Source organism: Streptomyces sp. NPDC041784 (assembly GCF_055591025.1).
In genome coordinates, this window is sequence record NZ_JBVJAB010000024.1 from 18246 (window position 1) to 71044 (window position 52799).

58 protein-coding genes (1 of these 58 only partly in view) are annotated in these 52799 nt (G+C 70.8%); 19 read left to right on the top strand and 39 right to left on the bottom strand.

Features of this window, described 5'->3' with window-relative positions:
* Positions 1 to 205: 205 nt before the first annotated feature.
* The 6 genes from ACZ6D7_RS35760 to ACZ6D7_RS35785 all read right to left on the bottom strand — a co-directional run bounded on the left by ACZ6D7_RS35760 (position 206) and on the right by ACZ6D7_RS35785 (position 6687).
* Positions 206 to 1861 (bottom strand): DoxX family membrane protein, encoded by a 1656-nt coding sequence (locus ACZ6D7_RS35760; RefSeq protein ID WP_469500128.1) that lies wholly within the window; start codon positions 1859 to 1861, stop codon positions 206 to 208.
* 172 nt (positions 1862 to 2033) lie between these two features.
* Positions 2034 to 2975 (bottom strand): 23S rRNA (guanosine(2251)-2'-O)-methyltransferase RlmB, encoded by a 942-nt coding sequence (gene rlmB, locus ACZ6D7_RS35765; protein ID WP_469500130.1) that lies wholly within the window; start codon positions 2973 to 2975, stop codon positions 2034 to 2036.
* A gap of 90 nt (positions 2976 to 3065) precedes the next feature.
* On the bottom strand, positions 3066 to 4466 hold the full coding sequence (cysS, locus tag ACZ6D7_RS35770; protein ID WP_469500132.1) for a cysteine--tRNA ligase: 1401 nt from the start codon (positions 4464 to 4466) through the stop codon (positions 3066 to 3068).
* An 83-nt stretch (positions 4467 to 4549) separates the two neighbouring features.
* Positions 4550 to 5047 (bottom strand): 2-C-methyl-D-erythritol 2,4-cyclodiphosphate synthase, encoded by a 498-nt coding sequence (ispF, locus tag ACZ6D7_RS35775; RefSeq protein WP_469500133.1) that lies wholly within the window; start codon positions 5045 to 5047, stop codon positions 4550 to 4552.
* Positions 5037 to 5789 (bottom strand): 2-C-methyl-D-erythritol 4-phosphate cytidylyltransferase, encoded by a 753-nt coding sequence (gene ispD, locus ACZ6D7_RS35780; protein WP_469500135.1) that lies wholly within the window; start codon positions 5787 to 5789, stop codon positions 5037 to 5039. The genes ispF and ispD overlap by 11 nt, the downstream gene beginning before the upstream one ends.
* A gap of 415 nt (positions 5790 to 6204) precedes the next feature.
* Complete coding sequence (locus tag ACZ6D7_RS35785) at positions 6205 to 6687, bottom strand: CarD family transcriptional regulator (RefSeq protein WP_003953493.1); 483 nt, start codon at positions 6685 to 6687, stop codon at positions 6205 to 6207.
* 734 nt (positions 6688 to 7421) lie between these two features.
* On the opposite strand from ACZ6D7_RS35785, the gene ACZ6D7_RS35790 reads away from it, so the two are divergent.
* Positions 7422 to 8138, top strand: coding sequence for a DUF461 domain-containing protein (locus ACZ6D7_RS35790; RefSeq protein ID WP_469500137.1), 717 nt, complete (start codon positions 7422 to 7424; stop codon positions 8136 to 8138).
* 97 nt (positions 8139 to 8235) lie between these two features.
* Here ACZ6D7_RS35790 and phoP read toward each other — a convergent pair whose 3' ends face one another.
* Together phoP and phoR are read right to left on the bottom strand one after the other, a co-directional pair.
* Complete coding sequence (gene phoP, locus ACZ6D7_RS35795; protein WP_018568744.1) at positions 8236 to 8907, bottom strand: two-component system response regulator PhoP; 672 nt, start codon at positions 8905 to 8907, stop codon at positions 8236 to 8238.
* A gap of 5 nt (positions 8908 to 8912) precedes the next feature.
* Positions 8913 to 10241, bottom strand: coding sequence for a two-component system sensor histidine kinase PhoR (gene phoR / locus ACZ6D7_RS35800; RefSeq protein WP_469500138.1), 1329 nt, complete (start codon positions 10239 to 10241; stop codon positions 8913 to 8915).
* Positions 10242 to 10499: 258 nt separating this feature from the next.
* On the opposite strand from phoR, the gene phoU reads away from it, so the two are divergent.
* Positions 10500 to 11207: a phosphate signaling complex protein PhoU gene (gene phoU / locus ACZ6D7_RS35805; RefSeq protein WP_469500140.1), complete on the top strand. Its 708-nt coding sequence runs from the start codon at positions 10500 to 10502 to the stop codon at positions 11205 to 11207.
* A 416-nt stretch (positions 11208 to 11623) separates the two neighbouring features.
* On the opposite strand, the gene ACZ6D7_RS35810 is transcribed toward phoU, so the two are convergent.
* Positions 11624 to 12079: a hypothetical protein gene (locus ACZ6D7_RS35810; RefSeq protein ID WP_469500142.1), complete on the bottom strand. Its 456-nt coding sequence runs from the start codon at positions 12077 to 12079 to the stop codon at positions 11624 to 11626.
* A gap of 330 nt (positions 12080 to 12409) precedes the next feature.
* Here ACZ6D7_RS35810 and ACZ6D7_RS35815 point away from each other — a divergent pair, with 330 nt between their 5' ends.
* The 4 genes from ACZ6D7_RS35815 (at position 12410) to ACZ6D7_RS35830 (ending at position 15501) form a co-directional block, all read left to right on the top strand.
* Positions 12410 to 12766: a hypothetical protein gene (locus ACZ6D7_RS35815; RefSeq protein WP_469500144.1), complete on the top strand. Its 357-nt coding sequence runs from the start codon at positions 12410 to 12412 to the stop codon at positions 12764 to 12766.
* A 62-nt stretch (positions 12767 to 12828) separates the two neighbouring features.
* Complete coding sequence (locus tag ACZ6D7_RS35820) at positions 12829 to 13620, top strand: PIG-L deacetylase family protein (protein WP_469500145.1); 792 nt, start codon at positions 12829 to 12831, stop codon at positions 13618 to 13620.
* 98 nt (positions 13621 to 13718) lie between these two features.
* The gene (locus ACZ6D7_RS35825) at positions 13719 to 14324 is read left to right on the top strand and encodes a hypothetical protein (RefSeq protein ID WP_469500146.1); all 606 of its coding nucleotides are present in this window, start codon (positions 13719 to 13721) and stop codon (positions 14322 to 14324) included.
* A 361-nt stretch (positions 14325 to 14685) separates the two neighbouring features.
* Positions 14686 to 15501 carry a hypothetical protein gene (locus tag ACZ6D7_RS35830; protein WP_469500148.1) on the top strand — a complete coding sequence of 272 codons (816 nt, stop codon included), beginning with the start codon at positions 14686 to 14688 and terminating at the stop codon, positions 15499 to 15501.
* Positions 15502 to 15792: 291 nt separating this feature from the next.
* Here the strand turns inward: ACZ6D7_RS35830 and ACZ6D7_RS35835 are convergent, their stop codons facing one another.
* Positions 15793 to 16554, bottom strand: a complete 762-nt coding sequence (locus ACZ6D7_RS35835) for a phosphoglyceromutase (protein WP_469500150.1) — start codon at positions 16552 to 16554, stop codon at positions 15793 to 15795.
* 168 nt (positions 16555 to 16722) lie between these two features.
* Between ACZ6D7_RS35835 and ACZ6D7_RS35840 the strand changes: the two genes are divergently transcribed.
* Positions 16723 to 17982: an MDR family MFS transporter gene (locus ACZ6D7_RS35840; RefSeq protein WP_469500152.1), complete on the top strand. Its 1260-nt coding sequence runs from the start codon at positions 16723 to 16725 to the stop codon at positions 17980 to 17982.
* 39 nt (positions 17983 to 18021) lie between these two features.
* Here ACZ6D7_RS35840 and ACZ6D7_RS35845 read toward each other — a convergent pair whose 3' ends face one another.
* Positions 18022 to 18519, bottom strand: a complete 498-nt coding sequence (locus ACZ6D7_RS35845; RefSeq protein ID WP_469500154.1) for a DUF2000 family protein — start codon at positions 18517 to 18519, stop codon at positions 18022 to 18024.
* Between the two features lie 49 nt (positions 18520 to 18568).
* Here ACZ6D7_RS35845 and ACZ6D7_RS35850 point away from each other — a divergent pair, with 49 nt between their 5' ends.
* On the top strand, positions 18569 to 19387 hold the full coding sequence (locus ACZ6D7_RS35850; protein WP_469500157.1) for an AraC family transcriptional regulator: 819 nt from the start codon (positions 18569 to 18571) through the stop codon (positions 19385 to 19387).
* 141 nt (positions 19388 to 19528) lie between these two features.
* On the opposite strand, the gene ACZ6D7_RS35855 is transcribed toward ACZ6D7_RS35850, so the two are convergent.
* Together ACZ6D7_RS35855 and mshA are read right to left on the bottom strand one after the other, a co-directional pair.
* Complete coding sequence (locus tag ACZ6D7_RS35855) at positions 19529 to 20032, bottom strand: type III secretion system chaperone family protein (protein ID WP_469500160.1); 504 nt, start codon at positions 20030 to 20032, stop codon at positions 19529 to 19531.
* Entirely contained in the window at positions 20025 to 21362 is a 1338-nt protein-coding gene (gene mshA / locus ACZ6D7_RS35860) for a D-inositol-3-phosphate glycosyltransferase (RefSeq protein ID WP_469500162.1), read from the bottom strand. The genes ACZ6D7_RS35855 and mshA overlap by 8 nt, the downstream gene beginning before the upstream one ends.
* Before the next feature lie 205 nt (positions 21363 to 21567).
* Here mshA and ACZ6D7_RS35865 point away from each other — a divergent pair, with 205 nt between their 5' ends.
* The 3 genes from ACZ6D7_RS35865 (at position 21568) to ACZ6D7_RS35875 (ending at position 25593) form a co-directional block, all read left to right on the top strand.
* Positions 21568 to 22413, top strand: coding sequence for a class I SAM-dependent methyltransferase (locus ACZ6D7_RS35865; protein ID WP_469500165.1), 846 nt, complete (start codon positions 21568 to 21570; stop codon positions 22411 to 22413).
* A gap of 366 nt (positions 22414 to 22779) precedes the next feature.
* The gene (locus tag ACZ6D7_RS35870) at positions 22780 to 23865 is read left to right on the top strand and encodes a C40 family peptidase (RefSeq protein ID WP_469500167.1); all 1086 of its coding nucleotides are present in this window, start codon (positions 22780 to 22782) and stop codon (positions 23863 to 23865) included.
* 312 nt (positions 23866 to 24177) lie between these two features.
* Entirely contained in the window at positions 24178 to 25593 is a 1416-nt protein-coding gene (locus tag ACZ6D7_RS35875) for a PP2C family protein-serine/threonine phosphatase (RefSeq protein WP_469500169.1), read from the top strand.
* Between the two features lie 144 nt (positions 25594 to 25737).
* Here the strand turns inward: ACZ6D7_RS35875 and ACZ6D7_RS35880 are convergent, their stop codons facing one another.
* The 4 genes from ACZ6D7_RS35880 to ACZ6D7_RS35895 all read right to left on the bottom strand — a co-directional run bounded on the left by ACZ6D7_RS35880 (position 25738) and on the right by ACZ6D7_RS35895 (position 28525).
* Positions 25738 to 26073, bottom strand: coding sequence for a DUF2516 family protein (locus ACZ6D7_RS35880; protein WP_469500330.1), 336 nt, complete (start codon positions 26071 to 26073; stop codon positions 25738 to 25740).
* A 165-nt stretch (positions 26074 to 26238) separates the two neighbouring features.
* Entirely contained in the window at positions 26239 to 26925 is a 687-nt protein-coding gene (locus ACZ6D7_RS35885) for a hypothetical protein (RefSeq protein WP_469500171.1), read from the bottom strand.
* Between the two features lie 128 nt (positions 26926 to 27053).
* Positions 27054 to 27491 (bottom strand): helix-turn-helix domain-containing protein, encoded by a 438-nt coding sequence (locus ACZ6D7_RS35890; protein ID WP_469500173.1) that lies wholly within the window; start codon positions 27489 to 27491, stop codon positions 27054 to 27056.
* 695 nt (positions 27492 to 28186) lie between these two features.
* Positions 28187 to 28525: a winged helix-turn-helix transcriptional regulator gene (locus ACZ6D7_RS35895; RefSeq protein ID WP_469500175.1), complete on the bottom strand. Its 339-nt coding sequence runs from the start codon at positions 28523 to 28525 to the stop codon at positions 28187 to 28189.
* Between the two features lie 58 nt (positions 28526 to 28583).
* On the opposite strand from ACZ6D7_RS35895, the gene ACZ6D7_RS35900 reads away from it, so the two are divergent.
* On the top strand, positions 28584 to 29522 hold the full coding sequence (locus ACZ6D7_RS35900) for an NAD(P)-dependent oxidoreductase (RefSeq protein ID WP_469500177.1): 939 nt from the start codon (positions 28584 to 28586) through the stop codon (positions 29520 to 29522).
* Here ACZ6D7_RS35900 and ACZ6D7_RS35905 read toward each other — a convergent pair.
* On the bottom strand, positions 29491 to 29979 hold the full coding sequence (locus ACZ6D7_RS35905) for an HAD domain-containing protein (RefSeq protein WP_469500332.1): 489 nt from the start codon (positions 29977 to 29979) through the stop codon (positions 29491 to 29493). The two genes, ACZ6D7_RS35900 and ACZ6D7_RS35905, sit on opposite strands and share 32 nt — an antisense overlap.
* Before the next feature lie 151 nt (positions 29980 to 30130).
* Between ACZ6D7_RS35905 and ACZ6D7_RS35910 the strand changes: the two genes are divergently transcribed.
* On the top strand, positions 30131 to 31093 hold the full coding sequence (locus tag ACZ6D7_RS35910) for a zinc-binding dehydrogenase (protein WP_469500178.1): 963 nt from the start codon (positions 30131 to 30133) through the stop codon (positions 31091 to 31093).
* A gap of 42 nt (positions 31094 to 31135) precedes the next feature.
* Here ACZ6D7_RS35910 and ACZ6D7_RS35915 read toward each other — a convergent pair whose 3' ends face one another.
* Together ACZ6D7_RS35915 and ACZ6D7_RS35920 are read right to left on the bottom strand one after the other, a co-directional pair.
* Positions 31136 to 33247: a phosphotransferase gene (locus ACZ6D7_RS35915; protein ID WP_469500334.1), complete on the bottom strand. Its 2112-nt coding sequence runs from the start codon at positions 33245 to 33247 to the stop codon at positions 31136 to 31138.
* 299 nt (positions 33248 to 33546) lie between these two features.
* Positions 33547 to 34413, bottom strand: coding sequence for a winged helix-turn-helix domain-containing protein (locus ACZ6D7_RS35920; protein ID WP_469500181.1), 867 nt, complete (start codon positions 34411 to 34413; stop codon positions 33547 to 33549).
* A gap of 173 nt (positions 34414 to 34586) precedes the next feature.
* Between ACZ6D7_RS35920 and ACZ6D7_RS35925 the strand changes: the two genes are divergently transcribed.
* On the top strand, positions 34587 to 34769 hold the full coding sequence (locus tag ACZ6D7_RS35925) for a hypothetical protein (RefSeq protein ID WP_469500183.1): 183 nt from the start codon (positions 34587 to 34589) through the stop codon (positions 34767 to 34769).
* Here ACZ6D7_RS35925 and ACZ6D7_RS35930 read toward each other — a convergent pair.
* The gene (locus ACZ6D7_RS35930) at positions 34760 to 35509 is read right to left on the bottom strand and encodes an HAD family hydrolase (RefSeq protein WP_469500184.1); all 750 of its coding nucleotides are present in this window, start codon (positions 35507 to 35509) and stop codon (positions 34760 to 34762) included. The genes ACZ6D7_RS35925 and ACZ6D7_RS35930 overlap by 10 nt on opposite strands.
* A complete protein-coding gene (locus ACZ6D7_RS35935) occupies positions 35509 to 36387 on the bottom strand; it encodes a FadR/GntR family transcriptional regulator (RefSeq protein ID WP_469500186.1) in 879 nt (292 codons plus the stop codon). Before ACZ6D7_RS35935 ends, ACZ6D7_RS35930 begins: the two co-directional genes overlap by 1 nt.
* Positions 36388 to 36540: 153 nt before the next feature.
* Between ACZ6D7_RS35935 and ACZ6D7_RS35940 the strand changes: the two genes are divergently transcribed.
* The gene (locus ACZ6D7_RS35940; RefSeq protein WP_469500188.1) at positions 36541 to 36735 is read left to right on the top strand and encodes a hypothetical protein; all 195 of its coding nucleotides are present in this window, start codon (positions 36541 to 36543) and stop codon (positions 36733 to 36735) included.
* Here ACZ6D7_RS35940 and ACZ6D7_RS35945 read toward each other — a convergent pair.
* The 3 genes from ACZ6D7_RS35945 to ACZ6D7_RS35955 form a co-directional block, all read right to left on the bottom strand.
* On the bottom strand, positions 36725 to 37624 hold the full coding sequence (locus tag ACZ6D7_RS35945; protein WP_469500189.1) for a winged helix-turn-helix domain-containing protein: 900 nt from the start codon (positions 37622 to 37624) through the stop codon (positions 36725 to 36727). The genes ACZ6D7_RS35940 and ACZ6D7_RS35945 overlap by 11 nt on opposite strands.
* A gap of 313 nt (positions 37625 to 37937) precedes the next feature.
* Complete coding sequence (locus ACZ6D7_RS35950; RefSeq protein WP_469500190.1) at positions 37938 to 39203, bottom strand: GNAT family N-acetyltransferase; 1266 nt, start codon at positions 39201 to 39203, stop codon at positions 37938 to 37940.
* A gap of 97 nt (positions 39204 to 39300) precedes the next feature.
* Positions 39301 to 39885: an RsiG family protein gene (locus ACZ6D7_RS35955; RefSeq protein ID WP_469500192.1), complete on the bottom strand. Its 585-nt coding sequence runs from the start codon at positions 39883 to 39885 to the stop codon at positions 39301 to 39303.
* Between the two features lie 168 nt (positions 39886 to 40053).
* Here ACZ6D7_RS35955 and dtd point away from each other — a divergent pair, with 168 nt between their 5' ends.
* The gene (gene dtd / locus ACZ6D7_RS35960) at positions 40054 to 40479 is read left to right on the top strand and encodes a D-aminoacyl-tRNA deacylase (protein ID WP_469500194.1); all 426 of its coding nucleotides are present in this window, start codon (positions 40054 to 40056) and stop codon (positions 40477 to 40479) included.
* Between the two features lie 8 nt (positions 40480 to 40487).
* On the opposite strand, the gene ygfZ is transcribed toward dtd, so the two are convergent.
* The 6 genes from ygfZ to ACZ6D7_RS35990 all read right to left on the bottom strand — a co-directional run bounded on the left by ygfZ (position 40488) and on the right by ACZ6D7_RS35990 (position 45448).
* Positions 40488 to 41453, bottom strand: coding sequence for a CAF17-like 4Fe-4S cluster assembly/insertion protein YgfZ (ygfZ, locus tag ACZ6D7_RS35965; protein ID WP_469500196.1), 966 nt, complete (start codon positions 41451 to 41453; stop codon positions 40488 to 40490).
* A gap of 10 nt (positions 41454 to 41463) precedes the next feature.
* Complete coding sequence (locus ACZ6D7_RS35970) at positions 41464 to 41910, bottom strand: Fur family transcriptional regulator (protein ID WP_469500197.1); 447 nt, start codon at positions 41908 to 41910, stop codon at positions 41464 to 41466.
* 41 nt (positions 41911 to 41951) lie between these two features.
* Positions 41952 to 42527, bottom strand: a complete 576-nt coding sequence (locus ACZ6D7_RS35975; RefSeq protein WP_469500199.1) for a heme-binding beta-barrel domain-containing protein — start codon at positions 42525 to 42527, stop codon at positions 41952 to 41954.
* A 226-nt stretch (positions 42528 to 42753) separates the two neighbouring features.
* The gene (locus ACZ6D7_RS35980) at positions 42754 to 43797 is read right to left on the bottom strand and encodes a hypothetical protein (protein WP_469500201.1); all 1044 of its coding nucleotides are present in this window, start codon (positions 43795 to 43797) and stop codon (positions 42754 to 42756) included.
* Positions 43794 to 44642: a hypothetical protein gene (locus ACZ6D7_RS35985; protein ID WP_469500203.1), complete on the bottom strand. Its 849-nt coding sequence runs from the start codon at positions 44640 to 44642 to the stop codon at positions 43794 to 43796. The genes ACZ6D7_RS35980 and ACZ6D7_RS35985 overlap by 4 nt, the downstream gene beginning before the upstream one ends.
* Positions 44639 to 45448 carry a hypothetical protein gene (locus ACZ6D7_RS35990; RefSeq protein ID WP_469500205.1) on the bottom strand — a complete coding sequence of 270 codons (810 nt, stop codon included), beginning with the start codon at positions 45446 to 45448 and terminating at the stop codon, positions 44639 to 44641. The genes ACZ6D7_RS35985 and ACZ6D7_RS35990 overlap by 4 nt, the downstream gene beginning before the upstream one ends.
* Positions 45449 to 45549: 101 nt before the next feature.
* Between ACZ6D7_RS35990 and ACZ6D7_RS35995 the strand changes: the two genes are divergently transcribed.
* On the top strand, positions 45550 to 45912 hold the full coding sequence (locus tag ACZ6D7_RS35995; protein ID WP_450948457.1) for a DsrE family protein: 363 nt from the start codon (positions 45550 to 45552) through the stop codon (positions 45910 to 45912).
* 31 nt (positions 45913 to 45943) lie between these two features.
* On the opposite strand, the gene ACZ6D7_RS36000 is transcribed toward ACZ6D7_RS35995, so the two are convergent.
* The 8 genes from ACZ6D7_RS36000 to ACZ6D7_RS36035 all read right to left on the bottom strand — a co-directional run bounded on the left by ACZ6D7_RS36000 (position 45944) and on the right by ACZ6D7_RS36035 (position 51311).
* On the bottom strand, positions 45944 to 46207 hold the full coding sequence (locus tag ACZ6D7_RS36000; protein WP_469500208.1) for a DUF3099 domain-containing protein: 264 nt from the start codon (positions 46205 to 46207) through the stop codon (positions 45944 to 45946).
* Between the two features lie 134 nt (positions 46208 to 46341).
* Positions 46342 to 46629 (bottom strand): DUF1416 domain-containing protein, encoded by a 288-nt coding sequence (locus ACZ6D7_RS36005; RefSeq protein WP_469500210.1) that lies wholly within the window; start codon positions 46627 to 46629, stop codon positions 46342 to 46344.
* A 45-nt stretch (positions 46630 to 46674) separates the two neighbouring features.
* On the bottom strand, positions 46675 to 47520 hold the full coding sequence (locus tag ACZ6D7_RS36010) for a sulfurtransferase (protein WP_469500212.1): 846 nt from the start codon (positions 47518 to 47520) through the stop codon (positions 46675 to 46677).
* A 141-nt stretch (positions 47521 to 47661) separates the two neighbouring features.
* Positions 47662 to 47769, bottom strand: a complete 108-nt coding sequence (locus tag ACZ6D7_RS36015) for a putative leader peptide (RefSeq protein WP_469500214.1) — start codon at positions 47767 to 47769, stop codon at positions 47662 to 47664.
* A gap of 248 nt (positions 47770 to 48017) precedes the next feature.
* A complete protein-coding gene (locus ACZ6D7_RS36020; protein WP_469500216.1) occupies positions 48018 to 48755 on the bottom strand; it encodes an LmeA family phospholipid-binding protein in 738 nt (245 codons plus the stop codon).
* Between the two features lie 144 nt (positions 48756 to 48899).
* The gene (locus ACZ6D7_RS36025) at positions 48900 to 50171 is read right to left on the bottom strand and encodes a hypothetical protein (protein WP_469500218.1); all 1272 of its coding nucleotides are present in this window, start codon (positions 50169 to 50171) and stop codon (positions 48900 to 48902) included.
* Positions 50172 to 50173: 2 nt separating this feature from the next.
* The gene (locus ACZ6D7_RS36030) at positions 50174 to 50428 is read right to left on the bottom strand and encodes a MoaD/ThiS family protein (RefSeq protein WP_469500220.1); all 255 of its coding nucleotides are present in this window, start codon (positions 50426 to 50428) and stop codon (positions 50174 to 50176) included.
* A gap of 40 nt (positions 50429 to 50468) precedes the next feature.
* The gene (locus ACZ6D7_RS36035) at positions 50469 to 51311 is read right to left on the bottom strand and encodes an alpha/beta hydrolase (RefSeq protein ID WP_469500222.1); all 843 of its coding nucleotides are present in this window, start codon (positions 51309 to 51311) and stop codon (positions 50469 to 50471) included.
* Positions 51312 to 51494: 183 nt separating this feature from the next.
* Here ACZ6D7_RS36035 and ACZ6D7_RS36040 point away from each other — a divergent pair, with 183 nt between their 5' ends.
* Positions 51495 to 52274: a response regulator transcription factor gene (locus ACZ6D7_RS36040; RefSeq protein WP_469500224.1), complete on the top strand. Its 780-nt coding sequence runs from the start codon at positions 51495 to 51497 to the stop codon at positions 52272 to 52274.
* Between the two features lie 116 nt (positions 52275 to 52390).
* On the top strand, positions 52391 to 52799 hold the start of the coding sequence (locus ACZ6D7_RS36045; protein ID WP_469500226.1) for a LacI family DNA-binding transcriptional regulator. The gene runs 614 nt beyond the window's last position; the window shows 409 of its 1023 coding nt (coding positions 1-409); its start codon is at positions 52391 to 52393; its stop codon lies off the right edge, out of view.

Sequence of the window (52799 nt, forward strand, 5' to 3'; positions counted from 1 at the left end):
CCTCCTTGGATGATACCTCCCCTGTCTCCCCCCCCCCCCCCCCGCAAACTGGTGGGGGGAGGTGGGGGGGGGTTCACCTCCCCCCCCCCCCCCCCACCCCCGCCCCCCGCCCCCCCCCCCCCCCCCCCCCCCCCCCCACCCCCATCGCCGTAGAGCCCCACAGAGGGTTGAAGCCCTGAAGCCGTAGAGCCGTAGAGCTGGGGCGTCAGCCCAGCAGGCCGCCCACCAGGCCCGGCTGACCCGACGAGGACGACCCGCCGTCCGAGGAACCGCTCGTCGCACCCCCCGTGCTCGTCGAACCGCCCGCCGCCGGGCCGGAGCTGGTGCTCGGGGCCTGGTCCACCGGGGAGGACTGCTGCGGCGGGGCCTCGCCCGCGGTGCCCTGGGTCTGGCTGGGCGCGCCGGTGGTGGCGCTTCCGGCGTCGGTGGCGGCGGCGGGCGCGCTGTCCGTGCCGGCCGTCGGGGCCGCCGAGGTGGCGCCCTGGGTCGGCGGGGTGGACGCGGCGGGGCTGTCGCTCGCCTGCTGACTGCCGGACTCCTCCGGGAGCGGCGAGCCGGGCAGCTCGTTGCGCGGAGCCTCGCCCGGACCGGGCACGATCACCCGGTCGGCGTCCCGCACGGCGCCGCCGAGCAGGGAGCCGGTCAGCAGCGTCAGACCGGTGACGATCGCGGTGACCAGCACACCCCGGCGCAGCACGTACCGGCGCAGCTCCCACAGGTCGGTGCGGGGGCCGAGCCGCCGCCAGGCACCCGCCGCGAGCCGGCCGTCGACGGAGTAGACGGGCGCGCCGGCGATGATCAGCGGCGACCAGGCGGCGAGGTAGATGATGTCGGGCGTCTCGTAGACCGGGACGGTCTTCCAGCTGACGGTGACGATGAGCGCGGCGGACAGCATCGCGCCCACGCCCGCCGCGACCCGCTGCCAGCAGCCCAGGACGGTCAGGACGCCCACGACGACCTGGAGGAAGGCGATGACCAGCCCGGAACCGACCGGGTGGTGCAGGGCGAACTGGCGCAGCGGCTCGGCGACTTCCCACGGGTGCAGGGTGTTGAGCCACTTCACCATGGAGCCGCGCTTGCCGCCGTCGAAGTACACGGGGTCGCACAGCTTGCTCATGCCGGCGTAGACCGACATGAAGCCGAGGAGGACGCGCAGCGGGAGCAGGACCACGCCGAGGTTCATCCGGCGGCCCGGGAAGTAGGCGTGCCGGGCGGGGTCGTCGCCGTGCCGCCTGCTGCCGCGGGGCGCGGTCTGCGTGGCGACCGGCTCCCCGAAGTCCTCGAACTGGGCGTCGTCGTAGGCGGGTTCGTCGTAGGCGCTGCCGACCGTGCGCATCTGCGGCAGCAGCCGGTGCTCGCCGGCCGCGGGTGCGCGCTGGGCTCCGACGATCGGGGTCTCGAGGGTCTGCGCGGTGAGGTCGCCGTCGTAGCCGCCGACGTCGATGCGGGGGATGACCTGGGTGGCTCCGGCGTCGGCCGTCGGCGGTTCGCCGTGGCCGACGCTGCCTGCCCGCACGGCCTGGAGCAGTCGGTGGGCGCCGGTGTCGTCGGGGGCCGTCTGGCCGCTCCAGACGACGGGCCGGCGGCGGGCACCGGCCGCGGCTGCGGCGGCCGCCGCTCTGCCCGCCGCCCCGACGACGGGCATGCGCGTGGTGTCCTGGCTGGCGCTCATGTGCCGGGCGATCCGCGGGGATTGGCTACGCCGTGCCGACGCGCCCAGCTGCACGCGGAAGCTCGCGTGCGCGACGATGATCTGCGCCGGATCGCTCGGCACCTTCACCATGCTCAGCGCGGGAGCGTCGTCGAATCCCGACGAGCGGTCCCCCGTGGGTGTGCGGGGTGTTCTGGTGTCCACACTCATCTAACCGAGTGACGTGTGTTTAGGACACTGCTTTGACCCGCCGGATCTGTCCGGACCCCGTCAAGGTTGCACTACTCGCCCCGATTGACCCGTCGGGGTGAACTCGCGGATGCGCGTCCACCCCCGGCCGACAGACCGCCGGGCCGGCGGTCAGGCCCTGCCCGGCCGGCCGTCAGGCCCTGCGCCGGGCCGCCTCGTACAGCACGATGCCCGCCGCCACACCGGCGTTGAGTGACTCCGCGCCGCCCGGCATCGGGATGCGCACCCGGAAGTCGCAGGTCTCGCCGACCAGCCGGGACAGTCCCTTGCCCTCGCTGCCGACGACGATGACGACCGGGCCGTCCAGGGCCGCCAGCTCACCGATCTCGGCCTCGCCGTCGGCGGCCAGACCGACGATCGCGATGCCCGCCTTCTTGTACGCCTCCAGGGCGCGGGTCAGGTTCGTGGCGCGGGCGACCGGCGTACGGGCCGCCGCGCCCGCCGAGGTCTTCCACGCACCGGCGGTCATCCCGGCCGCGCGCCGCTCGGGCACGACGACACCGTGACCGCCGAACGCGGAGACGGAACGGACCACGGCACCCAGGTTGCGCGGGTCGGTCACCCCGTCGAGGGCGACGATCAGCGGGTCCTGGCCCTCGTCGTAGGCGGCCTCGGCGAGGTCCTCGGGGTGCGCGTACTCGTACGGCGGGACCTGGAGCACGAGCCCCTGGTGGTTGAGGCCGTTGGTCATCCGGTCCAGCTCGGGACGCGGGGCCTCCATGAGGTTGATGCCGCCGCGCTCGGCCGCGAGCTGGAGCGCCTCGCGCACCCGCTCGTCGTTGTCGATGAACTGCTGGACGTAGAGCGTGGACGCGGGCACGCCCTCGCGCAGCGCCTCGACGACCGGGTTACGGCCGACGACCAGCTCGGACGTGCCCTTGCCGCCCCGGCCGCGCGGCACCGGACGACGCTGGACCTGCTTGGCCTTGGCGGTGGCGAGGCGGTTCTTCTTGTGTCCCTTGCGCATCTCGGCGGGCGGGGTCGGACCCTTGCCCTCCAGGCCCCGGCGCCGCTGGCCGCCACTGCCGACCTGCGCGCCCTTCTTGCCGGACATGCGGCGGTTGTTGGCTGCCATGACCTACCTGTCTGTGTGAAGCGTGCGTGCGTACGTATATGCAGTGTGCCGCCCGGACAGCCGGGCGGCACAATCGATCAAGAACGGTGGCTACCGGGAACCGAGCGACCAGCGCGGTCCCTGCGGGCCGTCCTCGATGGTCAGCCCGGACTGGTTGAGCTGGTCGCGGATGGCGTCCGCGGTCGCCCAGTCCTTCCGCCCGCGGGCCGCCTCCCGCTGGTCCAGGACCAGGCGTACGAGGCTGTCGACCACGCCGTGCAGATCCTCGCCCCGGTCGGTCTCACCGGCCCAGTGCGGGTCGAGGGGGTCGAGTCCGAGGACGCCGAGCATCGCCCGCACCTCGGCGAGGCGGGCCACCGCGGCTTCCTTGTCGTCGGCGGCGAGGGCGGAGTTGCCCTGCCGGACGGTGGTGTGCACGACGGCGAGCGCCTGCGGGACGCCCAGGTCGTCGTCCATCGCCTCGGCGAAGGCCGGCGGCACCTCGGCGGCGGGCTCGACGACACCCCCGGCCAGCTCGATCACGCGCTGCACGAAGCCCTCGATCCGCGCGAACGCCGACTCGGCCTCGCGCAGGGCCTCCTCGCTGTACTCGATCATCGAGCGGTAGTGCGGGGTGCCGAGGTAGTAGCGCAGCACGATCGGGCGCCACTGCTTGACCATCTCGGAGACGAGGACGGAGTTCCCGAGGGACTTCGACATCTTCTCGCCGCTCATGGTGACCCAGGCGTTGTGCACCCAGTACTGCGCGAAGTCGTCGCCATAGGCCTTGGCCTGAGCGATCTCGTTCTCGTGGTGCGGGAAGATCAGGTCGAGGCCGCCGCCGTGGATGTCGAAGGCCTCGCCCAGGTACTTGTGCGCCATCGCCGAGCACTCCAGGTGCCAGCCGGGACGGCCGCGGCCCCAGGGCGTCTCCCAGCTGGGCTCGCCCGGCTTGGCCGCCTTCCACATGGCGAAGTCGCGGGGGTCGCGCTTGCCCGTCTCGCCCTCGCCGGAGGGCTGGAGCAGGTTGTCCAGCTCCTGGTTGGACAACTCCAGGTAGCCCGGGTAGGAGCGCACGTCGAAGTAGACGTTGCCGTCGGCCTCGTAGGCGTGACCGCGCTCGATGAGGCCGCGCATCATCTCGATCATCTCGGGGATGTGCCCGGTGGCGCGCGGCTCGTAGGTGGGGGGGAGGCAACCGAGGGCCTGGTAGCCGTCGTTGAACGCCCGCTCGTTCTCGTAGCCGATGGACCACCAGGGGCGGCCCTGGTCGTACGACTTGGCGATGATCTTGTCGTCGATGTCGGTGACGTTGCGGATGAACGTGACGTCGTAGCCGCGGTACTCGAACCAGCGGCGCATGATGTCGAAGTTCAGGCCGGAGCGGATGTGCCCGATGTGCGGGGCCGCCTGCACGGTGGCACCACACAGGTAGATCGAGACACAACCCGGCTGGAGCGGGGTGAAGTCACGAATCTGCCGGGCGCTGGTGTCGTACAGGCGAATAGTCACCACTCCAGGGTAGTGGGCGCGAGGCGATGCCCCGAGCCCCTTCCCCCCGAGGGCCACACTTTCGTGACATGCCGTGGCACGGGTCAGCCCGTGCGCACGACCAGCGCGGTGGCGACCGCCATCAACCCCTCCTCCCGCCCCGGGAACCCGAGCCCGTCCGTCGTCGCGCCCGAGACCGAGACGGGCGCGCCGGCCGCCTCCGACAGCAACTTCTGCGCCTCGTCCCGGCGCTTGCCGATCTTCGGGCGGGGGCCGACCACCTGGACGGCGATGTTGCCGATGGTGAAGCCGGCCTCGCGGACGATCCGGGCGGCCTCGGTCAGCAGGGTGATCCCGGAGGCGCCGGACCACTCCGGGCGCCCGGTGCCGAAATGCTGCCCGAGGTCGCCCAGCCCAGCGGCCGAGAACAGGGCGTTGCACGCGGCGTGCGCGACGACGTCCGCGTCGCTGTGGCCGGCCAGGCCCGGCCCCTCGCCCTCCCACTTCAGGCCCGCGCACCACAGCTCGCGGCCCTCCTCGAAGGCGTGGATGTCGGTGCCGATGCCGACCTGGGGCAGGACCAGGGGTGCGTCAGAACCCATCGTTGAGCCTCCTGCGCGCGAGGACCGCCTCCGCGAGGACGAGGTCGAGGGGCCGGGTGACCTTGAAGGCCTCCTCGTGGCCCGGCACGACGACGACCGTCAGGCCGAGGCGCTCGACCATGCTCGCGTCGTCGGTGACGTCCTCGGTGACCGTCTCGTGGGCCCGCAGGAGCGTGGCCCGGTCGAAGCCCTGCGGGGTCTGTACGGCGCGCAGCCGGGCGCGCACCGGGGTGGCGACGACCGGCTCGGGGTCGCCGGGCACCTCGGCCGGCTCGACCTCCTTGACGGTGTCGGCGAGCGGCAGCGCCGGGACGACGGCGGGGGCCCCGTCCCGGACGGCCTCGATGACGGCGTCCACGGTGTCCACGGGGACGAGCGGGCGGGCGGCGTCGTGGACCAGGACGATGTCGTGGTCGGGCGGCAGCGCGTCCAGGCCCAGCTTCACGGACTCCTGGCGGGTGGCGCCGCCGGGCACCACGAGGAAGTCGGTGCGGTCGGGCAGCGCGTGCGCGTCGAGCAGCGACTTGACCTCGGCGGCACCGTCCGGCGGGGCCACGACGACCACCAGGGAGACAGCGCGCGAGGCGGCCAGGGCGCGTACCGCGTGGATCAGCATGGGCGTGCCGTTCAGCGCGCGGAGTGCCTTGGGGGCGCCCGGACCGAGGCGTACGCCCCGGCCGGCGGCCGGAATCACCGCGGCCGTGCGGGCGGGCGCGGGCGAGGGAAGCGAATCGTCAGACATCGGTTCCTGTCAGGTTTGTGTGCTCGGCCATGTTGGGTACGGACACAGCGTGCCGGGCGCGACGCCTTGACCGGACCCTTCCGTGACATGCCGGTCGAGCCAGCTGCCCGGGCCCGGCACGCCAAGTATCGGGGCTTCCCCGAGATGATCCGATGCCGGATCGTACGGACGTGCTACGACGTACCACGGCCGCACGGGGATGTGCGGGATATGGATACGGATGCGGTGCGGGATGGCGGGCGTACGGCCGTTCTCCCGTGGGGATACGCGTGGGCGTACGGCCGGGTGCGTATACGGCAGGCATAGGCATGGGAACGGAACGCGAACATGCCGCAGCGCCCGGCGACGGGAAATACGTCATCGGGCACCGCGGCATTTCAGTGTTCTTCAGTGCTGAAGTCGGCCTGCGCCGGCGTCAGGACGCGAGCACCTCGTCGAGCAGGGCCTCCGCCTTGTCCTCGTTGGTGTTCTCCGCGAGGGCGAGCTCGCTCACCAGGATCTGGCGGGCCTTGGCGAGCATGCGCTTCTCACCTGCGGAGAGTCCGCGCTCGCGCTCGCGACGCCACAGGTCACGGACTACTTCCGCGACCTTGATGACATCGCCGGAGGCGAGCTTCTCCAGATTTGCCTTGTAGCGACGCGACCAGTTCGTGGGCTCCTCGGCGTACGGCGCGCGCAGCACCTCGAAGACCCGGTCCAGCCCGTCCTGACCGACCACATCACGCACGCCGACGAACTCCGCATTGTCCGCTGGCACACGTACCGTCAGGTCACCCTGGGCGACCTTCAGCACCAAGTAGGTCTTGTCCACGCCTTTGATCTGGCGAGTTTCGATGGCCTCGATCAGCGCGGCCCCGTGATGGGGATAGACCACGGTGTCGCCAACCTTGAACGTCATGTGACAGGTACCCCTTCCGTGGCTATCCAGGGTAACACGGAAACGACGGTTCCTGAATGGCGTTTTCGCAGGTCAGGGCATATCTCGGGGCTTGACAACAGCGACAGGAACGTGCTTCGGACGGCTCCCGGAAGCAGGTATTCGCAGGTCGGAGCCGCTCTCCGAGGGGGGTGAAACGCGTACGTTACACGCATCCGGAGCCGGAGCCGAACGGCCGAACGTCCGCATATGTCCGCTTCCAAGCGTGCGACTTCCGCTACTCCGTTCGGTGCCCGTGGCCGGATAGCGATCGTTTCCGGAATTGATCACCGGTTGTTCGTCCGGGCCCGTGATCAATTTCCGGGACGGGCGCGCATTCCTTCACGGAAAATCCGCTCCGCGGACCTCCGCGGCGGTTATCCGAATGACGGACGAGCGGGAAGAGCGGGAAGAGCGGGACGGAAGACAACCGACGGATGAAGCCAAAGTGACTCGTGGGCCACTTGTGGGTCACGTGACGGGTTCGGAAGGCCGTGGAAGGCGCCTCGCACGGACTCGGAAGGACTCGGAAGGACTCGGAAGGGCTCGGAAGGGCAGGGGGAACCGGGGTACGCCAGGGGTCCCGGAACGCGCTAGAGGCGGGTCGGGTGCGGCCCCGTGGGAACGGCTCGGTAACCTAAGGCCGCTGACAGACCCTTAGGGCGGCTTTATCACCAGGTGAGCTGCCCCTGTGCGTTCAAGGAGATGCCGCCGCCGTGAGCAGCAGCCTTCGACGCGGCGCCCTCGCCGCATCCGCCCTCGCGTTCTCGATCGCCACGCTCGCCGCCTGCGGCGCCGGCAACAACAGCCAGACTCTGGAGATCAAGCCGGACAACGCCGCCACCAGCGTGGGCGTCATCAAGATTCAGAACGCCGTCGTCATCACCCAGCCGGCCCCGGAGGGCAGCGGCCCGGTCGCCGTCTCCGCGACCATCTTCAACAGTGGTGACACCGACCAGACCGTGGACTCGATCGACGTCGAGGAACTCGGCACCGCGAAGCTCTCGCCCGCCGAAGGCGAGGACAAGGTGACCGTCCCGGCCGGCGGCTCCGTCGTCATCGGCGGCGACGGCAACCCCTCCGCCGTCCTGGAGAGCACCGGCGAGGACACCCTCGACGGCAACGCCCAGAAGACCACCTTCACCCTGAGCGAGACGGGCGCGGTGTCCCTGGACGCCTTCGTCGTCCCCGCCGAGAGCTACTTCTCCAGCTGGGGCCCGAGCGACATCCCGGCGGCGCCTCAGACCACGCCGTCCCAGAGCGCGACCGCCGGGTCCACCGAGTCCCCGGCGGCGGGCGGCGAGACCGGCACGGCGAACCCGACGGGCACCGCCACGGACACCGCCACGGGCGGCACGGCGGGCACCGCGACGGAGACGGACGCGGCCGCGGCCGCGGCCGGCACCTCCTCGGAGTCCCCCGCGGGCCACTGACCCCGCACACCACACGCCGGAAGGGCGGCACCCCCGCGTGGGGCTGCCGCCCTTCCGGCGTATGCCGCCCCTTCCGGCGTAACGGCCGGGATCCGGCTTACGGCTCGAACTTGTACCCCAGGCCACGCACCGTGACCAGGTACCGCGGCGCACCCGGGTCGGGCTCGATCTTGGCGCGCAGGCGCTTGACGTGGACGTCGAGGGTCTTGGTGTCGCCGACGTAGTCGGCGCCCCAGACCCGGTCGATGAGCTGCATACGGGTGAGGACACGGCCGGCGTTGCGCAGCAGCATCTCCAAGAGGTCGAACTCCTTCAGCGGGAGGTCGACCTTGGAGCCGGAGACCGTCACCACGTGCCGGTCGACGTCCATCCGGACCGGGCCGGCCTCCAGGGCCGCCGGGGTCACCTCCTCCGGCTCGCCGCGGCGGCGCAGGACGGCCCGGATCCGGGCCACCAGCTCGCGCGAGGAGAACGGCTTGGTGACGTAGTCGTCGGCTCCTATCTCCAGCCCGACAACCTTGTCGATCTCGCTGTCCTTGGCGGTCACCATGATCACGGGAACGTTGGAGCGGCCGCGCAGCTGGCGGCAGACCTCGGTGCCGGGCAGCCCCGGCAGCATCAGGTCGAGGAGGACGAGGTCGGCGCCGTTGCGCTCGAACTCGTCGAGTCCGTCGGGCCCGGTGGCCGCCACGGCGACCTCGAAGCCCTCCTTGCGGAGCATGTACGACAGGGCGTCGGAGAAGGACTCCTCGTCCTCGACGACGAGCACACGGGTCACGGAAGGACCTCCGGGGCGGAAAGCGTCTGGTACGCGGTTGACTCGGGGGGTGTCTGGGCGGACGGCCCGTCCTCTTCGTCTTCGTCGAGGTCGGGGTGCTGTTGTGCCCGGTCGCGGTCGCGGGCCGCGCCCGCCTCCGGCAGCCGCAGCGTGAAGGTGGAGCCCTGTCCCTCGGCACTCCACACCGTGACCTCCCCGCCGTGCGAGGCGGCCACGTGCTTGACGATCGCCAGCCCGAGACCCGTACCGCCGGTGGCACGGGAGCGGGCCGGGTCGACTCGGTAGAAGCGCTCGAAGATGCGCTCCTTGTCCTTGTCGGAGATCCCGATGCCCTGATCGGTGACGGCGATCTCGATCAGGTCCCCGCCGGGTGCGTTCACCCGGCGGGCGGATATCCCGACCCGGGTACGGGCGGGCGAGTAGTTGACGGCGTTCTCGACGAGGTTGCCCAGGGCGGCGGCCAGCTGACCGCGGTGGCCCCAGACGCGCAGGTCGGCGGTGTCGCCGGCCCGCCGCCCGGCACCGCCCTGATCGAGTCCTTCGGACCACGCCACACTCGTGGCCATGGTGATCTGCTTGGTGCCGGCCTGGTGCCGGCAGCGGTCGACGGCCTCGGCGACGAGTTCGTCGATGCCCACCGGTTCGGCGTCCTCCAGCGGGTCGTCGTTCTGGACCCGGGAGAGGTCGATCAGCTCCTGCACCAGGTTGGTCAGCCGGGTGGCCTCGATCTGCATCCGTCCGGCGAAGCGTTCCACCGCCTCCGGGTCGTCGGAGGCGTCCATGACGGCCTCCGAGAGCAGCGAGAGCGCCCCGACGGGCGTCTTCAGCTCATGGCTGACGTTCGCGACGAAGTCGCGTCGTACGGCCTCGATCCGGCGGGCCTCGGTGAGGTCCTCCACGAGGAGCAGAACCAGCCGGGAGCCCAGGGGGGCGACCCTGGCGGACACGGCGAGGGCCTCGCCGCGCCCGGTGCCACGCCGGGCGAGATCCAGCTCGACCTGGCGTATCTCGCCGTCTCGACGGGTGTCGCGGGCCATCTGGAGCATCGGCTCGACGGCGAGCTTTCCGCCCCTGACCAGCCCGAGGGCGTACGCCGCCGAACTGGCCTTGACCACGGCGTCCGCCTCGTCGAGGACGACGGCCGAGGACCGCAGCACGGACAGGACGGTGTCCACGCCCGGCGGAAGCACCGGGTCCGTGTGCAGGGAGGTCCGGGTGGGCCGGGCCTGGTCGCGCTCGCTCCAGCGGAACGCCAGCATGGCGATGACACCGGTGAGTACCCCGGCGATCGCTGCCGCTGCGGCGACCGCCGCGTTCACGTCCATGCGTCCAGGTTAGGCACGGGATCCGGCCCGGCCACAGCCATCGAGGTGCGACCTCGAACACTCGTCGCCCAGAGTTCACCTTGGAGCCAGTGGTGGTTCATTTGAGGGGCCGGAAATCGACGCGTACAGGGCGGACCGTGGCACCGTGGGGTTCGCAGCACCGATTCAGTGGCTGGTCGGCACGGGTCCGACCGGGTCGGATGGCCGCCGGTTCTGGCCCCCCGGAACCCCGAGAATCACGTACGAGAGGGAAGCCTGATGCGGGACGCGTACCACGAGGAACTTGACTCGATCGGCGACAGCCTGGTGGAGATGGCCCGGCTGGTCGGGTCCGCGATCGGGCGCGCCACGACCGCCATCCTCGACTCCGATCTGAAGCTGGCCGAGAACGTCATCGAGGCCGACCAGAGGGTCGACGAACTCCAGCACGACCTCGAGGCGAAGGCGATAGCCCTGCTGGCGCGGCAGCAGCCCGTCGCCACGGACCTGCGGATCGTCGTCACCTCGCTGCGGATGTCCGCCGACCTGGAGCGCTCCGGCGACCTCGCCCAGCACGTGGCGAAGCTCGCGCGGCTGCGCTTCCCGAACCGTGCGGTCCCGCAGGACCTGCACGCCACGATCCTGGAGATGGGCCAGCTCGCGCAGCGCCTGATGGCGAAGGCGGCGGAGTGCATCATCACCAAGGACGTCGACCTGGCGCTCCAGCTGGAGGCCGACGACGACGCGATGGACCTCCTGCACCGCACCCTCTTCCAGCACCTGATCGACGACCGCTGGAAGCACGGCATCGAGACGGCGGTCGACGTCACCCTGCTGGGCCGCTACTACGAGCGGTTCGCCGACCACGCGGTGGCGGTCGCCAAGCGTGTCGTGTTCCTGGTGACGGGTGAGCACGCGGACGAGCTCCAGCCGGACATCCAGCCCGACATCCAGCCGGTGCCCGGCACGGGAGCGGACGGGGTCTGACCGCGCGCGGGATTCCGTTCGGGGCGTGCACGAGCCACTGTGCGCCGTTGATGCGCCGGACCCACTGGGCATCCAATGGGCACAGGCCCTACGCCTCCGGGAGGAACCCATGGCCGAGTCCCCCAGTGTTCCCACGCCCGACCCCACTCAGGAACGCCCGACCGAGCAGCCCGCCGACATCAGGAACCTGACCCTGATAGGCGCGTGCGGCTGCGGCTCGGGGTGCGGGTGCGGGTGCCAGTCGGGAAATCCCTGCCAGTGCGGCTGAGAACAGACGTACGACGTGATGGGGCCCCGGATGCCGAGAGGCACCGGGGCCCCATCCCGTTTCCCGGCGCAGGGTCGCGGGCGCGGCACCGTCTACCGCCTCTCCCGGGGGCCCTGGGCGGACGCGGGTTGAAGTATCCCGCCGCCCGTCAGCACCAGGGCGACCCCTCGGCATCGGCGACGATGTCCACGTGCAGCATCCCGTCGTCAGGACCTTCCAGACTGAGGTAGGCGGTGGTGCCGCCGAGGGACTTGGTGAAGCAGCCGTCGGCGGTGCGCGCCGCCCACCCCTGGTCCCGGGCGGCCTTCTGATAGTGCGCCAGCACGCTGCTCACTGACCCGTCGTACCGGTACCGCGCCCCGACGACGACGAACCGGTCGTCGTCGTCACACTCCCGATACCGCTCCTCGGCCCTGGCGCCCTCGACCTCGCCCCTCAACACCCCCTCACCGGCGATCACTTCGGCAAGCCGGTCCTCTTGATCACCACACCCGTAGGACGAGAGGAACGACATCACAGGCCACGCCACCCCGAGAACTCCCGCCACCACGACGCCGGCAACCCCCACGGCTCCCAGCCGGTACCCCGCCCCGATCTTTGTCATGGACGGGACGGTAGTGGACGATGGGCCCACCGGCCGCCTTCGTGAACGCGGTTCTGCGTACGAGACCCTGAACCGACACCGGCATCCACTCGCTCCGATCGTGTCGCGGGTGTCCGCCGCGGGTATGTCCACAGCGTTGGCCGTGAGCTTCCCGGAGGCCAGATGCAGCCGCACGGTTCCGCCATTCCCCCCAGTCCTCCTGGCCTCCCTGGCATTCCTGGGCCTCCTGGCCCACCCGGCCCTTCCGGCCCTCCTGACCCTTCTGGTGCGCAGGCGCCTCAGCGGCAGATCGAACAGGAGATCGCGGCTCTGTTCGAGGAGTACCGCACCTTGCGCGAAGAGGTGACGCAACGGGTGGCCTCACGCATGCAGATGATCGGGTTCGCCGGAATCATCTCCGCCTTACTGGCCGTGTCGAACAAATTCACCGTCGGCTCCCCGGCGGTGTACATCGCCGGACTGGTTCTGCTGCTGGCCGTGTTGTGGCTGCGGGGGTTCAACAGGGCGATCCAACGCATCGGCCGACATCTGCGCACCGTGGAAACACGCATCAACACCCTGGCCAGGCAGGCATGGGGAACACCTGACTTCCTGCTCACCTGGGAAACCGGGGCCCAGGACGGAAGGATGCGCGTGCGTGGACTGCCCGGCTGGGCGGGCCGGCTGGGCGGCTGGTACGTGCCATGAGCCTGTCGGGGAGCTGATCGACGGACGCCGATCCTGACAGCCGATAGGGCAGGATGGGCCCCATGGCAACAGTCGTGGCCTTTCATGCCCACCCCGACGACGAGGTGTTGATGACGGGCGGCACACTGGCCCGCGCAGCCGCCGAGGGGCACCGCGTGGTGATCGTCGTCGCCACCGACGGCGCGACGGGTGCCGTCGGACAGGGCGAAGCACCTCGTATGAGCGAACTCCGCGCCAGCGCCGCCGCACTGGGCGCGACGCGTGTGGTGCACCTGGGATACGCGGACAGCGGCAACGGGAAGGTGCTGGACCCGGACCCACCGGACCGGACGCGCTTCACGCGGGCGGACCCGCAGGAAGCCGCCGAACGACTGGCCGCGATCCTCCGCGAGGAGCAGGCGCAGGTGCTCCTCAGTTACGACGCCAACGGCGGCTACGGTCACCGTGATCACGTCAGAGTGCATGAGGTCGGAAGGCGCGGCGCGACGCTGGCCGGCGTGGATCAGGTGCTCGAAGCGACCATTCCCCGTGATCTGGTGGCCCGGACCCTGAAGCTCGTGGACTGGTTGAGACTGCCGGTCCGGCACGATGCCGTGGCTCCCACCACCGCGTACAGCGCCCGCTCCGTCATCACGCACCGAGTGAACGTGCGTCCGTTCGCCCGGCAGAAGCAGGCCGCACTCGCCGCTCACCGGTCCCAGGTGAACGGGACCGGCCGACTGGCCCCCGTCATGCGGACGCTGATTCGACTGCCGGCACCCGTATTCGGGTGGTTGCTCGGCCGGGAATGGTTCATCGACGCCACGGGGACGGCATCCACCGAGTTGCTGGACCTCTTCCGAACACCGAGGTAGGGCAGCGCTGTCCCTGAACACAGCCAAGCCGAGATCCGACTCGAGATCCGACTCGTGTCGTCGTCAGGTGATCAGAGTCATGACTGGGGTGGGCACGGATGGCGACCTGGCAGGAGTTGGAAGCCGAGCTGGCAAACCGGTTGGCCGAGGCGTCCCCGGATGAGCGCCTTGTGTTCGGCGTCGGGGTGGCGGAGCGGCTGATGCGGGCCCAGGAGGCTCTGCCGACAGATGAGCAGGCGGAGTACGCCCTCGGACTTCGACCGATGCTCAATGCGCTGTGGGAAGCCGCGTTGGGCAATTCAACGGCGTTCGGAGAGATCAAGCACGGGATGGGCGAGTACCTCCTGAGCGAGTACTGCCACAACGATGGGCAGGATGGTCCCGGTGACGCCGACAAGCCGGCGGCGGCCGCAGTGCTCTATGCCGCGGTGGACTACTTGTTCGGCACGGGCGATCTGGCCTCGGTGGTGAGCAGCCGTGCCGTCGAGGCTGTGGACGAGCGCTTGAACACGGGGGACAGCTACGCCCACGACCCTGACGAGGTTCTCACCGCCGAGTTGCACCGTCAGCTTCATGACCTGGACCTCATCAGCCGGCACAGCGCATCCTTGCGCCACGCGAGCCTGGGGCTCGACATCGAGACCTCCGCCCGACTGCACCGCGTTCTGCGCATCCCCCTGTCATCCATCGAGGCTGACGCATAGGTAAGAGAGGCAGGGTGGTGGGAGCGGTGACCTCGGCGTATCGGCCGGGGTCAGGTCCAGGGACAGGTCCGAGAGCCCCGTTGTTGACGGTCCCTGAACGTCCGTGGTTGTCCGTGTGCCGGGAGGGACAGCACCCCCACTCGGCCGTCTCCGGATGGCCAGACCCGGCCGGGTGCCCAAAGGTGGGAGCGGAAGCGGAGCAGACGGAGAACGGGAGTGGGGCTCATGCCGAAGTGCCTGGCCAGCTATACCGCCGACGGCATAAAGGCGTACTTGCCCGAGCGCAGAACAGGCCAGTTGCGGACCGTCGACTTCCTGACCCCGACACCCGGTCGCTCGTCCTCTGCGGCGATAGCAGCTGATGGCTAGCGCATCGTCCGACACGGCTTGGCTGTCCGCCTGGGCCGCAGTCGCCGGTGCGGTCATCGCGCTCATCGCCACGGCGGCATCTCTTGCTTCGGCGGTCTTCGGCATCCGTGCGTCCTACGGCATCGCCGATGAGCAGGGGCAGAATGAGGCACGCAGTGAGATATCCGGCTACGTGGTGGAGATGAGCGAACTCGATCGAACCGGCGGATCTGCCCACCGCAACGAGATCGGGACTCTGGCGAAACAGGTGGACAGCCTGGTCTCCAGATACGGCCAGAAGAAGTTGAGCCTGAGCGCGTCGACGTATCGGCTCGTAGGTCTGTTCGTGACGCTGTCGACCACGGACCTGGAACTTGCGGTGCGCATGGCTCACAGGGCGCTGGATCTGGCTGCTCGTATGGAGTCCGACGGCTCCGGTGGCCAGCGCATGATGGACCCTCTCGAAGCACTCCAGGCTCACCGAGTGCTCGCCGACGTAGCCGCACAGAACCTGGATTTCGACACGATGACAGCGGAGTATGAGGCAGCGCTACGCATTTCGGAAGCAGAAGGCACGCGAAACCGGTACATCCGTTTGGAGGCGCCTCGGTTCACTCGTGCTTACTGGGCACTGAGCGCCATGATGCTGGTGGACGACCTGAAGAACCCGACAGCGAAGGACTGCTTTGAGGTACGCCGCCGCGTCGATGCGGCGCGCAAGGACTTCGAGACTTTGGGAAATAATCCCGAGATTGTTCGCAGGGCGATGCGGATTGAGGACAATGCTTGTACCGCGCCGATCGACCTGCGCTCCTTGAGAGAGTACTGATGCTCGCTCCGTGCACATCTCAGGACCGCAGTTTGGGAAGCTCGGGTTATCCACGGGCAGTTGCTGGGCTGACCTGCGGCGGAGTGGTGTTGGAGGGGAAGATGCCACGGCAGCCGTCGCGGCCCTCTGTGATGCGGGAGCGCAGGCAGAGGCGAGAGAGCAGCCGGAGCCGGACTTCCCGAAGCACTGAGCACGGCCGATCATCCGGCTGACGGCCCGGAACGGCCCCAGCACAGCAACAAGCCCCCTACCAGCGGGAAAACCGCAGGTAGGGGGCTTCGAGGGTGCTGGTTACTTCTTCTTGCCCTGGTTCTTGACCGCCTCGATTGCCGCCGCTGCCGCGGCCGGGTCGAGGTAGGTGCCGCCGGGGTTGAGGGGCTTGAAGTCGGCGTCCAGTTCGTAGGAGAGGGGGATGCCGGTGGGGATGTTCAGGCCCGCGATGTCCTCGTCGGAGATGCCGTCGAGGTGCTTGACCAGGGCGCGCAGGGAGTTGCCGTGCGCGGCGACCAGGACCGTGCGGCCGGCCAGGAGGTCGGGGACGATGCCGTCGTACCAGTAGGGGAGCATGCGGACGACGACGTCCTTGAGGCACTCCGTGCGCGGGCGCAGCTCCGGCGGGATCGTCGCGTAGCGCGGGTCGTCCGACTGGGAGAACTCCGTGCCGTCCTCGAGCGGCGGCGGCGGGGTGTCGTAGGAGCGGCGCCACAGCATGAACTGCTCCTCGCCGAACTCCGCGAGGGTCTGCGCCTTGTCCTTGCCCTGGAGGGCGCCGTAGTGGCGCTCGTTCAGGCGCCACGAGCGGTGGACCGGGATCCAGTGGCGGTCCGCGGCCTCGAGGGCCAGCTGCGCGGTGCGGATCGCGCGCTTCTGGAGGGACGTGTGGACCACGTCGGGGAGGAGATCGGCGTCCTTCAGGAGCTCGCCACCGCGGACTGCCTCCTTCTCGCCCTTCTCGTTGAGGTTGACGTCCACCCAGCCGGTGAACAGGTTCTTCGCGTTCCACTCGCTCTCGCCGTGGCGGAGGAGGATCAGCTTGTACGGTGCGTCGGCCATGCGTATGAGCGTAATCCACCCCCCTCATCCCTTGCGTCCCCCGCCCACACCCCGGACGGCGCCGCCGACGCTTGACGGGATCTGTTAATCGAGTGGCCTTCCCAAGACTCCACTCCGTAAGTTGCCCTTGCCGCCTTCGCCACTTACGCCACCTCAGGGGACTCCGCCATGTCCGTCGCCGCTGTCCGACGCGCCGCCCGCGAGACGCTCTCCGGGCTGCCCCGTGAGTTCTGGTGGCTGTGGACCAGCACGCTGGTCAACCGGCTCGGCGCCTTCGTCGCCACCTTCATGGCGCTGTACCTGACCCTCGACCGCGGCTACTCCGCCTCCTACGCCGGACTCGTCGCCTCCCTGCACGGGCTGGGCGGGGTCGTCTCCTCGCTCGGCGGGGGTGTGATGGCCGACCGGATCGGGCGGCGGCCCACCCTGCTGATCGCGCAGACCGGCACCGCGCTCTCCGTCGCGCTCCTCGGGTTCATCACCGACCCCGTCGCCATCGCGGGCGTCGCCTTCCTCGTCGGCATGGCCTCCAACGCCTCCCGGCCGGCCGTGCAGGCGATGCTGGCCGACATCGTTCGACCCGAGGACCGCGTGCGGGCCTTCTCGCTCAACTACTGGGCCATCAACCTCGGGTTCGCCGTCTCCGCCATGGCCGCCGGCTTCATCGCCGAGGTCAGCTACCGCGCCGGGTTCCTGCTGGAGGCGGGGATGACCCTCGTCTGCGCGGTCGTCGTCTTCCTCAAGCTGCCCGAGTCGCGGCCCGAGCAGCAGGAGAAGGCCGGCCGGGAGGGCTCCGTCGGGCTCGGGACCGTACTGCGCGACACCCGGTTCATGAGTGTCGTCGGGCTGTCCTTTCTCGTCGCGTTCGTCTTCCAGCAGGGGTCCGTCGGACTGCCGGTGGCGATGGGCGAAGCCGGGTTCACGCCCGCCGACTACGGCATGGCGATCGCCGTCAACGGCGTGCTGATCGTCGCGCTCCAGATCCCCGTCACCCGGTTCATCGAGCACCGCGACCCGCGACGGCTGCTCGTGATCTCCTCCGTCCTCGCGGGGTACGGCTTCGGACTCACCGCCTTCGCCGGATCGGTCGGTGTCTTCGCGCTCACCGTCTGCGTGTGGACGCTCGCGGAGATCGTCAGCGCGCCGACCCAGACCGGGCTCGTCGTCCGCCTCTCCCCCGCCCACGGACGCGGCCGCTACCAGGGCATGTACACGCTGTCCTGGGCGGTGGCCTCGCTCGTCGCCCCGGTGATGTCCGGATTCGTCATCGACCGGTTCGGGGCGGACTGGCTGTGGGGGATCTGCGCGGTGGTGGGGACGGTCGCGGGCGCCGGGTACGCCGTCCTGATGCGGCGCCTGCCGGACGAGGAGCCGGCCGACGAGGACCATCCGGCGACCGGGGCGAAGACCGAGGTCGGCGCCGCCTGAACCGAGGCCAGCGCCGCCCGACCGGCCCGTTTCCCGGCCTCACGGGTGCATCCGGGCGCCCTTCAGTACCTTGTCCACCGCGTTCCTGGGGCCGTACACCGCCAGCCCCACCAGGTCCAGCTCCGCCGTCGGCACGGCCCGCACCGCCGCGCGGTTGTCGCGGTCGTTGCCGGTGGCGAAGAGGTCACTGGTGAACACCGCGCGCGGGAGCGAGCGGGCCAGTACGCGCGCGTGGGCGGCGGTCAGCGTCTCCTTCGTCCCCTCGAAGACCAGGATCGGCTGGCGGAACATCGGCAGACAGACCACACCGTCGGCGTCCTCGTACGGCTCCCCGATCACCTCGGGGACGGCCGTTCCCAGGCCGCTGACCAGGAACGCGGTGACGTTCAGGCGCTGCCAGGGCTCCAGGTCCTCGCGCAGCAGGACGGCGATCTTCGTGTCGAAGCGGACGGGTGCGTCAGGGCTCACGGCCTCGGTACTCACGGTACTCACGGTGCTCGCGGTGTTCACGGTGCTCGCGGTGTTCACGGTGCTCATGAAGTGAGACTGCCGTCTCGCCCACGACCCCGTCTTGTACGTTCTATGCATGGCCCCACGGCAGGAAGTCTCCGCCTGGCGCCCCCGTGTCCCGGGTGTCGTCGAGGTCTTCCACGCCCACTTCACCGCGTACGCGTACCCGATGCACGTGCACGACGCCTGGACGCTGCTCATCGTGGACGACGGCGCCGTACGGTACGACCTCGACCGGCACGAGCACGGCACCCCGCACGGCACGGTGACCCTGCTGCCGCCGCACGTGCCGCACAACGGCTCCCCCGTCGGCCCGCGCGGCTTCCGCAAGCGGGTGCTGTACCTGGACGCGAGCGTGCTCGACGAGGAGCTGATCGGGGCCGCCGTGGACGGGCCCGACCTGCGGGATCCGGTGCTGCGGCAGCGGGTGGGGCAGTTGCACTCCGCCCTCGCCCGGCCCGGCGACGAACTGGAGGCGGACAGCCGGCTGACCCTGATCGGGGAGCGGCTGCGCGACCACCTGGGGCGCACGGCACGCTCCCCGCGCCCCGCCTCCGACCCCGTCCTCGCGCGCCGGCTGCGGGAACTCCTCGACGCGTACGTCGTACAGGGCATCGGACTGGAGGAGGCGGCGCGGGTCGTCCAGGCCCATCCCGCGCACCTGGTGCGGGCTTTCAGCGCGGCGTACGGCATCGCGCCGCACCAGTACCTGACCGCCCGGCGGATCGACCGGGCCCGCCGGCTGCTGCTCGACGGGCGGCCGGCGGGCGAGGTCGCGGTGGCGGCCGGCTTCTACGACCAGGCCCATCTCACCCGGCACTTCCGCAGGCTGGTGGGGGTGACCCCCGGTCGCTACCTGACGTCCAGCGCCGACTGCCGTCGGCGGAAGCGGTGACCGCGGTCCTCAGGTTGCCCGCGGAGTCGGCCTTCACGATCTCGACCGTGGAGCAGGTGCCGCTGCCGGCCTTGCGGAACTGGAGCTTGGCCGAGTCGTGGCGTCGTTGTCGGAGTCAGGCTGACAGCGGCTCGGACCAGGTCAGTCGGCGGACCGTCGGGTCAGGTGGGCGAAGGCGTCCAGGTTGTGGGTGGGTTCGCCGCGGGAGATCCGCCAGGCGTACTCCCGGCGGATCGCGGAGGCGAAGCCGAGTTCCAGCAGGGTGTTGAAGGCGCCGTCGGCCGCCTCCAGGACCTGGCCGAAGAGGCGGTCGGTCTCCTCGGCGGTGACGGCGGCGAGCGGGAGGCGGGCGGTGACGTAGATGTCGCCGAGCCGGTCGACGGCGTAACTCACGCCGTACAGCTTGAGGTTGCGCTCCAGGAGCCAGCGGTGGACGCCGGACTCGTTCTCGTCGGGGTGACGGATGACGAACGCGTTCAGCGACAGCGAGTGGCGGCCGATGATCAGGGAGACCGTCGTCTTCAGCTTGCGGGTGCCGGGGAGCTGCACGACGTAGGTGCCGGACTCGGGGCTCTCCCACTCCAGCTCCGCGTCCTTCAGGAAACCCTCGACGACCAGCGCGGCCGTCTTCTCCGTGTCACCCATGCTGGGAGCGTACGCGACGGCGGTGGGCCTGGACCGCGGCCGTGTACACGTCGGCGGTGGCGGCGGCCGCGGTGTCCCAGCCGAAGGACTGGGCGTGCCGGGCGGCGGCCGCGCCCATCCGGGCCGGGAGTTCGGGGCCGTCGGCGAAACGCTCCAGCACGCGCGCGTACGCCGCCGGATCGTGGCCCTGGACCAGATAGCCGGTCTCGCCGTCCCGTACGGCGACCGGGAGGCCACCCACGGAGGCCGCGAGGACCGGCGTGCCGGCCGCCTGCGCCTCTATGGCGACCAGGCCGAAGGACTCGCTGTAGGAGGGGACGACCAGGACGGACGCGGCGCGGAACCAGTCCGCGAGCTGGTCCTGTCCGACCGGCGGGCGGAACCGTACGACGTCCGCGATGCCGAGCCGCGCGGCCAGCTTCTGCAGCCCCTCCGGTTTGGCGAGGCCGCTGCCGCTGGGGCCGCCGACGACCGGTACGACGATCCGCGACCGCAAATCGGGACGCTGTTCCAGCAGCTCCGCGACCGAGCGGAGCAGCACGTCCGGAGCCTTCAGGGGCTGGATACGGCCCGCGAAGAGGGGGACGAGGGCGTCCTGCGGGAGGTCGAGGCGGGCGCGGGCGGCGGCGCGGCCGTCGGCCGGGGAGAAACGCTCGAGGTTGACGCCGGGGTGGACGACGGCGACCTTGCCGGGGTCGGCGCTGTAGTGCCGTACGAGTTCGTCGGCCTCCTCCGCCGTGTTGGCGATGAGGCGGTCGGCGGCCTCGACGATCTGGGTCTCGCCGATGACGCGGGCGGCGGGTTCGGGCGTGTCGCCGTCGGCCAGGTTGGCGTTCTTGACCTTGGCCATGGTGTGCATGGCGTGCACCAGGGGGGCGCCCCAGCGCTGGGCGGCGAGCCAGCCGACATGGCCGGAGAGCCAGTAGTGCGAGTGGACGAGGTCGTAGTAGCCGGGGCGGTGGCCGGCCCAGGCCTGCATCACACCGTGTGTGAAGGCGCACAGCTGGGCGGGGAGGTCCTCCTTGGCGAGGCCCTCGTAGGGGCCCGCGTCGACGTGCCGGACCAGGACGCCGGGCGCCATCTGGACGGTCGGCGGGAGGGCGGCCGTGGTGGCGCGCGTGAAGATCTCGACCTCGATGTTGATCGCGGCGAGGCGCTGCGCGAGTTCCACGATGTAGACGTTCATGCCGCCGGCGTCGCCGGTGCCGGGCTGGTGGAGCGGTGAGGTGTGCACGGACAGCATCGCTACTCGGCGGGGGCGGCGGTGGAGCCTGAGCCGCGACGGGGCCGCCGTAGAGCGACGCCCGAGCCTGCTGACGTACTGGCTCACGTGGCGTTCCTCCTTGCTGCGGGCATGCCGGACGGAGGGGGTGGGGCTCCCTCCACTGGGCGGCAACGCCGGAGGAAGCGGTTCCCATTCCGGGCGGGTCATGGCGGAAGGGATTTTTGCCTGAGCGTTACCGGGGGTCGCTCAACCGTTCGAGAGGGGGTGCGTCCGCTGCGGCCGCGCCCGAGCACCGCCTACCCTCGTCACCATGGCCTCCCGCGCGACCCTCCCCCACCCTCGGCTTCGCTCGAGCGGGGGGACCCCCATCGTGGGCACCGTCACGCGCGGGACCACCAACCCCAACCGGCTGCGCCGCATGGACCGCTGGATCGCCGCGACGCACGGCGCCGAGCTGCGCCGCGCCGGCGACCCGGTGGCGGTCGACCTCGGGTACGGCGCCGCGCCCTGGACCGCCGTCGAGCTGCTGGCCCGGCTGCGGACCGTCGCGCCACGCGCGCGTGTCGTGGGCGTCGAGATCGAACCGGCCCGGGTCGCCGCCGCCAGGCCGTACGAGCGCGAGGGGCTGTTCTTCCGGCACGGCGGCTTCGAGATCCCGGTGCCGCAGCGGCCGTCCCTCGTCCGCGCGGCGAACGTGCTGCGGCAGTACGACGAGAGCCAGGTCGGCGAGGTCTGGGAGCGGCTGTGCGCGCGGCTCGCGCCGGCGACCGGCGGGTCGCGGGGCGGGCTGCTCGTCGAGGGGACGTGCGACGAGATCGGGCGGCGGCACGTGTGGGTCGCGCTCGGGCCCGAGGGGCCGCGCACGGTCACCTTCGCGACCCGGCTGGGCTCCCTGGACCGGCCGTCGGACCTCGCGGAACGGCTGCCGAAGGCGCTGATCCACCGCAATGTCCCGGGCGAGCCGGTGCACGCCTTCCTGCGCGACTTCGACCGCGCCTGGGCGGCCGCCGCGCCCTACGCCGCGTACGGCGCCCGCCAGCGCTGGATCCGGACGGTACGGGACCTGACGGCGGACTGGCCGGTCACGGACGGGCCCGCGCGCTGGCGCCAGGGGGAAGTGACGGTGCGGTGGGGGGCGTTGGCGCCTCGGGGTTGACCGAACATTCCCTGCGGCCGAGGTTCCCTCCGGCCGAGGTTCCTTCGAAGGCCGTTGCTCCGGCCGTGGTTCCTCCGACCGAGGTTGCTCCGGCCGAGGTTGCTCCGGAGGCCGTTGCTTCGGCCGCCGTTGCTCCGACCGAGGCTCCTCCGGCCGCCGCTGCTCCGGCCGTTCATCCTTCCGTGGTCCCCAGGAACGATCCCGGCGAGTCGTTCGTCACATTGGCGGGGCGATCATCATACGGAGAGGGTACGCGGGGGAAGAGTGGCCGTGTCGGGCTTCGACCTCTGTCGTTTTCGGCCGTGACATGGCACGATCCCCCGGGCACCGTAAGTTACTGACGGGAAATCAGTTGGGGGATTGGGTATGCGACGTGGCAAGCGCAGCCTGTACGCGGTGGCGGTGGCCGTCGTCTGCGCGGTGACCGTGCTGGGGGCACCCGGCATGGCGTTCGCGAGCCCGAGCCCGAGTCCCTCACCGGCGCCGACCACCAGCCCGGACCTCACGCCCGCGCCGAGCACGGACCTCGAGGCCGTACGCGAGAAGCTCGACGCGCTTTACCACGACGCGGCCGTCGCCACCGACGCCTACAACGCGGCGGAGGAGGCGGCGAAGGAGCAGTCCGCGGAGATCGTCGAGCTGGCCAAGAAGATCGTCAAGGGCCAGGAGAAGCTGGACGAGTTGAAGGACCGCGCAGGCGCCGCGGCCCGCTCCCAGTACCGCACCGGCGGCCTGCCCGACGAGGCCCAGCTGATGCTGAGCGACGACCCGAGCGACTTCCTCGACGGCGCCGGCCGGGTGATCCAGGGCCAGCGCGCCACGAAGGGCCTGCTCGGTGAACTGACCCGGACCCAGGAGGACTTGGAGCAGTACTCGCAGGACGCCTCGGCGCAGTGGGAGAAGCTGGAGGCCAACCGCAAGGCCAAGGCGACGGCCCAGAAGCGGATCGAGAAGCAGATCACGGCGGCCGAGAAGCTCGAGTCCCAGCTGGAGAAGGAGGAGAAGAAGCGCCTCGCCGAACTCCAGGAGCAGGCCGCCCAGAAGGCCCAGACCGCCTGGCTGGACACCGGCATACTCGACGAGATCGACGGCAAGGCCTCCGCGCAGGGCAAGAAGGCCATCAAGTACGCCACCGCTCAGATCGGCAAGCCGTACGAGTGGGGCGCCGAGGGTCCGGACACCTACGACTGCTCCGGGCTGACCTCCGAGGCGTGGAGGAGCGCCGGCACGACCGTTCCGCGCACCTCGCAGGAGCAGTGGAAGCAGCTTCAGCGCGTCCCCATCAAGGACATGCGCCCCGGCGACCTGATCATCTACTTCGACGACGCGAGCCATGTCGCGCTGTACGTGGGCGACGGCGCGATCGTCCACGCCCCGCGCCCGGGCCGCACGATCACGCTGGCGGGGGCGGGCACGATGCCGATCCTCGGCGTGGTCCGGCCGGACGCGTAGGGCAAATCAGCCAAAAGGGGTGAACTCACGTGGCCGGGCCGCCGGAAGGCCGGGCGCGTGACCCCCGCCACGTGACCCACGGCACGCCGGGCGAGGCATCAAACCCCGTACGGACGTGACGTTCGTCATCCCGCACCCCGGCCCATCCTGCCCAACTGCGGTAGGGAAAGCGGCATATGACAGTGGCCAGAGATCAAGCCGGGTGTCGCACACCATTCCGCTGCGGCGCCTTCTGCCGCTATGGTCCCCGTCGGTGGGTCGAGGTCCCTCGCCCCGCCCATGCCCTCGGGGGGAGGGAAGGAACCCAAGACGATGCCCGTACCCGTACCGCGGCAGAGAGCGATCCCGGCCGTGGAGAGTGGTCAGGCGCCGGCCGCGCCCACAGTCGGCGGCCCCTCCAAGGCAGAAGCCCCGCTCCGCCGGGAAGCCACCCACAAGGAAGAAGCCGTTCACAACGACGCGACGGCCGGAACCAGCACCGCCGCAATCAGCACTGCCGCAGCCGGCACCGCGCAGGCCACGGCGGCGCACACCCCTGCGCACACCACCACGCACTCCACCGCGCTCACCCTGCTCCTGATCGAGGACGACCCCGCGGCCGCGCCGATCGTCCCCGACCTGCTGGACGCGGACGGCAAGCCGATGCGCGTCCGCACCGCCCGCAACCTCACCGAGGCCGGGCGGCTGCTCACCGACGACGTGCACTGCATCCTGCTCGACCTGGCGCTGCCCGCACCCGGCCGCGCGTCCGGCGACGACGAACTCGCCGTACTCCGACACGTCCTGGAGCTGGCGCCCCGGCACGCCGTGCTCGCGCTCACCGGGTCCGGCGACGCCGAGCGGGGCGCCGAGGCGGTGCGCGTGGGCGCCCAGGACTACCTCTTCCGGGACGAGCTGGACGGCCGGCTGCTGAGCCGCGCGATCCGCTACGCCGTTGAGAGGAAACGTTCCGACACGGCCGAGCGGCGGCTCGCCGAGGGCCGGCTGCGGGCGCAGGAGAACGCCCGCCTGGAGCGCGGGCTGCTGCCCACGCCCCTGCTGGAGGGCTCCCCGCTGCGTTTCGCCGCCCGCTACCGCCCCGGCCGCTCGCGCGCGCTGCTCGGCGGTGACTTCTACGACACGGTCCGCACGCCCGACGGCACGGTCCACGCGATGATCGGCGACGTCTGCGGCCACGGCCCGGACGAGGCCGCGCTCGGCGTGGAGCTGCGCATCGCCTGGCGGGCGCTGACCCTGGCGGGGCTGTGCGGTGACGAGCTGCTCGGCACGCTCCAGCAGGTGCTGGAGCACGAGCGGGACGACGACGAGATCTTCGCGACGCTGTGCACGGTCGACATCGCGCCGGACGGCCGCCGCGCGGGCCTGTGCCTGGCCGGCCACCCGGCACCGCTGATCGCCCGCCCGGACCGGCCGGCACGGCTGCTGCCGTACGACAACAACGGACCGGCGCTCGGTCTGCTGCCGGGGGCCCGCTGGCCGCGGATGCAGGTGGAGCTGGGTGCGCAGTGGAGCCTGATGCTCTACACCGACGGGCTCATCGAGGGGCGGATCGGTGCGGGCCGGGAGCGGCTGGGCCAGGACGGGATGGTGGCGATGATCCGCCGGCAGCTCGCCGAGGGGCTGAGCGGGGAGCAGCTGCTGCGGGCCGCGGTGAACGAGGTGCGGGAGCTGAACGGCGGGGAGCTGACGGACGACGTGGCCGTGGTTCTGCTGGACCGGGTGGCGTAGGGCCGCGTAAGCCGCGTGAGGCCGCGTAGATCTGCGTAAGGCCGCGGCCGTAGTGCCGCGGGGGACGCAGGGGTCACCGCCCTGACCGTCACCGCTCCGAGCGCCGCCGCCCTGACCGTCACCGCCCTGAGTGCGGGGCGGGTCCTACCGTCCGCCGTTGTACGGGCCGTACGGGCCGTCGCTGCTGGAGCCGCCTCGGCGGCCCCGGCCGCCGCCCGGGAGGGAGCGCAGGGCGGGGCGGACGTCGACCATGTAGACGATCGTCGCGACCAGGCCGATGATCGGCAGGAACGAGAAGATGTTGAAGATCAGGTTCACCACGAAGGCGAGCCCGAGGACGATCAGCCAGAAGGGCTTGGTCTGCTTGTCGGCCGCCCGGTAGCCGTCCTCCCGGCGCAGCGCGGCGTCGACCAGCGCGAAGCCGCTGAACACGATCAGGGCCAAGCTCAGCAGAGTCAGGAAACTGTCGAACCCCTGCATCAGCACTACGTCCACCACCCGAGTCGGCACGACCTGGCTCGTTCTTACGCGGTCACCGTACCCGCAACCGCGCTCTTCCTACCCGTACAACGGGCCGGGCACCCAATGAGTGCCCGGCCCGTGACCGTATGTTCCCGTCCGCCGCGTCCCTGTCGGCCGTCGGTCTCACTTGGCCGGCGGCGTCGTCTTCTTGGCGGTGGTGGCGGTGGTGGTGGCCTTGCGGGCGGCCGGAGCCTTCTTGACGGCCGTCTTCTTCGCGGACGCCGGGGCGGGCTCGGCCTTGGCCCCGGCGGGCTGCGCGGCCGCCGGCTCGTCCTTGGCCTCGGTGGACTCGGCGGGCTCGGCATTCGGCTCGACCGCGACGGCGATCTCCTCGATGCCCTCGGCGGCCTCGCCGCGCCAGGTCTTCACGGCCTGCTCGCCGTGCTCGGCGACCTTCTCGTAGGTCTCACGGGCCTTGACGGCGTACTCGGCGGCGACGCCGACACCGCGCAGCGCGATGTCCTGGGCGGACTCGCCGAGCTTCTTCAGGTCGGCGTCGAGGGTGGTGCCGAGCTTCTTGATGTCGCCGTCGAGGGCGGCGATGAAGTCGTTGACCTTGGCCTGGAGGGTCTCCTGCGCCTCCTTGGCCTTGGCGCCGGCCTCCTTGGCACGGGCGGCGGCCTTCTCCTGGACGGCCTTGGGGTCGGTGTTGCGGACGGCGTCGATCCGGGCCGGGGCCTCGGTGCGCAGCTGCTCGACCAGGCCCGGCACCTTCTTCGCCTGCTGGAGGGCCAGGTCGGCGGTACCGGCGGCGAAGTAGAGCGGGGTCGGGTCGCTGAAGGTCTTGCGCAGGTCGTCGGTGATGGCCATGGTGAAGGTCCTCCCGGATGCGCGATCGGATGCGCGCTGGTCGTGTACGTCTTCGTTCATGTCGCGTACGTCGTGTTCGGCTGAGGGTCGTACAGGTCCGCGGCGGGACGGCCGGTCCCCTGGTCCGGTCAACTGGCCGTCTGCTGCGGATCGGCGTGGCCGCCCTTGCCCGGGATGTCCGCCCCTTCGTCGTCCGCGTGGCTCTCCTGCGCGGTCTCGAATCCGTTCTCCTTGCGGAAGGACTCGTAGATCTGCAGGAGCGCCTGCTTCTGCGCCTCGGTCAGGGTGGGATCGGCGAGGATGACCGCGCGGGTCTCGACCTCGTCCCGGTCCCGCTCCGCGTCGAGGATTCCGGCCCGCACGTACAGCGTCTCGGCGGAGATGCGCAGGGCCTTGGCGACCTGCTGGAGCACCTCCGCGCTCGGCTTGCGCAGCCCGCGCTCGATCTGGCTCAGGTACGGATTGGACACCCCGGCGGCATCCGCGAGCTGCCGGAGCGAGAGTTTGGCGTTGCGCCGCTGCTCGCGCAGGTAGTCACCGAGATTGCCGACGTTGAGCGATGCCATGCCTCCACCCTGCACCACCCTTGCTAACAATTGCAAGCACCTGCTTGCAAAAGTGTGTCGCGCCACTCCGCCCTCCGGGTGAGCCTTCGGCACTCAGACGCACCGGTCGCCCTGATATCCGCGCCGCAGAGGGGACCGAGGCCAGGCCAACCCCGGCACAGGCGCCCACCGGCCGCGGTGCGACCGGTGCGGCGACGGACCGTACGGCGACTGCCAGGCCGGCCGCTCTGTCCGACCCGAGCCGCCCCGGTCGCGGCGCCGTACGACCGGGTCCTGGAGCGGTTCGCCTGTCAGGCCGGCGTCGTTGGCGCGCAGCGGGTTCAGGAGCTCGGGTCGTACGGAACGCACGTTGCACCGGTGGCAACGGCGGAGAACCATCGGCAGGCAGGGCAGGCAGGTGGGCGCGACCACCCAGTTCTTGGACACAGAAATACACCGGTTCCAGTGAGAAGACCGCAGCGAAAAAGAGCGCGGCGCACAGGTGCGACGCGCGACGGATCAGCGCTCGGGGGGTCTCACTTGGTGTACACGGCACGTCCTTGGCAGGCGACTGCGGGCGGGAGAACGGTAACGGCGCACGAGGGTGCGGTTCCACGGATTTTCGGGCGGGTGGCGCTACCTCATGACCCCGAACACCCACCTTTTTGTGCGTACTTGGCAGCGGGCCGCGCCCCGGGGAGGGTGGTCGTAAGTGATCAGGGGGTGGTCATGCGGTCCAGGCGGCGGTGACCCCAGTCGGAGAGGGGGGACAGGGCCTCGGCCAGTTCGAGGCCGAACGAGGTCAGGGAGTAGACGGTCTTCGGCGGGAGCACGTCGTGGACCTCGCGGTGCACCAGGCCGTCCTCCTCCATCTCGCGCAGCGCCTGGGTCAGCACCTTCTCACTGAGTCCCGGCAGCCGGCGGCGCAGTTCGGCGGGCCGGTGCGGGCCGGACTCCAGCAGCCACAACAGGCTGGTCTTCCATTTGCCGTCGATCACGGCGATCGCGGCGGTCACTCCGCAGACGTTCGGATCCTTGGCTCGCTGCCTGGTCACTCGTACCCCTTTTGTCAGCAATTCATCTTCATCCTAAGGGAGTTGAGTCATGTCAGTCATGCCCTCATCGAATGACGGTTCCGTCGCCGTGTCCTCCGCCGCCGACGCCACCGCCGCCGTCGCCGCCACCGTCACCGTCCTCGGGCTCGGGCCCATGGGGCGGGCCCTCACGGGGGCGTTCCTGGACGCCGGTGTGCGGACCACCGTCTGGAACCGGACCCCGGGCCGGGAGAGCGACCTGGCCGGGCGGGGCGCCGTGGTGGCGGGTACGGCGAGGGACGCCGTCGGGGCGAGCGGGCTGGTCGTGGTGTGCGTGCGGGACTACGACGCCGCCGACGCGGTCCTCCGGGAGGAGCCGGTGGCCGGCGCGCTGAAGGGCCGTACCGTCGTGAACCTCTCCGCCGACACCCCGGCCCGTGCCCGGGACACCGCCGACTGGGCGGAGCGGCACGGGATCCGGTACCTGGACGGCGCGATCATGACCCCGACGACCACCATCGGGACCCCCGACGGGGTGTTCCTCTACAGCGGCCCCGAGGAGCTGTACCGCGAGCACCGGCACGTGCTGGACGCACTGGGCGGCACCCACACGCACCTCGGCGAGGACACCGGCCGGGCCGCGGCCTACGACATCGCCCTGCTGGACGTCTTCTGGACGGCGATGGCCGGTTTCGCGCACGCCGTCGCCGTCGCCCGTGCGGAGGGCATCAGCGCAGGTGAACTGGCCCCCTTCGCCCAGGGCATCGGGGCGATCCTGCCGCCCCTGTTCGAGGAGTTCGCCGGGGACGTCGACAGCGGCTCCTTCTCCGGCGAACTCAACCCGATCACCTCCGCCGTGTCCTCCCTGACCCACATCGCCCACACCGCCGAGGCGCACGGCATCGACGCGACCGTGATGCGCGCCATCGAGGGCCAGGCCCGCCGGGTCGTCGCCGCCGGCCACGGCTCGGACGGATTCATGCGTGTCAGCGAACTCCTGGCCCGCGGTGCCGGCTGATCCACTCCCGCACCACCCCGAGGTCCGCGTCCGTGAGCCCGAGCCGGTGGTCCACCCGGTGGAGCAGCGCGGGCCCGGGGTGGTGGGCCGCCACCCAGGCGCGATCGGCACCGGTGACCTCGTCGTCGAGCCAGACGAACGGCCGCCCCGCGGCCCGCTCGACCAGCGGCCGCGTCTTCCAGTGCAGGCCAGAGGCATCGGGGAGGTCCGGGCCGTCCTCCTCCGGCCACTCCGCCACCGGCAGCGGGGGCAGGCCGAGCCAGGGGGACAGCAGGTCGTTCGCGTCGTCCAGCCAGGTGGTGGCCCACACCAGCTCGCAGCCCAGGGCGCGCAGCCGGGGCCCGAGCGCGGGGTCGAGACGGGGCAGCAGGGGGTGCGACGACGTTCCGTACACCGGGTGGGGGTCCGTGCCCCCGAACGGGATCAGAGTCCCGTCGACATCGAGGAAGAGCAGCATCGCCATCGCCGTACAGGATCCCCCCGGAGGGGAGGAGTGTCGACCGGGAGATCCGCCGAGCCCCGCGGATGCCGCTTGACCTCAAGCGAGCTTGAGGTCGAAGACTGCAGGGGCACGCATCCGGAACAGGGCAGCGCGATGGGGGTATGTCATGCGAGCGGCACAGGTGAAGGCGTTCGGCGGACCGGAGGTCCTGGCCACGGTGGAGCTGGCGGACCCGGTCCCGGGTCCGGGCGAAATCCTGATCGAGGTCGCCCACGCCGACACGATCTTCGTGGAGACACAGGTCCGCGCCGGCCTGTTCCGCTCCTACTTCCCCGTCGTACCGCCGTACGTCCCCGGCGGCGGCGTCTCCGGCACGGTCGCCGCGGTCGGGGCGGGCGTGGACGCCGGCTGGGTGGGGCGCCGGGTGGTCTCCGCGGTCGACGGCAGCTACGCCGAGTACGCGACGGCGCCGGTGACCGCCCCGGTCCCGGTCCCCGACGGGCTGGACCTGCGGACCGCGGCGGCCCTGGTCCACGACGGCGTGACGGCGACCGGCCTCCTCGAACGCGTCGCCGTCTCCCCCGGCGACCGCGTCCTGGTCCTGGGCGCTTCGGGCGGCATGGGCACGCTGCTCCTCCAGCTGGCCCGCGCCCGGGGAGCGACGGTGGTCGCGGCGGCCCGGGGAGCGCGGAAGCTGGACCTGGTGGCGGAGCTCGGCGCCCACGCGACGGTGGACGTGTCCGCGCCCGACTGGGTGGAACGGGCCCGCGAGGTGCTGGGCGGCGGCGCGGAGGTGGTCCTCGACGGGGTCGGCGGTGAACTCGGCGCCGCCGCCCTCCCGTTGACGGTCGACCTCGGCCGCTTCTCCGCCCATGGCGCCCCCTCGGGCACCTTCGCGCCCCTCGACGCCGAGGAGGTCGAACGCCGTGGCATCACCGTCCTCGGTATCGCCGACGTCCAGTTCGCCCCCGATGACCTGCGCCGGCTGACGGCGCACGCCCTGTCCGAGGCCGCGGCGGGCCGGCTGCGGCCGGTGGTCGGGGCGGTGTTCCCCCTGACGGAGGCGCGGGCGGCGCACGACGCGGTGGAGGGGCGGGGGGTGGTGGGGAAGGTGGTGCTGGACGTGTGAGGCCCCACGCGGCTGTGGGACGGGCGCGGCCTCGGGCGGCCCTCAGGCGAGCGCCCGGGCCAGATACGGGTTCGCCGTCGCCGGCATCGGCAGGCCCAGGGAAGCCGTGGCCGCGGACAGGGTGTCGGCGTAGGAATCCACGGCCCGGCGGACGTTGGGCACGTCGAGGCTGGCCCGGGTCACCAGGCGGTCGAGGTCGATGTAGGCGGAGCGGACGATCTCGATGCGCCGGTAGGCGCCCCAGTCCTGCTGCCAGCCCTCGGTGTACTCGGCCGACAGCTGCCGCTCCCACCGCCGGACCATGCGCTCCTTGATCTCCGGCCGGGTCGGGGTGAGGTGCACGTGCCGGACCAGGTCGTACAGGGGGTCGCCGACGAGGGCCATCTCCCAGTCGATGATGGTGACCCCCAGGCGGTCGTCACGGCACACCAGGTTCCAGGGGTTGAGGTCGCCGTGCAGCAGGGCGGGCGCCCGTCGACCGACCCGGTGCCCGGAAAGGAGTTGCCGCAGTCGATCGCGGTCCGGCAGCCCGAGCGACCGAGCCATCCGCAGCGACTCCTTCGGCAGGTCCCCCACCAGGTGGACGAGCTGCTCCGTCAGCCACTCGTAGAACCGGCCCGCACCGGCGGCCGGATCGATCCCCCCGTAGTCGACGGCCGTCAGGGCGCACAGCTGGTCGACCAGCCCGTCCGCCTCGTGCGGGCGCAGGCCGTTGACCGGGTGGCGGGGCGGCTGGCCGCCCCGCGGACCGACGTAGAGGTGGACGGCGAACTGGTCCTTCGTGTAACTCCTGCCCAGCGCGAAGAACTGCGGCGCCGCCACCTGTACCCCGGAGTCGTGGATGGCGCGGAGCACGGCGTGCTCGCTGAGATAACTGGGCTCGCGCCGGGAGACGTTCGGCAGTTTGCGCCGTACGACCACGGGGCTGGCGAAGCCCGGCACCCGAACCACCGTGTTGAGGTGCGCGGTCCCCTTGAACACCTGGTCGGCTCTGGCGGCCCCCTCGGCCAGCAGGGCGTCACGGACGGACGCGGCCGGGAAATCCGGATGCTCAGCGACGCGCGGATCGGGCTGCCAGTCGAGGACCTGGACCAACCACTCGGCACCCTTCACCTCACCTCGCGAGGCCAGCCACCGGATGAGTACCCCTTCGATCTCGCCGGCCGTCGGCACGTTCCGCAGCCGCAGCGGTTCCGCCGCCGCGGTCAGCGCCCGGTGCACCTGCGCGGTCGCCTCGTCCAGGTTCTTCAGGGTGAACGACCCGTTCAGCAGCTGCGCCGCCCGCATGACATCCGGGTACACGGACTGCGCCCGCTCGAAGTCGAGGTAGTGCCGCAGGTCCTTGCCCAGGCCGTTGACCGCCGCGGGACGGACCCGCAGCATGGCCTCCGCCCACGCGTCGATCACCTCGTCCCACTGGTGCGCGGGGTACCGCATCCGCACCAGGTGGGTCGCGAGGTCGTGCAGGGGATCCCCGTAGCTCGCCAGCTCCCAGTCGACGCAGATCAGCGGCGGTTCACCGGTGTACGACACGATCACGTTGTCCCGGTGCAGGTCGGCGTGGAGCAGGCTGTACGGCCGCCGCGCCATGGCGGGAATCCGGTCGGCGAACTCGAGGAGGGCTCGGTCGGAAATGCCGAGCGCTGTGAACAGCCCACCAAAAGCAGGCCAGTTGGGTACGCGGATCTGCTCGTCCGCACACCGGGCAAGGGTCTTCAGAAAGCTCTGGCTGTCCGTGTGGTTGGTGGGCCACCCGGCCGGCAGGGGCGGCAGCACCGCCAGGCGTACCGCGGTCATCCGGGCCAGCAGCTCGGCCAGCGCCTTCATGACCAGGGTGTCGACAGGCTTACCGTTTCCGCAGATGGTGGAGAGCGGAACGCCCGGCACATAGCTGTGGATCGCGAAGTTCGACCGCTTGACCAGGCACTCGGGCGCATGCGGCAGAACACTGCGGACGGCGTCGAGGATCGCGGCCTCGTCGCGCCAGGTCCTGATCACCACCGGCAGGGCGTCGTCGTGCGGTACGCGCACCATGACCTCGGCGCCCGCGGCACGGCCGACCAGCCTCGCGACGTCCTCGGTCAGGGGGACGACATGGTTCCGGTTGTGATGGCCGCTGGAGGCCGCCGTGGACTCGGCGAGCCTGAGGAACATCCCGTACGTGACGTCGGACGGATCACCGACGGCTGGGCCCCCGAGAAGGCGCTGGTAGACAAGGGGCTCGACCACGGGCCGCTCCGGATACTCACGCTCGATCTGATGGGTACGGCAATCGTCGAATGCCGCGTGCTACGCCGCACGACCAGAGTTAGCTGTGGAGCAAGCACAAAGGGGTGGTTTGACGCTCATCCACTGAGGGCGTTCAAAACTGGCGTGTTCGCCGTTTCATACGTACGGACGAGAGCGATTGCTCGCGCGATGCGGGGCATGCTAGCGCACGCTCGTGTCAGCGGTTATGCGGCGATGCGCAACCAGACCGAGTCGAACCACCTCTGCCAACTGTCGACGAAGAGTGTTCCCGATGAGTCCGGGTGCGCGTCCTTCACCTGGTAGGTGAAGGGCGCCCCGAAACCCAGGACATCCAGCGAGGGGATCGACTCTCCGGAGTCGATCGTGATCGTTCGTTCGATCACCTCGTACGGCCCCAGCAGCGCCTGCGTCCCGTTGAGCAGGTAGAGCTTGAAGGTCGGGGTGAGCGGAGCCCTGCGGACCTCGAAGTCGACGGACGGCACGAACGCCGCCAGGTCCGTGAACAACCTGCTCACCGATTCCGTCGACCGCTCGGTGATCAGGCGCAGGCGATCCCTCGGACGCGGGTCGTCCGGGTCGTCCGTCGCCCTCGGATAGGGCACGGGCAGGTCCTCCGAGGGCAGTATCAGGCGCAGGGCGATGCTCTGGGGAGTGATGAATCCGCCGACGATCCGCTCCGCCTGCACCGTGAGGTGGGCGGCCAGGGACTCGGACGTCAACGAGAAGACGTCCACGGTGACCTCGGGCTGTTCGAAGGCCTCGCCCAGCAGCGGACCGAGCGTGCGCCCGCCGCGCAGCCGACCCTCCATGCCTGCCGACGGCTGGACCCGCGGCACACTGGTCACCCGCGACCCGCTCCCCTGCCGGGACTCGATCAGCCCCTCCTCGGACAGCTCCCGCAGGACCCGCTGCACCGTGTCACGGGAGACGTCGAACTCCGCGGCCAGATCGCGCTGGGACGGCAGGAAGGTGCGCAGCGGATACATCCCGTCGGCTATCCGGGCCCGCAGTTCCTCGGAGACCCGCTGGAACTCCCTGCCGCCGCCGTCGCCGCTCCGCTGTGCGTCCACAAGGCGACCGTACCGCTCCCGGTCCAATGACAAACCACTTTCAGTCAGGCTGAGTTGCCGACCGCCCTGCCGCTTAAGGATCTGTCCGGCCGGGGAAATCCACTTCACGACAACCAGTCCAATTGGACCGAGAGTTGCACGCTTCACTGAGAGTGGCCGGAAGGTGGAGGGGAATGCTTCTGTTATCGGCACTACAGGGACTGCTCGAGATCGCCGTGGGAATGCACGCCCAGGCGAAGCTCGGCACGGTGGGTCTGATCCTGCTGTTCGCCGTCGGGGTGGGCATCCGGGCACGGCACAACGGCCTGGCCGTCGGGGCCGCCGTCGTGCTGATGCTCCTGATGACTCAGGCCTGACGCCCGACCACGTTCAGCACGACGTCCAGCGAACCGACCACGGTCGTGGCACCCACGCCCCGCAGCAGCTTCTCCTTGCGCTCGTTACGCGCGTAGCCGAGGAACGGAACACCGGCCGCCTGGGCGGCCAGGAAGTCGGTGGGGGCGTCGCCGATCATCAGCGCGGTCCCGGGCGCGGACCCCATCGCGTTCAGGGCCCGCCTCAGGCAGTGCGGGTCGGGCTTGAGGAGGTGGAGGTCCTGGGTGCGGCCGTAGACGTGAGGGGCGAAGCACTCCGTCAGCCCGCGGCCCTCCAGGTACTTGCTCACGACCCGCGGGGAGTTGTTCGTGGTGACGGCCAGCCGCGCGCCCACGGCGGTCCAGGTACGGATCAGGGGATCGGCGTAGGCCGTGGGCCGCGCCGACTCCGCGGCCCGCAGTTCCTCCTTCGTGAGACGTTCCTCCAGCTCCGCCACGAGATCGCTGCCCGGGTGCCTGCGGTCCACGGCGCGCAGGACGACGTGCGGGTCGAGCGACTCCCGTTCCGAGTCCGTCAGCAGGCCGTGCAGGCCCCGCCCCTCGAGCCACTCGACCAGGCCCTCGGCCACCCCCTCCGCCGAGTGGCCGGCGAAGAGCCGGCAGATCGGCCCGTCGAAGTCCCAGAGGACGACCCGCGCGCGCGTGATCGCTTCCCGCAGGTCCGCCGCCTCGGTCCGGGTGTCGGGGATCGCCTTTTGAGTCTGCTGCGTATCAGAGGTCACTAGGAGAGTGTCAGGTCCGTCGTGATGGTTTCCCAGAGGGCGTCGAACCACTTCTGGGATTCCTCCACGAACGCCGCGTCGCGCTGACCGGCGGCCTTCTCGAAGGAGAAGAGGAGCGACTCGGTGCCCAGGACGTCGTACATGTCGAGCGTTCCGGTGTCGGTGGACTCCTCGCGGCGCGTGACCATGTAGTACGCCATCAGGGCCTCGGTCCCGTTGAGGAGGTACAGCTTCACGGGCGGGGTGAACGGCAGCGCGCGGAAGGTGATGTCGACGTCGATGCCGTGCGAGCGCAGCGTCTGGAGGTTGTGACGCAGAACATGTCCCTGGGCGTTCCGCATCGCCAGCCAGCGCTCGTGCACCGGGTCGTCGACGCCCCTGCCGTCGACCGGGACCGGGAAGGCGAGGTTGATGTCCCGGGACGGCAGCAGGATGCGGACGTCGATCTTCTCGGGGCGCAGGGTGCCCCCGTGGATCAGTCGGAGCGGTTCGCCGAGTGCCGGGATGAGGCTCTCGGCGGTGAGGCAGGCGGCGTCGATACGGACGTGCGGGGCGGAGAAGGCCGCGGTGAGGCGGGGCGAGAGGCCGACCATGGTGGGCTGGGGCTCGTCGTTGCCCGGGGCGGGCGGCTCGGCGATCCTCGGCGGGCTGCCCTTGCTGACGTTGGTGAGCAGTCCGTCGTCCTGGAGTGCCCGCAGGGCCTGGCGTACGGCGCCGCGCTCCACGCCGAACTCGTCGGCCAGCTCGGCCTGGGTGGGCAGGCGGTCGCCCGCCCTGAGTTCGCCGGCGCGGATGCGTTCCCGCAGGACGTCGGCGATCTCCTGGGGCGAGAGCCTTCTGCTGCCGTTCACTGCCACGTTCTCCTGGGTCACGACCAAACGCTACAACTTCCACCCATCTATGGGCAGTTGTTTGAAAGTTGTTTAGTGGTTGTCGCCAAGTGGGGACAACATAGTCATAGTTGGTTGCCAACTTGAGTGAGTTGGCGGAAGGTTTGCCTCCCACTCCGACCTCCGAAGGGGGGAACCACCATGCCCGTCCTCGCCCTCCTCTGCGCCGCCTTCGTCTTCGGCGTCGAGCGAACCATCGAATGGAAGTACGGCACCGCCGGCGCCATCGGCCTGCTTCTGCTCAGTGTCGGCATCAAGGCGAAGAGCCCCGCCATCAGCTCCGTCGGCGCCGTGCTCCTCGCCCTCCTGGCCTCCGGACCCGCCCTCAGCTCGTGAGTTGAAGATCCGAACTGATCGTCTCCCACAGTGCGTCGAACCACAGACGCGACTGTGCCACGAACGTCGTGTCCCGCGACCCGGCGCCCTGTTCGAAGGCGAACAGCACCGACCGCGAGCCCTCGGCGTCGTACATCTCCAGGTGTTCCTGACCGATCGTCCGCTCATGGCGCTGGACCGTGTAGTACGCGAACAGCGCCTCCGTTCCGTTGAGGAGGTACAGCTTCACCGGCGGGGTGAACGGCAGCGCGCGGAAGGTGACGTGGACCTCGATGCCGTGCGTGGAGCGCAGGGTCAGCAGATTGTGCCGCAGCACCTGGCCCTGGGCATTGCGGTGGGCCAGCCAGTGCGGCTGGAGGCGCTCGGTGGCGGAGGAGTCCACCGGGGCCGGGAAGGCCAGGTCGATGTTCCGGGAGGGCAGCAGGACCCGGACGTCGATCTTGGCCGGTTTCAGCCGTCCCGCGTGGATCTGGCGCAGTGGTTCGCCGATCGCCGCCGTCAGCGAGACCGCGGTCAGACACAGGGCGTCCACCTCGACATGGTCGGCGGCGAAGGCCTCGGTCATGCGCAGCGGCAGGCCCGCCATCGCGGGCTGCGGCTCCGCCTCGGCCCCGACGGGCGGACCGGCCGGCCCGGGCCGCGCGGCGACCGTCGCCGGGCTGCCCTTGGAGACGTTCGTGAGCAGGTGCTCCGACTGCAGGATGCGCAGCGCCTGGCGTACGGCGCCGCGCTCGACGCCGAACTCGTCCGCGAGCTTGGCCTGCGTGGGCATGCGCTGGCCCGGCCGCAGCACTCCGGTCCTGATCCGGGTGCGCAGCTCGTCGGCCACCTCTCGGTGTGACCGCTCGGCCCTCCTCCGCCCATTGACGGAGGCATGTTCCGGCTCCACGTCCGCACAGTACAACTTCCCGCCATCTTTGGGCAGTTCAAAGAGAGATGGTTATAGGACGCTTCCAAGCGGACATAAGTACAGTGAAGTTGGCAGCCAACTTCAACAACATGGTCAAGCTTTCAGACGGTTGGCCGTTCGGACTCCCTTCCGGAGGGGAGCCGGGAGCCCGAGCAGGCGCCAACGACGTACAGCCACAACTGCACATCGCCGCACAGCCACAACTGAACATCGCGCGCACAGTCACAACTGAACAGCAGTCACAACTGAACAGCTACGGATGAACAGTCCCCGTCGGCCGCACGGAAGGAGCTCAGAACAGGTCCGGGCACCAGGGGCGCACGGACGAACGCAGTAGGGCGTCGGCCCCCCGGGCGGCGCCCGCTCGTTCTTCCCGGACCCGGCCCAGCGCCGTCAGCCGCACCGCCGACTCGTCGCCCAGCCAGAGCGACGCCAGCTCGGCCACGTCCAGCGTGAGGTCGGCGCTGCGGCTCGTCGGCGCGCAGGACGCGCCCTCGGGGCCCGCCTCCAGCAGAAAGCGCCCGCCGGCCAGACCGGCCCGGTCGACCACCTCCAGCACCAGCGCCCCCTCCGCCCCGTACGTCCGCGCCTCCAGAGCCCGTACGACGTCCAGGAGCCGTACCCACAGCCAGTCGGCCTGCGAGGTGATGCTCGCCGCCCGCGGGTCCGGCAGCAGGCGCGGCAGCAGGTCGTCCGGAGAGCGCGAGCCCGACTTCACCTGGGTGATCCAGTCGATGGAGCACAGGTAGTGCCACAGGGCGCGTTCGGCGGCCGGGGTCACGGAGATCAGCCAGTCCACCGACGCGGTGTTCCGCGGCTGCATGGCGTCGGTCCACTTGTCGTCCGACCGGTACGAGACCATGCCCTCGACCTCGCCGTCCGCCGAGCGGTACACGGCGTAGAACGGCTCGGTCCACTCGTCGCCGTACAGCCGCAGCACCCCGGTGTTCAGCTCCCACCAGGTGTCGTCGCGGCTGACCGCGCCGGGCTGGCCGAGGCGCAGCCGGGTGTGCAGGTCGGGGCCGAGCTTGCGGACCTCCTCGCCGTCGATCAGGTCGATCCGGCCGCCGTCCGCCGGGTCCGGGACCCTGCGGCCGCGGTCGAGGCCGGAGCGGGCTATGTCGATCGTCCACTCGGTCGTCGTGGTGGCCGGGCCGAAGCCGTAGCGGCCGTAGATGCGGTACTCGGCGGCGATCAGCGTGGCGACGACGTCACCGCGGTCCTTCGCGGCGGTCAGGTCGTCCGACATCAGGCGGCTGAGGATGCCGCGGCGGCGGTGGGTGGCGAGGACGGCGACGTTGGTGATGGCGTCGGCGGGGACCGGGGCCCCGCCGACCGTGGTCAGCTCCTGCGGGAAGGAGCGGAAGGTGGCCACGCACCGGCCGGCGTCGAAGGCGCCCGAGATGCGGGAGGCCGGGGTGGCGGCGCGGCGGGCGGCCAGTTGCTCCTCGGTGACGACCGGCGACCGCAGGAACCCCGTCTTCAGGGCGCGCATCCAGTCGGACAGCTCGGAGTCCTCGATCTGGCGGAACTCAAGTGCGGCGGAGGGACGGCTCATGCCCCCACGGTAAGCAGCGACCCCGCTTCACCGCGGCCCCTTTTTTCCGCCCCCGTGGGCCTCGGCCGCTTCTCCGCACCCCGGGCCCCGGCCGCCGTCACAGCAGCAGGTCGTCCACCTGGGCCTCGCCCTCCCGGTAGCGGCGCGAGATCTCGGCGCCCGCCTCGTCCGCGGTGTGCTGGAGGCCCTGGCGGCGGCGGGAGGCCTGCTGCTCGTAGCGCACGAGGCGGGCCATGGCCTCGTGGAGTTCCGGGTCGGTGCGGGCGCCGAGGTCGGAGAGTTCGACCTCGGCGAGCATCTCCGCGGCCAGCCGCCCGTACTCCTCGTTGTGCGGGGTGCCGAGCGTGACATGGCGGGCGGAGGAACGCTGGCGGGCCGGGCCGTCGGTGAGGATCTCCGGGAGGCGGGCCACCACGGAGGCCTCGGCCGTGGGCTTCGGCACGGCCGCCGGGCCCCGCCGGGAGAGTTCGGCCCGCAGGATGTCGATCCGGCCCTGGAGCAGCCTCCGTACATAGCTGAGGTCGGCCTCGTCGCGCTGGGCGTCCCGGCGCAGGGTGCGCAGCTCGGGCAGGCTCAGCCGGGCCAGGTCGTACGCGGGTGGATCCTCGGGCGGCGCCGGACTCTCGCCGCGCTGTGCGGGCGGCCGGTGTGTCTCCAGCCGCCCGGTACTCGGTGTGCTCATACGCCTCAACCGTCCCCTCGACCGGCGTGTGCAAGCATCGTGCCACCCCAACTGGCCACAATGTGACCGAGTGCCCCCGAACGGCCCTAGATGGGGCGTTAAGGATCAAAAGAAGCGTCCTCCCGGCCCCCTGCGAGCCCGCACGGCGCACCCGGCATCATGGTCGGCATGCGAGCGGTGGTGCAGAGGGTGGACGGCGCGAGTGTCGTCGTGGACGGCGAGACGGTCGGGGAGATCACCGGCGAGGGACTGTGCGTCCTGGTCGGGGTGACCCACGAGGACACCCCGGAGAAGGCCGCCCAGCTGGCCCGCAAACTGTGGTCGGTCCGCATGCTGCACGACGAGAGGTCGTGCAGCGACATCGACGCCCCGCTCCTGGTGATCAGCCAGTTCACGCTGTACGGCGACGCCCGCAAGGGCCGCCGGCCCACCTGGAACGCGGCCGCCCCCGGCCCGGTCGCCGAACCCCTCGTCGACGAGGTCGTCGCCCAGCTGCGCGCCCTGGGCGCCACGGTGGCGACGGGCCGGTTCGGCGCCCAGATGCGGGTGTCCCTGACGAACGACGGCCCGTTCACCGTGCTGCTGGAGATCTAGGGCGCGAACTAGGGTTCGACGACCACTTCCTGGGCGGCGGCCGTCGTACCGGCCATCAGCGGCGCGTCCACCGGCACGTTCCGCTTGACCAGGGCCAGGGCCACGGGGCCCAGCTCGTGGTGGCGTACGGACGTCGTGATGAAGCCGATCTTCCGGCCGTCGGGGTTCTCGTCGGCGACACGGAGTTCGGTGCCGGGGGCCGGGAGGTGGACCTCGCTGCCGTCGAGGTGCAGGAAGACCAGCCGGCGCGGCGGCTTGCCCAGGTTCTGCACCCGGGCGACGGTCTCCTGGCCGCGGTAGCAGCCCTTCTGGAGGTGGACGGCGGTGCCGATCCAGCCCAGCTCGTGCGGGATGGTGCGGTGGTCGGTCTCGAAACCGAGGCGCGGGCGGTGGTGCTCGACGCGCAGCGCCTCGTGGGCGAGGATCCCGGCCGCCGGGCCCGCCTTCTGCGCGTACGACTCCAGGTCCGCGCGCGGCAGGAACAGATCACGGCCGTACGGGGTCTCGCGGACGACGACACCCTCGGGGACCTCGGCGATCGAACCGGCGGGCAGGTGGACGACGGCGGTATCGGCCGTGCGGTCGGCGACCTCGACCCGGTAGAAGAACTTCATCGACTCCAGGTACGCCAGCAGCGTCTCCTGGGTGCCGGGTTCGACATGGGCCCAGACGGTCGTGCCGTCGTCGACGAGGTACAGCGCGTGTTCGATGTGGCCGTGCGCGGAGAGGATCAGCGCCTCGGTGGCCTGGCCGGTCGGCAGGTCGCTGACGTGCTGGGTGAGCAGCAGGTGCAGCCAGCTCAGCCGGTCCTCACCGGTGACCGTGACGACCCCGCGGTGCGAGAGGTCGACGAAACCGGTGCCGTCGGCGAGGGCGCGCTGCTCGCGGAACAGGTCGCCGTAGTGGGCGGCGACGCCTTCGTCGACACCCTCGGCGGCGACGGCTCCGGGCAGGGACAGCAGAGGGCTCTTCATAGCCATAAGCCTACGACTCGGTAGTTGAACCCTTCAGGGCCTTCCGGGAGCAGTCCTTGCACCGGCCGAAGATCGCGAAGTGCTTCATGTCGGTCTCGAAGCCGAAGGTGTCGCGCAGCTTGGCGGTGAAGGCCGCCGCCACGTCCACATCGGCCTCGATGACGTTCTCGCAGTCACGGCAGACCAGGTGGATGTGGTGGTGGCGGTCGGCGAGATGGTACGTCGGCGCCCCGTGCCCGAGATGGGCGTGACTGACCAGCCCCAGCTCCTCCAGGAGTTCCAGGGTCCGGTACACGGTGGAAATGTTGACCCCCGACGCCGTCTTCCTCACTTCCACGAGGATGTCGTCGGGGGTCGCGTGCTCCAGGGTGTCCACGGCTTCGAGGACAAGCTGGCGCTGCGGCGTCAGCCGGTAGCCGCGCTGCCTGAGGTCGCTCTTCCAGTCGGTGCTCACCACACCGACGAGTCTAGAACTACTTTCCGGGACTACTTCCGGGACTACTTGAAGAAAGCGATGCCGTCGTCCGGCATGTCGTCCGGCAGGGCCTTCGCCCAGCGCTGGACGTCCTCCGGGGTGACGACCTTCTTCAGGTGCGCCGACATGTAGGGGCGCAGCTCGACCTCGGGGGTCTGCTTCTCGCCGACCCACATGAGGTCGCTCTTGACGTAGCCGTACAGCCGCTTGCCGCCGGTGTACGGGCGGGAGGCGGCGGTGCGGGCCACGGCGTCCGTGACCAGGTCGATCTGCGGCTTCTGGTCGGCCATCTCGCCGTACCAGATCTCGATGACGCCGTCGTCGCGGGTCATCGTGACCTCGACCTTGCGGGCGCCGTCGATCCGCCAGAAGCCGGACTCCGACTCCAAGGGCTTCACCTTGTTGCCGTCGTCGTCCAGGACCCAGGTGTGGGACTGGTACTCCAGGAAGTCCCGGCCGTCGTGGGCGAAGGTGACCTCCTGGCCGAAGTTGCACTTCTCCGAGCCGGGGAAGTCGTGCACGCCCGCGCCCGCCCAGCTGCCCAGCAGGAAGGCGAGGGGGACGAGGTCCTTGTGCAGGTCGGACGGGATCTCGATCATGAGTGGCAGTTCCTGGACGTAGGGGTCAGCGCTGGCCCTGGTACAGCTTCTTCACGGTCAGACCGGCGAAGGCGAGGACGCCCACGCAGACCAGTGCCAGCAGGGCTTCGAAGAAGATCTCCACGGGGTGCTCCTCGGATGAGCGTGCTTCGGGGTACGTACAACAGAGCCGGGCCCCAGCTTACGCGGCCGGGGCCCGGCCCTCCCTACGAGGTACGTCCTGGGGTCAGCCGAGCAGCTGGCTCTGCAGGACGACCGTCTGCTGGAACGGAACGGCGGCGGCGGTGCCCTTGCGGGACTGCATGATCACCGCGATGACGTCACCGGCGCACAGGTAGGCCTGACGCAGGTGCTCGGCGCCGTACGGCTTGAACTCGTCGTAGGCGTAGCGCTCGATGTCCGTCACGTCGGCGGCGGTCGGGTAGCCGTCGTCGAACACCGTCACGTCCGCGCCGCGGGCGTTGAACACGGGCGAGTCGTACTCGGTGAACTCCTGGAAGACGTCCGCGGCCACCGCGCCCGTGTCGAACTGGAGCAGGTAGATGCCGGTGCGGGTGCCGTCCTCGGTGGTCCAGCCGCGGGCCGCGATGTGGCGCAGCCCCTGGTCGGTGAGCACCTGGCCGGCCTTCTCCCGTTCCTCGGCCACCGCGAACACCGCCAGGAAGTCCTTGGTGGCCAGCCACCCGTCGGTGCCGCGCAGCGCCTTGTCCTCGGTCGCCCCGACGGGTGCGGGCAGCAGCAGCTCCCGCAGGTCCGCGTAGTGGCTGTTGGACCAGTTCGCGGTGTCCAGGGGCCCCGGACTCCCGGCCGGCACCGGCGCGCGCGAGATCGCCGGATACACCCAGCGCCCGTCCGACTCGGTCGCCAGCCCCGGCACGTCCGTCCGCTCCATCCCCACGATCCCGTACGCCGTACCGGCCCCGAGCACCGCGAACACACCGGCGACGGCGGTCCAGCGAAGAACGGCACGCAGGATGCGGCGGTCCTTGGGTGGGGTGGGGAGGGTGTCGGGGGTGGGGAGGGTGTCCGGGGTGGCGAGGGTGCCCGGGGCCGGGTGACTGCCCGGGGCCGGGACGGATCCGGCAGCGAGGAGGGCTGCTGCCGTGGGAAGCGGGTCGGCGGCACCGGGCTCGGCGGGGGCGGGCTCGTTGCCGGCGGCGGGCTCGGCCGGCGGGGGCGTGCCGGTGGTCGGCTCCGGCGTGGATGCCGGTGCCGGTGCCGGCTCGGGCGTCGGCTCGGTGGCAGGCCTTGTCTGCGGCTGGTCGGTCATACGGCCTGTCCCGGGTTGTCGATGCGGTCGAGTTGGGCGGCGAAGAACTTGGTGACGAACTTGGCGTCGAGCGGGTCGGGGCCGTCGGTCGTGGCGCTGACCAGGACGTCTCCGACGTACGCGGTGCAGAACGCACTGGCCAGGTCCTCGTCCTTGCCCTTGGGCGTGAAGAAGCACTGCGCGTCCTTGTGGCCCTCGATCTTCGGGCCCTTGCGGAAGAAGTCCGTGTCGGCGAGGAACCCGTTGAAGGACGTGGCCATGTCGCGCACGGCGGTGCGGTTCTCCAGCCGGGTGAGCGTGACGGCGGTGGTGATCGAGTCCGTCATGTTGTAGTTCTCGTGGCCCACGACGTAGCTCCGCATCGCCATGCCCTGGATCCGCTGCTTGTCGACCAGCTTCTCCAGTTCCCGCCGGGTGGAGCGGGGCAGGTCCTTGAACGACTCCTTGCGCAGGGCCGTGGCCTGCGCACCGCTGAACTCGGCGTCCGGGCCGAACTCGTCGACGTCGGGCCCGCGCTGGTAGTCGTCGGTGCCGAACGGCAGGAAGAGCGCGCTCAGCCCCGACCCGGACTTCTTGTCCGCATCGCCCTTGTCGTCGTCCTTGGCCGCCGCCGGGAACTTCCAGGTCGGCTTGCCGGGGTCGCGGTCGGCGTCCCGCACGGTCACGACCGTGAAGCCGACGCCACCCACCACCGCCCCCGCCGTCACCAGCGCCCCGACCACGGCGGCGATCCGGCCGGGACGGACCTTCCGGGCCCGCTTCCCGACGACGGTCTGCTCGACAACGGTCTCCTCGACGACGGACTCGGCGACGGCGCCCTCGATGATCTCGGGGTTCTCGCTCACAGCTTCCCCATCTGCCGCTCGGCCAGGTCCATGATCTTCGCCTTGGGAATCGGCTTGCTGTCGTAGATCACGATCTCCATGTACACATCGCCCCGCCAGGCATACGCCTCGGCCGTGTAGAGCGGGAGGTACCCCGGCTCCCGGTCGGGCGTGTCGTGCACGAAGACCGTCCCGTTGCCCTCACCGGTCCCTGGCAGGGGCCAGCTGCGGGTGTCGTCCTCGTCCTCGGCCCAGTAGTAGCCGTTCTCGGCCCACTCGGACGCCGCCGCCTTGCTCTCCTGCCGGAACTGCGCGAGGTAGATGTCGACGTTGTACGTCTCACCCACCCGCCACGAGGTCACGGCCGCCCGCCGGAACTCGTCGTCGACGAGGTTGTCGAACGTGGCGGCCGGCCGCTCGTACCGGTCCGCATACTCGGCCAGGTCCATCCAGCCGTCGGTGCCCAGCGTGTACTCGGTGTCCCGCGCGCCCTTGGGCCGCGACACCAGCAGCTTGCGCAGGTCGCCGTCCATCTTGACCTTGCGGTCCTGCGCCGCCGACAGCGGTTCGACCTCGCCCTTGGCCTGCCCGACCACGGGCTGGGAGAGCGGCGGCAACTTGGTGGGCTCGCGCTCGGCCTGGACGAGGTAGCCGGTGCAGGTGCCGGCGACGACACCGAGCACGGCGGCGCCGACGATCATCAGCGTCGTACGGCCACGCCGGCGGGGACGAGACACGGCCACCTCGGCCACCTCGACCGTCTCCGCCGTCTCTGCCGTCTCGACCGCCGGGACCGGCTCTTCCCCTCCTCTTGCGGGATCTTCCATCCCATCCCCCTCAGAACGTGAAGCGCGCCTTCCGAATCGCGCTTCACAGGAGACCGATGGTCAACACGAGGAGTTGTAAGGGAGTTGATTACGATTCGGCCATGGCGAAGAAGCTCGTGATCAAGGTGACCGCGGGGGCCGATGCCCCCGAGCGGTGCTCGCAGGCGTTCACGGTCGCGGCCGTGGCCGTGGCCAGTGGTGTGGAGGTCTCCCTGTGGCTGACCGGGGAGTCGGCGTGGTTCGCGCTGCCGGGCAGGGCCGCGGAGTTCGAGCTGCCGCACGCGGCCCCGCTGCCCGATCTGATCGACTCGGTCCTGGCGGCCGGCCGGCTCACCCTGTGCACCCAGTGCGCGGCCCGGCGGGACATCACGGAGAAGGACGTGATCGAGGGCGTACGGATCGCCGGCGCACAGGTGTTCGTGCAGGAGGCGCTGGCCGACGACACCCAGGCGCTCGTGTACTGAGCGCACTGAGGGTACTGAGCGAACTGAGCGGCTACGGCGAGCGCCGCTTCTTGCCGTCCAGCTCGTCCCACCACTCGTCGGACTTGGGGTCGCCGGAGGGGTCGTCCCACCAGCGGTCGTCCGGTCCGCGCCGGTTGGCGACCATCGCGGCCAGCGGCGGGATGACCATGGCGACCACGCACATCCCGACGGCGACCGGGACCGACCAGAGGCGCACGACACCCCAGGCCAGGACGAACAGGCCGATGCAGGTGCCCATCATGGCGAAGTAGATGTGCCGCCGGCGCGCGTACATACGTCCAGCGTAGGTCCGCGATCGGCGTCCGGCGAAGACGTGCGGAAAGGCCTGAGGGCCGTACCCCAGGTGTCCGACCCGCGGGGTACGGCCCTCAGGCCGTCGGGCGTCCGTCACAGACCGCCCCGAGACGCTCAGACCGCGATCGCGACCTCCGCGAGACCGCCCTGCTGGGCGACGACCGTGCGGTCGGCCGTGGCGCCGGGCACGAGGGCACGGACGGTCCAGGTGCCCTCGGCCGCGTAGAAGCGGAACTGTCCGGTGGCGGAGGTGGGGACCTCCGCGGTGAACTCGCCGGTCGAGTCCAGGAGGCGGACGTAGCCCACCACCGGCTCGCCGTCCCGGGTCACGTGACCCTGGATCGTGGTCTCACCGGGCTTGATCGTCGAGGCGTCCGGGCCGCCGGCCTTCGCTCCACACATGTCTTTCTCCAGAGGGGGTCTGACCAGAAGGTCGGGTCGGTTGGGTTACTTGTTGGCGCCGAGCTCGATCGGCACGCCGACGAGGGAGCCGTACTCGGTCCAGGAGCCGTCGTAGTTCTTGACGTTCTCGACACCGAGCAGCTCGTGCAGGACGAACCAGGTCAGGGCCGAGCGCTCGCCGATGCGGCAGTACGCGATGGTGTCCTTGGCCAGGTCGACGCTCTCCTCGGCGTACAGCTCCTTGAGCTGGTCGTCCGACTTGAAGGTGCCGTCGTCGTTGGCGTTCTTGGACCACGGGATGTTGCGGGCGGACGGGACGTGGCCCGGACGCTGCGACTGCTCCTGCGGAAGGTGGGCCGGCGCGAGCAGCTTGCCGCTGAACTCGTCGGGCGAGCGCACGTCGACCAGGTTCTGCGAGCCGATGGCCGCCACCACGTCGTCACGGAAGGCGCGGATCGAGGTGTCCTGCGGCTTGGCCTTGTACTCGGTGGCCGCGCGCTCGGGGATCTCGGTGCCGTCGACCAGCTCGCGGGCGTCCAGCTCCCACTTCTTGCGGCCGCCGTCGAGGAGCTTGACGTTCTCGTGGCCGTACAGCTTGAAATACCAGTAGGCGTAGGACGCGAACCAGTTGTTGTTGCCGCCGTAGAGGATCACCAGGGTGTCGTTGGCGATGCCCTTCCCCGACAGGAGCTTCTCGAAGCCCTCCTGGTCGATGAAGTCACGGCGGACCGGGTCCTGGAGGTCCTTGGTCCAGTCGATCCGGATCGCGTTCTTGATGTGGTTCTTCTCGTAGGCGGACGTGTCCTCGTCCACCTCCACGACGGCGATGTTCTCGTCGTCCAGGTGGTCCTGCAGCCAATCGGCGTCGACCAGGACGTCGCTGCGGCTCATGCTCGTTCTCCTCCGGGGCAGTTGCGGCGGGGGTGTGCAAGAAGAAAGGGGTACGCGACCGGGTCTCGCCGGCGGTCGGCGCACGGATGCCCTCGGAATCGAGGGCGCCGGGAGGGCGCGGAAGGCCGGCGGCGCTTCCGCTCAGACAGTGCGACAGAGCATGGCGGCGACGCGGCACAGGTCGACTGCCCGCCGCTTCGTGAGATCCGCCTGTCCCCGCGAACGGAGGACGTCAGTAGAGCACTGCATGGGCTCGATCGTAGGGACGGACAGGCGGGCGTGTCACCAACAAGCCGAATGGTGAGACGCGATCGTCCGAATGGCGGGATGCAGAACGCGCCCGAGCCGCCCCCGCACGGCTTTCGGGCGCGTGTATCCGCCATCACATCTACGGTGCGGACGGCTGCGTCTCGCCTGTCGGACACCCGCCGTCCATCGCCGTCCATCGCCGCCCACCGGCTATCCACCGCAGGACGGCCAGGACGGCCGGAACAGCCCTACCCGGCGAGCCGGACGTTCGAACCCTTCACCGTGATCTCCACACCGCTCTTCGCCGCCTCGACCTTGTCCAGCTGGATGCCGCCGGGCAGGTCGTCGATCTTCTGCTCGAAGTCGGTGATCGAGCGCACCTCGTTCTCGGCGGCCTGGACCCCTGCGAAGCTGGGCAGCGAGTCGGCGTGCACCCGCACGGTGTCGCCCTTCGCGGTGACCGTGCTCAGCACGGAGAGCGGCTGGGGCAGCTTGGTGCCGAGGACGGTCGCCTCGACGGTGACCTTGATCTTGCCGTTGCCGCCGTCGGAGAGGCCGATCACCCGGGCGGTGATGCCCGGCGCGACCTGGGTCGCCTCGGACTTGGCGGTCTTCAGCAGCTCGTCGTAGGCGATGCTCGCCGTGCCCGAGGCGCTGGCGGCCGTGGCGGAGCTGTAGTCGCCGGAGAACTCGACGCCCTTCATGTCCGCGGTGAGGTCGTCGATACGGATCGTCTGGCCGTCGGTGCCGGTGGGCGCCTGGTAGTCCTTGATGCCGACCTCGACGTCGTCCAGCGAGCCGCCGACGACCTGGGTGAGGAAGGGGAAGCCCTTGATGGACACATCCGGGGTGGCCGCGAGGTTCTCGCTGGTCTTCAGCTTGTCCGCCGCCTCACCCTCGGCGAAGTTGACCGCGAGCCGGTCCGCGAGCACGAACAGGCCGCCCAGCACCACGACGACGATCAGCAGTATTCGAAGCGCACGCATGCGGCTGTTCCCCCACCCGGATGACCTGACTGTCACTTGACCACCCACGGTAACCCTCTGCGGAAGAGCCACCGCGAAATTGTCGATCAGCTGTGACACGTCTGCCCACCCGGTGCCGGCCCACGCCGTACCCCGGCGAACGCCCTACGCCAGCGCCCGCCCGAGCACATAGACCGCCGGGGCCGCCGCCGCCAGCGGCAGGGCCACGCCCGCCGTGAAGTGGACGAAGCGGGAGGGGTAGTCGTAGCTGGCGACCCGGTGGCCGATCAGCGCGCACACCGCCGCACCCGCGCCGAGCAGCGCGCCCGACGCCCCCATGCCGGTCATCCCGCCGACCGCGATGCCCGCGCCCGCCGCGGCGAGCAGGGCCACGGCCACGGAGGCCAGGGTGGGCAGCGGCAGCGCCCGGGCCAGGATCGCCACCGCGACCGCGGCCGCGCCGACCGACACCGCGTCCGGGTCGGCGCCCAGATGCCCGGTTGCCAGGACGGCCAGGGCCGAGGAGGCGACGGTCGCCATCAGGCCGTACATGCGCTCGTCGGGGTCGGCGTGCGAGCGCAGCTGGAGGACCAGGCAGAGCAGCACCCAGACGCCCAGCGTGCCGAGGATCGCCGCGGGCGCCTGGTCCCGGCCGGCCACGAGCAGCGCCGCGTCCGAGACCAGCGCGCCGAGGAAGGCGAGCGCGATGCCCTGGCGGGCCGGCCACATGCCGTTCAGCCGGAACCAGCCGGCCGCGGTGACCGCCTGGAGCACGACGAGCGGGACGAGCAGCGCGTACGAGCCGACGGCCGCCGTCCCGGAGAGCAGCAGGCCGAGCAGCGCGGTGAGCGCCGCCGGCTGCATGCCCGGCTCGATGATCGGCGAGCGGCCCTCGAGGCGGGCGCGCTGGGCGTCGGTGATCCGGGCGTTCCCCGCGATGGTGGCGGGGCCGTACCCGGTCTCGGCCGCGGTGCCGCCCGCGGGGGCGGACTCGGGCGCGGGCGCGGGATCCGGCGCGGGCGACGCGTAGGGCGCGGCCTGCGAAGCCTGCGCCCGCGAGGCGTGGGCATGCGAGGCGTGGGCCTGGCCGTGCGGGGCCTGAGGAGCCTGCTGCTGCCAGGCCGCCGCCGCGGGGTACCCCGGCGTCTGCCCTGTCTGCGGCGGCAGATACGCCGTCTCGGCGGGGTCCTGCGCGGTGACCGGCGGCTGGACGCTGGTCTCCCAGGTCTGGCCCTGCCACTGCTGCGTGTACTGGAGGTGGGCTGCCTGCGGGTCCTCGTACCCCTGCTGCTGCCCGGGCCACGCCTGCTGCTGTGCCTGCTGCGGCGACTGCGGCTGCTGTTGCCCGGCGTGGGGGTGCGGGTCGTACCCCTCGTACCCGTCGTACCCCTGGTACGGCTGCTGCGGCTGATACGGCTGCTGCGGCTGGTCGGTCATCGTCACCCTCCTGCGAACGGCGGGAGCACCTCGACCGTGCCGCCGTCGGCCAGCCGTACCGTCTCATGTTCGCGGGTGCCCACGGGATCACCGTCGACGAGGAACGAGCATCGCCGCAGGACACGCGTGAGTTCGCCGGGGTGTCGCTCCCGCGCGGCGTCGAGTGCCTCGGCGAGCGTGGCCGCGTCGTACGGCTCCTCGGCGACACCGGCCGCGGCCTTGGCGGCCGCCCAGTAGCGCACCGTGACCTTTGCCATCTCGTCCCTCAGTCGGTTTCGGTGGTCAACAGGGCCCAGGCTAGCCCGCCCGGGAGACCGCCCAGTCCCCGATGCGGGCCAGCAGGCCGTCGTCGGCCGCGTGCTCGGCGTGGCCCATGCCGGGCTCCAGCCAGAGTTCGGCGTGGTCACCGGCGGCCTCGGCGAGCATCCGGGGGTGGTCGAGGGGGAAGTAGCCGTCCTGGTCGCCGTGGACGATGAGGAGCGGGGTGGGGGCGATCTTCGGGACCGCCTCGGTCGGGGAGAGCGGCACCGGATCCCACTCGCGGTGGTGGATCCGGGTGCGGAAGCCGTAGCGGCCGACGAGCCGGCCCGCGGGGCGGGTGACCAGCCAGTGCAGCCGGCGCATGGGGGCGGTGCCCCGGTAGTACCAGCGGGCGGGCGCGCTCACCGAGACGACGGCGTCGACCGTGCCGGGGTGCAGGGCCGCGTGCCGCAGCACCACCGAGCCGCCCATGGAGAAGCCGACGGTGACCACGGGCCCGTGCGGGTGGATCTCGTGCGCCCACGCCACCGCCGCGTCGAGGTCGAGCACCTCGCGGTCGCCGACCGTGGAGCGCCCGCCGGAGCGTCCGTGCCCGCGGAAGGAGAAGGTGACGACTCCTCCGTGCCGGGTGAACGCCTCGGCCACCCGGCGGACGTGCGGGCGGTCGGCGTCGCCCGTGAAGCCGTGGGCCACGACGAACACCGGACGTCCGGAAGGTGGCGTGCGGATGTCGTATACGACAGCACCCGGGTCGTATACGGAATCGATCGTCACACCGTCGGCGGTGTGCAGAAACGTCCGCAATGGTGCGGCTCTGGGTGTCTCGCAGTGTGGACTGTCGGTGGAACGCGCCGTATGACCTGCCGGACCCGTGCTCATGTGGGCTATTCTGCTGGGCAGAGGACTCGGGCAGCGTTGCCCCCGGGTCCTTTTGTGCTTTCGGAAGCGTTGTATACGAAGCGGGAAACTCCAGGTGACCGCTGGTGTACGGGCCCCCGGGAACGCAGCGCAGTGCCGTAGTGCCGCAAACGTCCTCGCAGGGACCGAGGAGGAACCAGACATATGAGTTCTCTGCTGCTCCTGACCAATGCCCTCCAGCCGTCGACGGAGGTGCTTCCGGCCCTCGGCCTGCTGCTGCACAACGTGCGCGTGGCACCGGCGGAAGGCCCCGCTCTCGTCGACACCCCCGGTGCGGACGTCATCCTCATCGACGGCCGCCGCGACCTTCCGCAGGTGCGCAGCCTGTGCCAGCTGCTGCGTTCGACCGGACCGGGCTGTCCGCTCATCCTGGTCGTGACCGAGGGCGGCCTCGCGGCCGTCACCGCCGACTGGGGCATCGACGACGTACTGCTCGACACCGCCGGTCCGGCGGAGGTCGAGGCCCGGCTGCGCCTCGCCATGGGCCGTCAGCAGATCGTCAACGACGACTCCCCCATGGAGATCCGCAACGGCGACCTCTCGGTCGACGAGGCGACCTACTCCGCGAAGCTCAAGGGACGGGTCCTCGACCTCACCTTCAAGGAGTTCGAGCTCCTGAAGTACCTGGCCCAGCACCCGGGCCGGGTCTTCACCCGCGCCCAGCTCCTCCAGGAGGTCTGGGGCTACGACTACTTCGGCGGCACCCGCACCGTCGACGTGCACGTACGACGGCTGCGCGCCAAACTCGGGCCGGAACACGAGTCGCTGATCGGCACCGTCCGGAACGTGGGTTATCGATTCGTTACGCCCGAGAAGGGGGAGCGTGGCGGGGACGAGGCCAGGGCCAAGGCGGACCGGGCAAAGACGGAGGATGCGGACAACGCGGCCGCCGTGGGTGCCGAAGAGGTCACGGCGGAGGCGTAGTACTCGCCGATACCCGATGGCTACCCGCCGGTACCCGCTCAGGGGAGGCATCGCTTCCGCACAGGGAGCTCCTGTACGCCCTGCCCAGAGCGGGTCCATCCGCGTAGACTCCGCGCGTGGCCAAGGTGACTCGGGATGACGTAGCACGACTGGCGGGGACGTCCACCGCCGTGGTCAGTTATGTCATCAACAACGGACCCCGGCCGGTCGCACCGGCCACGCGCGAGCGTGTCCTCGCCGCGATCAAGGAACTGGGGTACCGGCCGGACCGGGTCGCTCAGGCGATGGCGTCGCGACGCACGGATCTCATAGGCCTGATCATCCCGGATGCCCGCCAGCCCTTCTTCGGCGAGATGGCGCACGCGGTCGAACAGGCCGCGTCCGAGCGCGGAAAGATGGTCCTGGTCGGCAACACCGACTACGTCGGCGAGCGCGAGGTCCACTATCTGCGGGCGTTCCTCGGGATGCGTGTCTCGGGTCTCATCCTCGTCAGCCACGCGCTGAACGACCTGGCCGCTGCTGAGA

Excerpts from the sequence above, each read along its gene's own strand:
- ACZ6D7_RS35915 (WP_469500334.1), bottom strand. The coding sequence starts at position 33,247 with ATGTTCCTCAGGCTCGCCGAGTCCACGGCGGCCTCCAGCGGCCATCAC.
- ACZ6D7_RS35890 (WP_469500173.1), bottom strand. The coding sequence starts at position 27,491 with ATGGCATCGCTCAACGTCGGCAATCTCGGTGACTACCTGCGCGAGCAG.
- ACZ6D7_RS36025 (WP_469500218.1), bottom strand. The coding sequence starts at position 50,171 with ATGACCGACCAGCCGCAGCAGCCGTATCAGCCGCAGCAGCCGTACCAG.
- ACZ6D7_RS36010 (WP_469500212.1), bottom strand. The coding sequence starts at position 47,520 with ATGAGCCGCAGCGACGTCCTGGTCGACGCCGATTGGCTGCAGGACCAC.
- ygfZ (WP_469500196.1), bottom strand. The coding sequence starts at position 41,453 with ATGAAGAGCCCTCTGCTGTCCCTGCCCGGAGCCGTCGCCGCCGAGGGT.
- ACZ6D7_RS36030 (WP_469500220.1), bottom strand. The coding sequence starts at position 50,428 with ATGGCAAAGGTCACGGTGCGCTACTGGGCGGCCGCCAAGGCCGCGGCC.
- ACZ6D7_RS35995 (WP_450948457.1), top strand. The coding sequence starts at position 45,550 with ATGGCGAAGAAGCTCGTGATCAAGGTGACCGCGGGGGCCGATGCCCCC.
- ACZ6D7_RS35940 (WP_469500188.1), top strand. The coding sequence starts at position 36,541 with ATGCCCGTCCTCGCCCTCCTCTGCGCCGCCTTCGTCTTCGGCGTCGAG.
- ACZ6D7_RS35850 (WP_469500157.1), top strand. The coding sequence starts at position 18,569 with ATGGCCCCACGGCAGGAAGTCTCCGCCTGGCGCCCCCGTGTCCCGGGT.
- phoR (WP_469500138.1), bottom strand. The coding sequence starts at position 10,241 with ATGGACGTGAACGCGGCGGTCGCCGCAGCGGCAGCGATCGCCGGGGTA.
- ACZ6D7_RS35880 (WP_469500330.1), bottom strand. The coding sequence starts at position 26,073 with ATGCAGGGGTTCGACAGTTTCCTGACTCTGCTGAGCTTGGCCCTGATC.
- ACZ6D7_RS35810 (WP_469500142.1), bottom strand. The coding sequence starts at position 12,079 with ATGACAAAGATCGGGGCGGGGTACCGGCTGGGAGCCGTGGGGGTTGCC.
- ACZ6D7_RS35875 (WP_469500169.1), top strand. The coding sequence starts at position 24,178 with ATGCCCGTACCCGTACCGCGGCAGAGAGCGATCCCGGCCGTGGAGAGT.
- ACZ6D7_RS35885 (WP_469500171.1), bottom strand. The coding sequence starts at position 26,925 with ATGGCCATCACCGACGACCTGCGCAAGACCTTCAGCGACCCGACCCCG.
- ACZ6D7_RS36040 (WP_469500224.1), top strand. The coding sequence starts at position 51,495 with ATGAGTTCTCTGCTGCTCCTGACCAATGCCCTCCAGCCGTCGACGGAG.
- ACZ6D7_RS36005 (WP_469500210.1), bottom strand. The coding sequence starts at position 46,629 with ATGTGTGGAGCGAAGGCCGGCGGCCCGGACGCCTCGACGATCAAGCCC.
- ACZ6D7_RS36035 (WP_469500222.1), bottom strand. The coding sequence starts at position 51,311 with ATGAGCACGGGTCCGGCAGGTCATACGGCGCGTTCCACCGACAGTCCA.
- ACZ6D7_RS36015 (WP_469500214.1), bottom strand. The coding sequence starts at position 47,769 with ATGCAGTGCTCTACTGACGTCCTCCGTTCGCGGGGACAGGCGGATCTC.
- ACZ6D7_RS35910 (WP_469500178.1), top strand. The coding sequence starts at position 30,131 with ATGCGAGCGGCACAGGTGAAGGCGTTCGGCGGACCGGAGGTCCTGGCC.
- ACZ6D7_RS35845 (WP_469500154.1), bottom strand. The coding sequence starts at position 18,519 with ATGAGCACCGTGAACACCGCGAGCACCGTGAACACCGCGAGCACCGTG.
- rlmB (WP_469500130.1), bottom strand. The coding sequence starts at position 2,975 with ATGGCAGCCAACAACCGCCGCATGTCCGGCAAGAAGGGCGCGCAGGTC.
- ACZ6D7_RS35990 (WP_469500205.1), bottom strand. The coding sequence starts at position 45,448 with ATGGAAGATCCCGCAAGAGGAGGGGAAGAGCCGGTCCCGGCGGTCGAG.
- ACZ6D7_RS35870 (WP_469500167.1), top strand. The coding sequence starts at position 22,780 with ATGCGACGTGGCAAGCGCAGCCTGTACGCGGTGGCGGTGGCCGTCGTC.
- ACZ6D7_RS35855 (WP_469500160.1), bottom strand. The coding sequence starts at position 20,032 with ATGGGTGACACGGAGAAGACGGCCGCGCTGGTCGTCGAGGGTTTCCTG.
- phoU (WP_469500140.1), top strand. The coding sequence starts at position 10,500 with ATGCGGGACGCGTACCACGAGGAACTTGACTCGATCGGCGACAGCCTG.
- ACZ6D7_RS35830 (WP_469500148.1), top strand. The coding sequence starts at position 14,686 with ATGGCTAGCGCATCGTCCGACACGGCTTGGCTGTCCGCCTGGGCCGCA.
- ACZ6D7_RS35980 (WP_469500201.1), bottom strand. The coding sequence starts at position 43,797 with ATGACCGACCAGCCGCAGACAAGGCCTGCCACCGAGCCGACGCCCGAG.
- ACZ6D7_RS35865 (WP_469500165.1), top strand. The coding sequence starts at position 21,568 with ATGGCCTCCCGCGCGACCCTCCCCCACCCTCGGCTTCGCTCGAGCGGG.
- ACZ6D7_RS35835 (WP_469500150.1), bottom strand. The coding sequence starts at position 16,554 with ATGGCCGACGCACCGTACAAGCTGATCCTCCTCCGCCACGGCGAGAGC.
- ACZ6D7_RS35905 (WP_469500332.1), bottom strand. The coding sequence starts at position 29,979 with ATGCTGCTCTTCCTCGATGTCGACGGGACTCTGATCCCGTTCGGGGGC.
- ACZ6D7_RS35950 (WP_469500190.1), bottom strand. The coding sequence starts at position 39,203 with ATGAGCCGTCCCTCCGCCGCACTTGAGTTCCGCCAGATCGAGGACTCC.
- ACZ6D7_RS35825 (WP_469500146.1), top strand. The coding sequence starts at position 13,719 with ATGGCGACCTGGCAGGAGTTGGAAGCCGAGCTGGCAAACCGGTTGGCC.
- dtd (WP_469500194.1), top strand. The coding sequence starts at position 40,054 with ATGCGAGCGGTGGTGCAGAGGGTGGACGGCGCGAGTGTCGTCGTGGAC.
- ACZ6D7_RS35820 (WP_469500145.1), top strand. The coding sequence starts at position 12,829 with ATGGCAACAGTCGTGGCCTTTCATGCCCACCCCGACGACGAGGTGTTG.
- ACZ6D7_RS36020 (WP_469500216.1), bottom strand. The coding sequence starts at position 48,755 with ATGCGTGCGCTTCGAATACTGCTGATCGTCGTCGTGGTGCTGGGCGGC.
- ACZ6D7_RS35925 (WP_469500183.1), top strand. The coding sequence starts at position 34,587 with ATGCTTCTGTTATCGGCACTACAGGGACTGCTCGAGATCGCCGTGGGA.
- ACZ6D7_RS35955 (WP_469500192.1), bottom strand. The coding sequence starts at position 39,885 with ATGAGCACACCGAGTACCGGGCGGCTGGAGACACACCGGCCGCCCGCA.
- ACZ6D7_RS35975 (WP_469500199.1), bottom strand. The coding sequence starts at position 42,527 with ATGATCGAGATCCCGTCCGACCTGCACAAGGACCTCGTCCCCCTCGCC.
- ACZ6D7_RS35840 (WP_469500152.1), top strand. The coding sequence starts at position 16,723 with ATGTCCGTCGCCGCTGTCCGACGCGCCGCCCGCGAGACGCTCTCCGGG.
- ACZ6D7_RS35760 (WP_469500128.1), bottom strand. The coding sequence starts at position 1,861 with ATGAGTGTGGACACCAGAACACCCCGCACACCCACGGGGGACCGCTCG.
- ACZ6D7_RS35785 (WP_003953493.1), bottom strand. The coding sequence starts at position 6,687 with ATGACGTTCAAGGTTGGCGACACCGTGGTCTATCCCCATCACGGGGCC.
- ACZ6D7_RS35900 (WP_469500177.1), top strand. The coding sequence starts at position 28,584 with ATGCCCTCATCGAATGACGGTTCCGTCGCCGTGTCCTCCGCCGCCGAC.
- ACZ6D7_RS36000 (WP_469500208.1), bottom strand. The coding sequence starts at position 46,207 with ATGTACGCGCGCCGGCGGCACATCTACTTCGCCATGATGGGCACCTGC.
- ispD (WP_469500135.1), bottom strand. The coding sequence starts at position 5,789 with ATGTCTGACGATTCGCTTCCCTCGCCCGCGCCCGCCCGCACGGCCGCG.
- ispF (WP_469500133.1), bottom strand. The coding sequence starts at position 5,047 with ATGGGTTCTGACGCACCCCTGGTCCTGCCCCAGGTCGGCATCGGCACC.